Below are 57,294 nucleotides of genomic sequence, written 5' to 3'. Positions count from 1 at the left end.
GCTACTCGCAGGAGATCCACATCGGCCAGTACCCCGAGTACGACAACGGCGGCGAGGCCTGGTGCAGCCCCACCTCCTCGCAGATGATCATCGAGTACTGGGGTGGCCGGCTCACCCCGGAGCAACTGGCCTGGGTCGACCCGACCTACGCCGACCCGCAGGTCGACAACGCGGCCCGCTTCACCTACGACTACCAGTACCAGGGCTGCGGCAACTGGCCGTTCAACGCCGCCTACGCGGCGACGTACAAGAACCTCCAGGGAGTGGTCACCCGGCTCGGCTCGCTCACCGACCTGGAGACGCTGATCGCGGCGGGCATCCCGGCCATAACGTCCCAGTCGTTCCTCAGCAGTGAGCTGACGGGTGCGGGGTACGGCACCTCCGGCCATCTGATGACCGTGATCGGTTTCACCGCCGACGGCGACGTGATCGCCAACGACCCGAACTCGCTGACCGATCCGGCCGTCCGCCGCGTCTACAAGCGTCGCGAGTGGGAGAACATCTGGCTGCGCACCAAGCGGTACAACGCCTCCGGCAAGCTCTCCTCCGGTACCGGCGGCGTCTGTTACCTCTACTTCCCGGCGCACCCGACCGCCCGTCAGCGCAAGGCACTTGCGGCAGTGGGAGTGCGCTGACCCGCACTCGGTGACCAGGGCGCCTGTGACCAAGGTCTCCGGTGCAGAAGGCGATATGGATGGCAAGGTGGACAGAACGGGGGAGTCCACCGCACATCCGACCTCTGCGAGCCACCATGACCGCACACTCAGCCAGCGCCGCCCGCACCCGTACCCGCACCGGCGGCCCCAAGGGCGACGGTCCGAAGATCGCCGAACACGTCATGGGCTGGACCCTCGTCGTGGTGATCGCGATGCTCGTGACCCAAATCGGCCTGCTGTGACCTGACGCATACTTGACCTGCCATACTGCGGTTGACCAAGCCCAGTTGGAGAGCCAGAGTCGAAATTGGAAATCAGTCAGCAGCGTGACGTCGGGCGTCCCCGGGCGCGCGGTACCGAGCGTTCCTTGGCGCGCCGCGCCGAACTCATCACCATTGGCCGGAAGTTGTTCGCCGACACGTCCTACGACGCGCTGTCCATGGACGACATCGCGCGGCAGGCCCATGTCGCCAAGGGGCTGATCTACTACTACTTCCAGTCCAAGCGCGGCTACTACCTGGCGATCATCAACGACTCCGTCGCCGACCTGGTGACCTTCGCGGCGAGCGGTCTCGAACTTCCCCAACTGGACCGCGTACAGCGGACGATGGACAGCTATCTGCGCTGGGCCGAGCACAACCAGGCCGCGTACCGCACGATCGTGAGCGGCGGCGTCGGCTTCGACACCGAGGTGCACGCCATCCGCGACGGGGTGCGCGCGGCGATCGTCGCGACCATCGCCGACGGGGCGTACGGCCGCACCGACATCTCCCGGATCGCGCGCATGGGCCTGTTCGGCTGGGTGTGCAGCGTCGAGGGCGCGACCCTCGAGTGGATCAGCGGCCCCGACCTGTCCCGCGAGACGATGCGCGAACTCCTCGTGAAGACCCTCGGCGGCACCTTGCGCGCCATCGAGGAGCTGGACCCGGCGTATCCGGCGCCGAAGCCGGCCCGCCGGGACGGCTGAGCAGGCGCTCCGGACCAGTTCCGAACGACCGGGTTATTCTTGAAGTAAGCGGTCGTTAACTGGTGACGAGAGGCCTCCGATCGGGCATACTCACAGCGCAGAGCCGCTGGTCAGCCGCTTCCGAGACCCGGAAGCGGGAGCAGCGGCCGTACCCGTGCGATACCCGGCGGACTCGCCTCGACCCAAGGCGTACGCCCGCCGATGTGCCCGACAAGGGAGGAGAGCGTCGCCATGCCCGACCGCGCCCCGCAGCCGGTGGACCGGCAACTGCCCACGGACGAGGCCCGGGATCTGATCTCGCTGGTCCGCGACATCGCGCAGCGAGAGATCGCCCCGAGGGCGGCCGAGGAAGAGGACGCCGGACACTTCCCGCGCGAGATCTTCACCCTGCTCTCCGAGTCCGGACTGCTCGGCCTCCCGTACGACTCCGAGTACGGCGGCGGCGATCAGCCGTACGAGGTCTACCTCCAGGTCCTCGAAGAGCTTGCGGCGGCCCGCCTCACCGTCGGTCTCGGCGTCAGCGTCCACTCCCTCTCCTGCCACGCCCTGGCCAACTACGGCACCAAGCAGCAGCAGGTCGAGCACCTCCCCGCGATGCTCGGCGGCGGACTCCTCGGCGCCTACTGCCTCTCCGAACCGTCCTCCGGCTCCGACGCGGCCTCCCTGCGCACGAAGGCGGTACGGGACGGCGAGGACTGGGTGATCGACGGCACGAAGGCCTGGATCACGCACGGCGGCATCGCCGACTTCTACACGGTCATGGCCCGCACCGGCGAGGACGGCCCGCGCGGGATCAGCGCCTTCCTGGTGCCCGGCGACGCGCCCGGCCTGAGCCCCGCGGCACCGGAGAAGAAGATGGGCATGAAGGGCTCGCCCACCGCACAGGTCCACTTCGACGGCGTCCGCGTCCCCGACGAGCGCCGCATCGGCGAGGAGGGCCAGGGCTTCGCGATCGCCCTGTCCGCACTGGACTCCGGGCGGCTCGGCATCGCCGCCTGCGCGATCGGCGTGGCCCAGGCCGCGCTCGACGAGGCGGTGGCCTACGCGACCGGGCGGCAGCAGTTCGGGCGCCCGATCTCCGACTTCCAGGGCCTGCGCTTCATGCTCGCCGACATGGCCACCCAGATCGAGGCCGGCCGGGCGCTCTACCTCGCGGCGGCCCGACTGCGCGACGCGGGCCGCCCGTTCGCCAAACAGGCCGCCATGGCCAAGCTGCACTGCACCGACACCGCGATGAAGGCGACCATCGACGCCGTCCAGGTCCTCGGCGGATACGGCTACACCGCCGACTTCCCGGTCGAGCGCTACATGCGCGAGGCCAAGGTCCTGCAGATCGTCGAGGGCACCAACCAGATCCAGCGCATGGTCATCGCCCGCCACCTGGCAGGCCCCGAAGCTCACCGAACCGGCTGAGCCCCGGGCTCTGTCCGGCGGACCGTGCCGCAGGCTCCGCGCCCCGCTCACCAGTGCAGATCAGGCGCCGTGGACTCCCTCCAGCCCGATCCGTCGGACAGACTCTGCGGCGGCGCCGCCAGCCGCACCCACTCCGGGTCGTGACGCCCCGGCAGGGTGCGGCCCCGGTCGGCCCAACTCCGCATGAGATCACGGTAGATGGGCGGGTCCAGCGGCTGCGGCGGCGCGGGCGGAACCGATTCTTCCGGTGCGGGGACGTAGAGACGGCGCTGCCGTCCGGTCGGCGCATATGTGGCGGTCATACCAAGGCAACGTAAAGGCGCGTTGACAGGTCACCGGTGCATGTAATCGAGCGTGAGTTCACCGGCGTACGGGCCTCGGCTCTGGCGACCGCACACTTCCTGACGTACCGTCACCTCCACTGTCCCCAGGGGAGGTTAGCCGTGGCAGACGACCGTCCCGTGCCCCTCGACGAGTACCCCGTGCACCAGGTCCCCCTGTCGATGAAGCACGTCGCGACCGGCGACCGGAACGCCTACGACCGCTGCATCTTCCACGTCCTCGACCACGAGGGCCGCGCCCTGCTCATCCTCGGTCTCGGCGTCTACCCCAACGTAGGCGTGATCGACGCCTACGCGACCTTCCGCACCGGCGACACCCTGCACGCGGTCCGCGCCTCGGACGCCCTCGGCGACGACCGCATGCACCTCGCCGTGGGCCCGTTGCGCATCGAGGTGAAGGAGCCGCTGCGCCGACTGCGTCTGCGCTGCGAGGACAACTCCCTTTCGTACGACCTCACTTGGACTGCGGAGTTCCCCGCCCTCTGGGAACCCCACCACGTCCAGTACCGCGGCGACCGGCTCACCCTCGAAGGGCGCCGCTTCGTCCAGGCCGGCGGTGTGGAGGGCGTGATCCGCGCCGGCGACGAGGAGTTCCGGGTCACCGCCGACGGCTGGACCGGTACCCGTGACCGCAGTTGGGGCGTGCGGCCCATCCCCGGCGAGGAGGGCGGCCGGCTCGCCGAGGAGCACAGGAACGAGGGCTTCCATTGGATCTGGTGCCCGGTCCGCTTCGAGGACAGCTTCCTCATGGTCATCGTCCAGGAGGACGCCGACGGCCACCGCACCCTGAACGAGGCGACCGTGGTCCGCCCCGGCCACCGCGACCGCCAACTCGGCTGGCCCCAGGCCGAGATCACCTACCGCTCCGGCACCCGCCACCCCGAGCGCGCCCTCATCCACCTCGGCGACGCCCGCAAACCGCAGGAACTCGAGGTCGAGATCCTGACCTCCTCACCCCTGGCGATCGGCGCCGGCTACCCGCCCGCCGACGACTGGCAGCACGGCACCTGGCGCGGTCCCGAGTGGCTCGACCGACGCACCTACGACCTCACCGCGCCTGCCCCGCTCGCGGCCTACGGCGTCACCGACCACGCGGCCCGCTTCCGCCTCGACGGCCGGACCGGCCACGGCATCTTCGAGCACGGCTCGTTCGGCCGCCACGACCCGAGCGGCTTCACCGGCTTCGACTCGGTCGCGCCGTAAGCCGGTTGAGGTGACATCTCGACGGCAGCGTAAGGGAGTTGAGACGGCATGGCGACAGCGCCCCGCCCCCGCACGACCACCCGTGACCCCGAGGAGCTCACCCATCGCCTCACCGCCTGGCTCGACACCCGCCTGCCCGGCGCCAAGGCGGTCGACGTCACTGTCCCCGCGTCGAACGGCATGTCCAGCGAGACCCTGCTCTTCGACATCGAACACCCCGAACCACCGCTCCGCGCCTGCGCGTTGAGACTCGCGGCCGACCCGGCGGCGTACACCGTCTTCCCGGTCTACGACATGCCGCGCCAGTTCCGCACGATGCGCCTGGTCGCCGACCGCACGGATCTCCCGGTACCGGAAGTCCGCTGGCTGGAGGAGGATCCCGCCCCGCTCGGCGCGCCGTTCTTCGTCATGGAACGTGCCGAGGGACGTGTACCGCCGGACGTCATGCCCTATACGTACGAGGGCAATTGGCTGCACGCGGCGACCGACGCGGAACGCGCACACCTGGAGGCAGTATCGATCGCGCTCATCGCCCGCCTGCACGACCAAGTCCCGCTGTCCGAGGCCGAGTTCCTCGCGCTCCCCGGCAACGGCGATGCCCTGAGCCGCCACGTCGCATCCCAACGCGCCTACTACGACTGGGTGGTTGACGGGCTCGCCCGCTCACCCCTCATCGAGAGCGCCTTCGACCGGCTGACGGAGCTCTGGCCGACCGACCCGGGCGAGACGGTCCTCAACTGGGGCGACGCGCGCATCGGGAACGTCGTCTACGACAGGTTCGACCCCGTCGCCGTCCTCGACTGGGAGATGGCGGCACCGGCCCCGCGCGAGGTGGACCTCGGCTGGACCGTCTATCTGCACCGATTCTTCCAGGACCTCACGGTCGCCTTCGGCCAGCCGGGCCTGCCGGAGTTCTTCCGCCGGGACCGGGTGGAGGCCCGGTACGCCGCACTCACCGGTCACACCCCGCGCGACATGGACTTCTACACCCTGTACGCCGCCCTGCGGCAAGCGATCGTGATGCTGCGCGTCGCCTACCGGCAGGTGCACTTCGGGGAGCGGGCCGTCCCGGCGGACCCGGACACACTGATCCTGCACCACGGCAGCCTGCGGGCCATGGTGCAGGGCAGCTACTGGGGTTGAGCGAGTGCGCTCAGGCGGCGCGGCGCATGTCCGGCACCCGCATCGGGCGCGAGCTGGGACCACCGACGTGCGAGAACGGCTGCGTCCGCCAGTCGAGGCCCTGAGGGAGCGTCAACAGCAGCGCGGTGTCCTGCTCCTGGAGGTCCGCGGACTCGTCCGCGGACCGGGCGTCGGCCGCCTCACGGCCCGTACCCGCACAGACCGTCAGCCCGAACGGGTTCCACGGCGAGGCGCACAGCGCGTGCTCCGGCAGAACCTCCTCGTCCGCGAGGAGAGCGATGGGCTGCACGCAGTCCGGGCAGATCACCCGGTACATCTCGAAGGTGTCGTACTCGTCGAGCTCGTCGGCCTCGAAGCCGTCCGGTTCGACGCCCTCCGGCTGGGGCTCGACGACGAGCTGCGGCCGCTTGGGCGCGGTGCGTCCAGGGCGCTTCACACTCTGCATGGGTTTCTCCCCCTACTGGGCTGGGCCGTGAAGGCGCTGCGGCCTCGACCACAGCAAGCACTTCCCGTCCGGTCTCCGCGGTAATCACGAGACCATCACGGAGACCGCTCGGGACCTGTGGCGTTCGTCACATGCCGCCCGCAGATGCCCGGGGCGGCGGATTTGTCCCCGGCTGACGCACGAGCCGCTCCCGGCAACATCACGAACCGGGTATGACCTGCGCCGCTGAGCTATCCGAGGAGATCAGCGGCCATGTAAGTTCTTGCGCCATGGAGGAGCTGGACCGACAAATCGTGCAGCTGCTCGTCAAGGACGGGCGGATGAGCTACACAGACCTGGGCAAGGCCACGGGCCTGTCCACGTCGGCCGTGCACCAACGGGTGCGCCGGCTGGAGCAGCGTGGCGTCATCCGCGGGTACGCGGCGGTCGTCGACCCGGAGGCGGTGGGCCTGCCCATGACCGCCTTCATCTCGGTGAAACCGTTCGACCCCAGCGCCCCCGACGACATCGCGGACCGCCTCTCCGGCGTCCCCGAGATCGAGGCCTGCCACAGCGTCGCCGGCGACGAGAACTACATCCTCAAGGTGCGGGTCTCCACCCCGCACGAACTGGAGGAACTGCTGGCCCGGCTGCGCGGCCTGGCCGGCGTCTCGACCCGGACCACGGTGGTGCTGTCGACGCCGTACGAGGCCCGACCGCCGCGCATCTGACGGACCTGCGTGCGGGGCGTCGCCGGCGAGGCGCGAGACTGTTCCCCATGAGTGAGCGCACCCCCGAGCCGAAGACCGTCCTGCTCCGTCGCGGCGAGGTCCACAGTCCCGCCGACCCCTTCGCGACCGCGATGGTCGTGGAGCGCGGCCAGGTCGCCTGGGTCGGCTCCGAGGGCGCCGCCGACGCGTTCGCTGACGGTGTCGACGAGGTGGTCGACCTGGATGGCGGACTGGTCACCCCGGCGTTCACCGACGCACACGTGCACACCACCGCCACCGGCCTCGCGCTCACCGGCCTCGACCTGTCCGGCGCGCCCTCCCTGGAGGCGGCTCTGTCCCTCGTGCGGGACTTCGCCGCCGCCCGCCCGGCCGACCGCGTCCTGCTCGGCCACGGCTGGGACGCCGCCCGCTGGCCGGGGGGCCGCCCGCCGACCCGCGCCGAACTCGACGCGGCGACGGGCGGGCGCCCGCTCTACCTCACCCGCATCGACGTCCACTCGGCGGTCGTCACCACGGCCCTGCTCGACCTGGTCCCCGGCTTCGACGCACCGGACGGCCCCCTCACCGCCGACGCCCACCACACCGTCCGCGCCACCGCGCTCGCCGCCATCACGCCCGAGCAGCGCACCGAGGCCCAGCGCACCGCCCTCGCCCACGCGGCCTCCCTGGGCGTCGGCTCGGTCCACGAGTGCGCCGGACCCGAGATCTCCTCCGAGGACGACTTCACGGGCCTGCTGCGGCTCGCCGAAGAGGAGCCGGGGCCGCGTGTCGTCGGCTACTGGGCCGAGCAGGATGTCGAGAAGGCGCGGGAGCTGGGCGCCGTAGGAGCGGCGGGTGACCTCTTCGTCGACGGCGCCCTCGGGTCGCACACCGCCTGCCTGCACCAGCCGTACACCGACGCCGGACACACCGGCCTCGCGTACCTCGACGCGGACGCCGTCGCCGCCCATGTCGTCGCCTGCACCGAGGCGGGCCTCCAGGCGGGCTTCCACGCCATCGGGGACGCCGCCGTGACCGCGGTGGTCGACGGCGTCCGCGCAGCCGCCGAGAAGGTCGGCCTGCCCCGCGTCCGCGCCGCCCGCCATCGCGTCGAACACGCCGAGATGCTCACCCCGGAAACCATCGCGGCCTTCGCCGAACTGGGCCTGACCGCCTCCGTGCAGCCCGCCTTCGACGCGCTGTGGGGCGGCGAGGACGGCATGTACGCCCAGCGCCTCGGTGCCGAGCGGGCGCGCGCCCTGAACCCCTTCGCGGCCCTGCTCCGGGCCGGTGTCCCGCTCGCCTTCGGCTCCGACAGCCCGGTCACCCCGGTCGACCCGTGGGGCACGGTCCGCGCCGCCGCGTTCCACCGAACGGCTGAACATCGGGTCTCCGTCCGGGCCGCGTTCACCGCACATACCCGGGGCGGCTGGCGGGCCGTAGGACGGGACGACGCGGGTGTTCTGGTCCCGGGCGCGCCCGCCGACTACGCCGTCTGGCGGACCGACGCCCTGGTCGTGCAGGCGCCCGACGACCGGGTCGCGCGCTGGTCGACCGACCCGCGCTCCGGCACACCAGGACTGCCCGACCTGACGCCGGGCGGTGACCTCCCCGTCTGCCTGCGCACCGTCGTGGGCGGACGGACGGTGTTCGTACGGCCGGGCGAGTGATCTCCCGGGGTGGCGCGCCCCCGATCCACGGCCGCCGCGCCGTCGCGCGACCTGCGCATCCTCGGCCCTGACCAGCCAGTTGAGGGAGAAAGGGCAGGTCAGACGGCTGTTGACAGGCGGGCGCAGGGGGCCGGTAGGTTCGTCCGAGTCCACCACCGGACGCCCGACCGGGGAACCTCCGAACAATCGCCGAAGCGCCGCTGGGTCAGGGACGGTGTGCCGCACCGGGCACCGCCACTGGGAGCCAGGCTCAGCGCCCGCGCCACGGCGAGGGAACGTTCCGGCCGGTCGGCTGGTGTGACCCGGGTGGGGCCCGGACGTCCAGTAGACAACGGCTTTGGTCGACCCGCAGCCGGCGGGTCCCAGGTCGGCCCGAAGGGCGCCGGGCCCCCATCCGCAGCACATAGGTGCCGAAAAGCGCGTTCTTACCCCGTTCTTGTCGAATCGACACCAGCGTACGAACGACCTGGCACGTCAACCCAGGCGGCGGCCACTATGGTGGATGCCTGCGTACGGACATGAAGGGGCAGCAGTGAACGACGGCGACGGTGCCCTCGCGGCACAGGCCCAGGGGCGGAAGTTCGGCCCGCTCGGCACGGCCTTGGTGATCATCCCGACCTACAACGAGGCGGAGAACATCAAGTCCATCGTCGGTCGGGTGCGGAAGTCGGTCCCCGAGGCGCATGTCCTCGTGGCCGACGACAACAGCCCCGACGGCACAGGCAAGCTGGCCGACGAGCTGGCGGCCGAGGACGAACAGGTCCAGGTGCTGCACCGCAAGGGCAAGGAAGGCCTCGGTGCCGCCTACCTGGCGGGCTTCCGCTGGGGCATCGACAACGGCTACGGCGTGCTCGTCGAGATGGACGCCGACGGCTCCCACCAGCCCGAGGAGCTGCCCAGGCTGCTCACCGCCCTCAAGGGCGCGGACCTGGTGCTCGGCTCCCGCTGGGTGCCCGGCGGCCGGGTGGTGAACTGGCCGAAGTCCCGCGAGTTCATCTCCCGAGGCGGCAGCCTCTACTCGCGCGTGGCCCTCGACCTCCCGCTGCGCGACATCACGGGCGGCTACCGCGCCTTCCGCAAGGAGACCCTCGAAGGCCTCGGCCTGGACGACGTGGCCTCCCAGGGCTACTGCTTCCAGGTCGACCTGGCCCGCCGCGCCGTCAAGGCCGGCTACCACGTCGTCGAGGTCCCCATCACCTTCGTGGAGCGCGAACTCGGCGACTCCAAGATGAGCCGCGACATCCTCGTCGAGGCCCTGTGGCGGGTCACGACCTGGGGCGTGGGGGAGCGGTTCGGCAAGCTCCGCGGCCGGGGCAAGCCCGCAGGAAAGCCCGCACAGCCGTAGCTCTACGACTTCACAGGCCTCGTTGATCGTCCGCTTATCCCGCACTGAGCCGGGCCCAGGCACACTGGACGTATGACGACTGGCGCACCCACCCCTTCCTCCGCCGCCCGGCCTCCGCGTTCCCGGCTGCGTACGTTCCTGCCGCTGGGCATCGCCGTGTGGCTGGTGCTGGAGATCTGGCTGCTGACCGTGGTGGCGGGCGCGTCGAGCGGTCTTACGGTCTTCCTGCTGCTGCTCGCCGGGTTCGTGCTCGGCGCCGTGGTGATCAAGCGGGCGGGTCGGCGTGCCTTTCAGAACCTGAGCCAGGCCGTGCAGCAGGGCACCGCCCCGGCCAGCGGCGGTGGCAGCGGCCTGATGATGCTGGGCGGCCTGCTGCTGATGATCCCCGGTCTGATCTCGGACGCGGCGGGCCTGCTCCTGCTCGTCCCGCCGGTCCAGAAGGCCCTGGGGCGCTATGCGGAGCGCACGGTCGAGCGGAAGCTGCGCAAGGCCGCTCCGGGCACCCTGGGGGACGCCTTCCAGCAGGCCCGTATGCACCGCCCGGACGGCAAGGTCGTCCAGGGCGAGGTCATCCGGGACGAGCCCGGCAGCGACGCGCCGCAGGGCCCGCGCCCGCCGCTCACCCGCTGACCCGGACGCGGACAGGCAAAAGCGCGGGCGCCGTACATGTTCGTACGGCGCCCGCGCTTACTTGCTTTGTGCTTGTGCGGTAGAACCGCTCCGCACCTTCAGGACTAGGCCGACTTGCGGCTGTCCCTCGGGTGAACCGCGATATTCATCGCGCCGGAGCGGAGAACGGCAAGACGCTCCTCGAGGACCTCTTCGAGTTCCTCTCGGGTGCGCCGCTCCATCAGCATGTCCCAGTGGGTACGCGCGGGCTTGGCCTTCTTTTCCTCAGGGCCGTCGCCGTCGACCAGGAGTGCCTGGGCCCCGCAGACCTTGCACTCCCACTCCGGCGGGATCTCCGCCTCGACCGAGAAGGGCATCTCAAAGCGATGTCCCTTCTCGCATGCGTACTCCACGGCCTGGCGTGGCGCCAGGTCGATACCGCGGTCCGTCTCGTAGCTGGTCACCACGAGGCGCGTGCCGCGAAGAGCTCGCTCACTCATGAATCGTGCCTCCCGGGCTTGTCGCCCACAGGACAGGTGTCGCTGTCGTCGTCATCCGGTCAACGTCCGGTCGGCGGTAAAGATTCCCGTACGGGGTCATGCGTCGCCGTCGTAGCCGCCCCTTGTTGTACCCACCAGCGCCCGGTTTGTCACATCTACTAGCAGATGTCACCTAGCGATTCGTCATCTTTGACGCGCAGTAACGGTACGCCAGGCAGGCCAAACGCGTACACTACCGCCCTTTCGCCTTGAGCGCTAAATCCTCGCGGGAAGAGGATTCCCCGCGTCGCTGATCGCCCGCGCCACCGGAACCCGTGCGAGCAGCACGAACCCGACGACGAAGAAGACCACCAGGGAGATGATCGCGTCCCGATAACTTCCGGTCAGCTGGTACGTCACCCCGAACAGAAGCGGTCCCAGCCAGCTCATGCCCCGATCGCTCATCTCGTACGCCGAGAAGTACTCGGCCTCCTTGCCGGGCGGCACGAGATGGGAGAACAGGGACCGGGACAGCGCCTGGCTGCCGCCCAGTACCAGGCCGATCCCGGCGGCCAGCACGAAGAACCAGACGGGCGCGCCGGCGGGCAGGAAGTACCCGGCGGCCAGCGTCACCGTCCACGCTACGAGCGAGCCGAGAATCGTCCGCTTGGCTCCGTACGTCCGGGCGAGTCGCCCCATGCCGAGCGCCCCCGCCACCGCCAGCACCTGGACCATCAGCACGGCCGTGATGAGCGTGGACTGGCTCAGGCCGAGTTCCTCGGAGCCGTACACGGATGCCTGCGAGATCACCGTCTGGATGCCGTCGTTGTAGATCAGGTAGGCGAACAGGAAGGACAGGGTGAGCGGTTTGCCGCGCATGTCCCTGACGGTCGCCGCGAGCTGCCGCCAGCCCTGCGCCGTGGGCGCCTCGGACGTCGTACGGCCGCGGTCGCGCAGTCGTTTCAGCGGTACGAGGGTGAAGGCGCCCCACCAGATCCCGGCCGAGGCGAGACAGATGCGGACGGCCATCGATTCGGACAGGCCGAAGGAGTCGTGGGCGGTGAACAGGATCAGGTTCAGAACGAGGACCAGGGCGCCCGCCGCGTAGCCGAAGGCCCAGCCCCGGGACGAGACCGCGTCGCGTTCCTCGGGCGGGGCGATCTGCGGGAGGTAGGAGTTGTACAGGACCATCGAGACGGCCACCGAGGAGTTGGCGACGATCAGCAGGAAGCCGCCGAGCAGATAGCGGTCGCCGTCCAGGAAGAACAGGCCCGTGGTGGCGGTCGCGCCCACATAGGCGGCGAGCGCCAGGAGGGGCTTCTTGCGGCCCGTGCGGTCGGCCGCCGCGCCCGCGAGGGGCATGACGAGGATCGACACGATGACGGACGCGGACACGGTGTAGGCGAAGAAGGACCCCGCGCGGACCGGTATCCCCAGGGGATGCACGAACCCGTCCGGGTCGGCCGCCGACTTCGCGACCGAGGTCAGATAGGGGCCCAGGAACACGGTGAGCACGCTCGTCGAGTAGACGGAGCAGGCCCAGTCGTAGAAGTACCAGCCGCGCTGTTCGCGCCGCCGCTCGGCTGCCTCGTCGGCCTCCGGTGACCGCAGGGTGTCGGTACCCACCCGTGCCCTCGCTTCCCCGTGCACGCGTCGCCCCGGGGGCTCAGGCCCAGACGCCCCGCTCCACCATGACCTCGCGCAGTGTGTCGATGTGATCGGTCATGATGCCATCCACTCCCAGGTCAAGGAGCCGGTGCATGCGATCGGCCTCGTTGATGGTCCACACATGGACCTGCACTCCACGCGCGTGTGCCGCTCGCACGAAGCGTCGGTCAACCACGGGGACGCCCGACTGCTCCTCGGGCACCTGTGCGGCGACCGCCGAACGGCGCACCGGAAGGGGCGCGCCCCAGGACCGCAGCCGCAGGTTCAGCACCCCGCGCGTGCCGAACGACGTGGCCAGGCGCGGCCCGGCCAGGTGCTGGGCGCGGACCACACGCTTCTCGGAGAATGAGCCGACGCAGACGCGGTTCCAGGAGTCGGTGCGCTCCAGGAGGTCCAGCAGGGGGTGGAGCGCCGGCTCCGCCTTGATGTCGACGTTCCAGCGCACCTCGGGGAAGGTCTCCAGCAGCTCCTCGAAGAGGGGCACCGGTTCCTTGCCCGCCACGCGCGCCTGGCTCACGTCCGACCAGAACAGATCCGCGATCCGGCCCGCGCCGTCGGTCACCCGGTCGAGGGTCTCGTCGTGGAAGGCGACGAGCTTCCCGTCCGCCGTGGCGTGGACATCGGTCTCGATGTACCGGTAGCCCAGCTCGACCGCGCGGCGGAACTGGAACACGGTGTTCTCCAGGCCGTCCGCCGCGCCGCCCCGGTGGGCGAAGGGGATCGGGCCGGGGTGGTCGAGGTACGGATGACGTATGAGCGTGGTCACCCGGGCAGTATCGCCCGTTCCGGTGACCCGGTGGCTACGACCGTGCTGCCGCCGGATGCCGAGGGGGCGGCGAAGACGCGAAGGAACACCTGGGCGAGCGGGCCGATCGCCAGGGCGTAGAGCAGCGTGCCGATGCCCACCGTGCCGCCCAGCGCGAAACCGGTGGCCACGACGGAGACCTCAAGGCCCGTGCGGATCAGGCGGATCGATCGGCCGGTGCGCTGATGCAGCCCGGTCATCAGCCCGTCGCGCGGGCCCGGTCCGAAGCTCGCGGAGATGTAGAGGCCGGTGGCGACCCCGTTGAGCAGGATGCCCGCCAGCAGCAGCGGAATCCGTACGGCCAGGCCGTGTGCGTCGGGCACCAGCGCGAGGGTGCCGTCCATGGCCAGGCCGACCACGAACACGTTGGAGACCGTGCCCAGGCCCGGGCGCTGGCGCAGCGGTATCCACAGGAGCAGCACCGCCGCGCCCACGATGATCGAGACGACGCCGATCGTCAGGCCGGTGAGTTCGGCGAGGCCCTGGTGCAGCACGTTCCAGGGCTCCAGGCCCAGACCCGACACCACCAGGAGTGCCGAACTGGCGCCGTAGAGCGCGAGTCCGACGTACAGCTGGATCAACCGTCGCCCGAGACGGTTCCGCGTGGACAAAGGGTGCCCCCTGGTGGTGGTAGTGGCCTGACGCATGACACTCTGTGGCTTGAGAACGAACGGTAACCATGGCCAATTCCGGGAAGGTGGACTGGTTTCCATGGCGCAGTGGACCTCAGCGATGGGCGCCGCACAGCTCGCCCGGCTGCTCAACTCCCAGCAGGACCGGCCGGCCGGGCCCGGCACTCGCCGCCCGCCCGCCTATCGCGCGCTCGCGGACGGCATCCGCCTCCTCGTGCTGGAGGGGCGTGTTCCGGTGGCCGCCCGGCTGCCCGCCGAGCGGGAGTTGGCGCTCGCGCTGTCCGTCAGCCGCACCACCGTTGCCGCCGCCTACGAGGCGCTGCGCACTGAGGGGTTCCTGGAGTCGCGGCGCGGGGCCGGCAGCTGGACCGCCGTACCGGCCGGTAATCCACTCCCCGCGCGCGGGTTGGAGCCGTTGCCCCCGGAGGCCCTCGGTTCGGTGATCGACCTGGGCTGCGCCGCCCTGCCCGCGCCCGAGCCGTGGCTCACCCGCGCTGTGCACGGCGCCCTGGAAGAACTGCCGCCGTACGCCCACACGCACGGCGACTACCCGGCCGGGCTGCCCGCGCTGCGCGCGATGATCGCCGAGCGGTACACCCTGCGCGGGATTCCGACCATGCCCGAGCAGATCATGGTCACGACCGGCGCGATGGGTGCCATCGACGCCATCTGCCATCTCTTCGCGGGGCGCGGCGAGCGGGTCGCCGTCGAGTCGCCCTCGTACGCCAACATCCTCCAGCTGATGCGGGAGGCGGGCGCGCGGCTGGTGCCCGTGGCGATGGCCGAGGGGCTCTCCGGCTGGGACATGGACCGCTGGCGGCAGGTGCTGCGGGACGCCGCGCCCCGGCTCGCGTACGTGGTCGCGGACTTCCACAACCCGACCGGTGCCCTCGCCGACGACGACCAGCGGCGTCAACTCGTGGACGCGGCTCGCTCGGCAGGCACCGTGCTCGTCGCCGACGAGACGATGTCCGAGCTGTGGCTGGACGACGACGTCGACATGCCGCGTCCCGTCTGCGGCTTCGACCCGGCCGGTTCTACGGTCATCACCGTCGGCTCCGCCAGCAAGGCCTTCTGGGCGGGCATGCGCATCGGCTGGGTGCGCGCGGCCCCCGATGTGATCCGCAGCCTGGTCGCCGCCCGCGCCTACGCCGACCTCGGCACACCGGTGCTTGAGCAGCTCGCCGTCAACTGGCTGTTCAGCACGGGCGGTTGGGAGCAAGCGGTCGACATCCGGCGCAGCCAGGCCCGGGAGAACCGGGACGCGCTGGTCGCGGCGGTACGGCGGGAGCTGCCGGGCTGGGAGTTCGAGGTGCCCAGGGGCGGGCTCACGCTGTGGGTGCGCACGGGCGGTCTTTCGGGCTCGCGGCTCGCCGAGATGGGGGAGCGCGTGGGGGTGCGGGTGCCGTCCGGGCCGCGCTTCGGCGTAGACGGGGCCTTCGAGGGGTATGTGCGGCTGCCGTTCACCGTGGGCGGCGCGGTGGCCGAGGAGGCGGCGGCACGGCTTGCCGCGGCGGCCCGGCTGGTGGAGAACGGGGTCAGCGGGGGCGGCGGCGCCGAATCGCCGCGGACGTTCGTGGCGTAGCCGAGGAAGGACGTACCGGGGGTCGGCGCGGGCGGGCGACTCCCGGCCGCCCGCGCCGACCCCAGGTACCTACGAAGTCTCCGCCACCGCGGCCTCCACCGCCGCCTCCGCCGGTACCGCCTCGGTCGGCAGGGTCTCCGCCGCGTCCGCCGGGGTCGTGCGCGGCGGGAGCAGCGCCAGTACCGCCTGGCGGTCCGCGTCGTTCGTCGCGTCGTCGTACGGGTCCGGGGTCGCCGGGACCTGGAGCCGGTGGACCGGGCCGTTGCCCAGGCGGGCGTAGCCGCGGCCCGGGGGCACCTGGGCGATCGGCGTGGTGTGCGGGGGAGCGCCCAGGACCGCCTCCAGCTGCGAGGCGGTGGCCGGGCCGAGGACGACACGCGCGCGTGTGTGCTGTCGTACGGCATCGCTGAGCGTGTCCGCGCTGTCGAACTGGTCGGCCACCACCACCGTGACATTGGCCGCGCGGCCGTGCCGGAGGGGGACCTGGAGCAGGGACTGCGGGTCCTTGTGGCCGTCCGCCGCCGCCACGTGGGCGAAGGCGCTCGGGCGGTCCAGGATGATCCACAGGGGGCGCCTGGTGTCGTCCGGAGCCGGGTGGCCCGACTGGCGGGCGCGGTTGGCCGCGATCAGCCGGCGTTCCGTCTCGTGGGCGGCCCACTCCAGGCTGGCCAGCGCGCCGGACAGCCCGCACTCGACAGCCAGCACTCCGTCCCGGCCGGTGAGGCACGCGTACTCGCCGGTGCCGCCGCCCTCCACGACCAGGATGTCGCCGTACTGGAGGGCCTGGAGGGCGATGGAGCGCAGCAGGGTGGAGGTGCCGCTCCCGGGCTGGCCCATGACCAGCAGGTTCGGCTCGGTGGAGCGGATGCCGGTGCGCCAGACGACCGGTGGGACGTCGCGCTGTTCCTCGCCGTGGGTGAGGGGGAGCGTGCGGTGCACCTGGGTCGGGTCGGTGAAGCCCAGGACGGTCTCGCCGGGGGCGGTGACGAAGCGCTGGGCGGCGATGTCGGTGGGGAGCGGGGCGAGGACGCCGACCGCGAGCTGGTTGCCCTCCTCGTCCCATGAGAAGTGGTACTCCCTGCCGCGGCCGGACTTCGCGGTGAGCAGCTGCTCGATCCGCGCGCGGGAGTCGGCCTCGCCGTCGGTGAAGTACGCCGGATAGCGGACGACCAGATGGGAGACGCGGCCCGCGCCGTCGAACTCGTAGGCGGGGAAGGCCTTCTCCCAGTCGCCGCCGTGGGCGAACAGGGGCGCCGGGTCCTCGGCGGTCGAGAAGTAGGGCACCAGTGCTTCGTAGAGGGACTGGAGGCGCTGGGTCTGGGACTCGTCGGGCCCTTCGGGCGCCGGCGGGGTGCGGTCGCGACCGTGCCATGCTGCCGCCGCCATCAGGGTGATGGCGGCGAGCAGCGGGCCGTACGGCACCAGGGCCACGACCAGGATCACCGAGGCGACCAGGAAAAGCAGCGGCCCGCGCTTGTCCTTGGGGGTCTCGGCCCATCTGCGCCGCCCGGCGGATGCCAGCCGGCGCAGACCCCGGGTGATCGTGATCAGCGGATGGAGGACGTCGGTGGCGCTGTCGGCCGCCGTCCGGGCCAGCTCCCGGCTCCGGGCGATCTGGGCGGTGCCGTTGCTCAGGATGCGGGGGAGGGGGCGCCGGGCCACTGCAGTCTCCTGAAGGTGCGTACGGGTGGGTGCGTCAGAACTTGATGCCGCCGAGGAGGCTCGCCAGGCTCTCGCCGCCGGCCTTGATGCTCGGAGCGATGGCCGTGCTGGCCATGTAGAAGCCGAAGAGTGCGGCCACCAGGGCGTGGGAGGCCTTGAGTCCGTCCTTCTTGAAGAAGAGGAAGACGATGATGCCGAGAAGGACGACGCCGGACATGGACAGGATCATTTGAGCTCTCCTGGTTCGTGGGGACAGTCACCATGAGTTCTTCCAGGATCACAGGATGTATCCATACGATAAAAGGTGCAACTGGGTGAATTTCGGCAGATTTCCCTCGGATGGCGGAGCGCGTTCGAGCCGTCTGAGCAGGGGTTTTCCTGTGTCGGGCCCAGTGGTGATCTTTGCCTCGGACGGCGCCGGTCATGTGTCGGCGGAGCCAGTACGCTGGCGATTCACCCGTACTAGTGAGAGGCGGTCAGGCCGATGAGTGAAGCCCCCGACCCCGAGGTCGTGGAGCTCGCGACCAAGATCTTCGATCTGGCCCGGCAGGGCGGGACCGAGGCACTGGTCGCGTACGTGGACGCGGGCGTTCCGGCCAACCTCACGAATGACCGCGGTGACTCCCTGGTGATGCTCGCCGCCTATCACGGGCACGCCGAGGCCGTACGGGCCCTGCTGGCGCGGGGCGCCGAGGCCGACCGGATCAACGACCGGGGGCAGACTCCGCTCGCCGGAGCCGTCTTCAAGGGCGAGCAAGAGGTGATCGAAGTCCTGCTGGAGGCCGGCGCCGATCCGGCCGCGGGCACCCCGTCGGCGGTCGACACGGCCCGGATGTTCGGCAAGGCCGAGCTGGTCGAGCTGTTCGGCGCACACTGACACACAGCCCGTCGACAGCTGAGACGGGCCTGCTGACCAGGCACGACAAGGAAAACGGGGGAAAACGGGGGAAGGCAGCACGGGCCCGCCCGAAATTTCGGTCGCGGCATCGAGAACTGCCGGGTCATCATGACGTCGTGATTTACGGACGCGATGGCTGGGCAGGTGTTGCCGCACCGCGCGGGCCGTAGTTGCGGCCCGCATGGGCCACCTACGAGAGGCAGAGGAAAATGGTCTACAGCAAGCAGGAAACGGCGGGCGCCCCGACGTGTTGTCACGCGGCCAGGTAGTGCACGTCCCCCGGTTGCGTCGACGCTTGATGTGAGGCTGTTTCCCATGTTCGATCCGGTCATAGCGCCCAGCGGTACGCTGCTCGGCCTGCTTCAGCGGGGCCGCGGCGACGGCACACTGCACGCGCTCACCGCACCCCGTGCCGAGGCACTCGCGGCACTGAACCACTGTGTGCTGCGCGACCCCCGCCACGACTGGCAGGTGGAGAACCGCTCCCTGTACTACGCCCGTCTGTACCTCGATCTGAACGGTGACCTGGACGCCGTCGAGGCCCACCTCTTCGACACCGAGGACGTCCTCGACACGGAGGAGTCCCGTACGGGCCTCGCGCTCGCCGTCCTCGGGCATCTCGCCTCCTACGGCAGGCGGGACGCGCTGGAGCTGCTGCGCAGGTACGCGGCCTCCGGCAGCAACTGGGCCTGGGCGCTGGACGAGCTGGCGCTCAGGGACGACGACGCGGGCCTGCGCGCCCTCGCCGCCCCCGTCCTGGCGCGGTTCCCGGCCGACCCGGAGGGCGAGGCCGAGCTGGCCACCGTCGTACGGGACGCCTTCGAACCCCGGCCCTGGCGGCTGTGGGCCGAGGACCCACGCGAATCGATCGCCACGCGCGTGCGTGCCGCCCAGGAAGCCGGCTGCTTCGACCGCTGGCAACGCCAGATGCGACCTACCGGGCCCCGTCCGGGGTGGAGCGTGCAAGCGGTGTTCGAATGGGCCCAACAGGGCCTCGAACGCGGCGCCGCGCTGCACGTCCCCGCCGCCCGCTGCCTCAGCGCGGTGGCCGGCCCCGAGGACCGACCCGAGATCGTCGAGGCGGCCAAGGACGGCGGTGAGGGAGCCCGCTGCACCGCCCTGCGCTATCTCGCCGACAGCAACGATCCCGAAGCCCTCGAACTGATCGAACGCGCGGTCGCCACCGGCTCCGCGCCCGTGGTCGAGGCCGCCGTCGACGCCTTCGAACGGATGCGCTCCGTCGCCGCCGTCGACCGGGCCCGCGGCTGGGCCCGCCGTCCCGACCCGCTCGGCGCCGCCGCCGGCCGGATGCTCGCCTGCCGGGGCGGAGCCCAGGACAGCGACCTCGTCCTCGGCGCCCTCAGGGAGGCCGTCATGGGTGAAGGACCCGACGCCCCCACCCTGTGGACCCTCGTCGACGGCGCAGGACGCCTCGGCATCGCCTGCGCCGCACCCGTCCTGCGCCATGTGTACCGGGAGACCGCCTCGTCCCATCTGCGCACCCGGGCCGCCCGGGCCCTGGCCGCCACCGACCCCTCCTACCCCGCGGGCTTCGCCGTCGAGTGCCTCTGGGACTGCGAGGAGACCACCCGCGAGATCGCCGCCCGGCACGCCGAGACCGGCGACGCCCGTGTCGTGGAGCAGCTCCGCAGGCTCGCCGCCGACCCGGCCGAGGAAGCGGAAGTCCAGACAGCCGTACGGAGCCGGATCGGGCCCGACGCGCCCGCAGTGTGAACACGGGGTGACCCGCGGGTCAGACGGGCATGGACGCCGTCTGACCTGCTCGGGTGTGCAGCGCAACGCTCATGGGACGTTCACCGTTCGCATAGATCCACGTTGACGCGGGCACGTCCAGCACGGCGACAACACGGGTATGCGTGTCGTCATCGTGACCGAATCCTTTCCCCCCGATGTGAACGGCGTGGCCCACTGCGCGCTCCAGACCGCCCGGCACCTCGTGGATCGCGGTCATCATCCGCTCGTCGTCGCGCCGGCCACCGCGGCCGGTAGCGGGCCCGACGCCCAGTCGCCGTGCCCCGTCATCCGTGTCCCCTCCCTACCGCTCCCGGGCTACCCCCAGGTCCGCGTCGCCCTCCCCAGCCGACGCGTCGCCGCGGCCATCACCGCCCACCGCGCCGACATCGTGCACCTGGCCAGCCCCTTCATCCTCGGCGTCCGCGGCATGGCCGCCGCCGCCCGGCTCGGCATCCCCGCCGTCGCCGTCTACCAGACCGACCTCGCCGGATACGCCCGTACGTACGTCGGTGCCGGCGAGGCCACCGCCTGGCGGCGTATACGTTCCGTCCACGCCGCCGCCGACCGCACCCTCGCGCCCTCCAGCGCGGCCCTGGGCGACCTGGAGGCACACGGCGTGCCCCGGGTCAGGCTCTGGCCGCGTGGCGTCGACACCGAGCGCTTCCGCCCCGAGTACCGCGACGAGGCCCTGCGCCGCGAACTCGCCCCCAACGGTGAGCTGATCGTCGGATATGTGGGTCGGCTCGCCCCCGAGAAGCAGGTCGAACTCCTCGCCGGAGCCTGCGGCATCGAGGGCGTCCGTGTCGTGGTCGTAGGCGACGGACCCAGTCAGCCGCACCTCACCGAGGCGCTTCCGGGGGCGGTCTTCCTCGGTCGGCGTACCGGAGACGAGCTCGCCCGTATCTTCGCCTCGTTGGACATATTCGTGCACACCGGACCTTTTGAGACCTTCTGTCAGACCGTCCAGGAAGCCATGGCCAGCGGCGTACCCGTCGTCGCGCCCGCCGCCGGCGGCCCGCTGGACCTGGTCGCCCACGGGCGCACCGGGTTCCTCTTCCCGCCGCGCGACGAGGCCGCCGTGACGGACGCCGTACGGATCCTGGCCGCCGATCCCGTGCTGCGGGCCGAGTACGGCACCGCCGCGCGGGCCATGGTCGAGGGCCGCACCTGGGCGGCCGTGGGCGACCAACTCATCGCACACTACGGCGATGTGCTCGCCGCGCGCAGGCTGGTGGTGGCGGCATGAACACCGCTTCCCTCAGGATCGTGCGGCTCGCCAACTTCGTGGCCCCCTCCTCCGGGGGGCTGCGCACCGCCCTGCGCGAGCTGGGCAAGGGCTTCAAGGAGGCCGGACACCACCCGGTCCTCATCGTGCCCGGCGAGCGCCACACCGACCGTGAGACCGAGCAGGGCCGGGTCATCACCCTGCCCGGGCCGCTGCTGCCCGGCACCGGCGGCTACCGAGTCCTCGCCGACAAGCGGCGCGTGGCCAACCTCCTGGAACAACTCGCCCCCGACCGCCTGGAGGTCTCGGACCGAACGACCCTGCGCTGGACCGGCAAGTGGGCCAGGCGGGCCCGGATCCCCGCCGTGATGGTGTCCCACGAGACCGCCGACGGCGTCCTGCGCACCTGGGGAATGTCGGAGAACATGTCCCGGCGCACCGCCGACGCCCTCAACGTCCGTACGGCGCACACCTACGCGCGCGTGGTGTGCACCACGGAGTTCGCCGAGCGGGAGTTCGTCCGCATCGGCGCCCGCAATGTCGTACGGGCTCCGCTGGGCGTCGACCTGGTGGGGCGCAGTCCCGCCCTGCGGGACCCGGTGGTTCGCGCGGAGTACGCGCGCGTGGACCAGGTTCTGCTGGTGACCTGCACCAGGCTCTCCGTGGAGAAGAAGCCCGGCACGGCGCTCGACGCCCTGGAGGCGCTGGTACGGCGCGGGCGGCGGGCGGTCCTCGTGGTCGCCGGGGACGGGCCGCTGCGCGCCCGGCTCGAACAGCGGGCGCGGGAGCGCGGGTTGCCGGTCGTCTTCCTCGGGCACGTCTCCGACCGGCGGCTGCTCGGGGCGCTCCAGGCCTCCGCCGACGTGTGCCTGGCACCCGGGCCCGCCGAGACGTTCGGGCTCGCCGCACTGGAGGCGATGGCCTGCGGCACACCTGTGGTGGCCAGCGCGTCCTCCGCGCTGCCCGAGGTGATCGGCTCCGCCGGTGCCATGGCCGCGGACAACGGGAGGGCCTTCGCGGACGCCGTGGACATGCTGCTCGCACGCCCCGAGGCGGAGCGGCGGGAGATTGCACGCGCGCGTGCGGAGTGTTTCGGCTGGCACACGGCGGTCGACGCGTTCCTCGCGGCCCACGACGCGGATGTCCCGGTACGGCGCTTCGTGCCCGGAGGCGTGGCATGAGCACGGTCCGTTTCGTCGCCCTCGGTGACTCGCTCACCGAGGGCGTGGGCGATCCCGTCGGCGAGGCGTGGCGCGGTTGGGCCGCGCTGCTCGCCGACGGGCTGGCCCAACAGCCCGACGAAGCCGTGGAGTTCACGAACCTGGCGGTCAGCGGGGCGCAGACGCGGGACGTGCTGGAACGGCAGACCCCGGCCGGGCTCGCCCTGAACCCGGACGTCGTGTCCGTCGTCATAGGCGTCAACGACACCCTGCGCTGCACCTTCGACATCCAGGCCGTCGCCGCCCGGCTCGACGAGGTCTACGCGGCCTTCACCGAGCAGGGCGCGGTCCTGCTCACGGCCTGTCTTCCCGACCCGGGCGCGATGCTCGGCCTCCCGGGCGCGCTGGCCCGCCCGCTCGCCCGGCGGCAGCGCGCCGTGAACACCGTGGTGCACGCGCTCTCCGAGCGGTACGGGGCCGTGCATCTGCACGCGGCGGAGGGCGAGTGGATCATGGACCGCGCGATCTGGAGCGCGGACCGACTGCACCCCGGTGAGCGGGGACATCGTCAACTAGCCCTGCGTTTCCACGCGTTGCTCGCGGAGGAGGGTGTGGCCTCGGGGGTCGCACCGTCACCCGAGCCCGAGTTCCCGGTGCCCACCAAGTCGGCCAGCCTGTTGTGGCTGGCGACTGCGGGCACCGGGTGGGTGGCACGCCGCTGCACCGACCTGCTGCCGCAGCTCCTCAGGCTGGCCGCCGACGAGATGCGCCACCGCGCGCGGGGCACGAGTGGACGGCTCGACCTGAGCGCGTCCCACGCGGTGTCGATGGCACTGGCCTCCCTGTCGGTGCAGCAGGAGCAACCCGACCCCGCATAGGGCGTCAGGGGCCTCAGCGGCGCCGCACGGCCACGAAACGGACCGGGGTTCCGGGCACCGCCTGCGCGGCCGCCGGGAGGTCCGTGGCGCGGACGACGGCGATCACTGGGTAGCCGCCGGTGGTCGGATGGTCGGCGAGGAAGACAACAGGGCGGCCGTCCGGGGGAACCTGGACGGCACCGAGGACCATGCCCTCACTGGGGAGTTCACCGGTCAGGGCCCGCTCCAGGGCGGGCCCCTCGGTGCGCAGTCCGATCCGGTTGCTCGCCGAGGACACCCGGTAGACGCGTGACGTGAACGCCCGTACGGCTTCCGGCGTGAACCAGTCGACGCGGGGCCCCAGGGTCACCCGCAGGACGAGCTCGATCGGGGGGCGCGGCTGCGGGGCGACGTCCACGCGCGCGTGGAGGCTCGTCAAAGATCCCACGGGCAGTATGGCGCCGTTCGTGAGCGGCGCAGGGCCGAGCCCGGACAGCAGGTCCGTGGAGCGGCTGCCGAGTACGGGTTCTACGGCGACTCCGCCGGCGAAGGCGACGTAACTGCGTACTCCGGAGACTGCCACTCCGATCTCCAGGAGCGCCCCGGCCGGCACGTGCACGGGTGCTCCCCAGGCGACGGGCCGCCCGTCCACCGTGACCGGGCAGGGCGCGCCACCGACAGCCACGAGGATCGTTGAACGAGGCCGTACGGCACAGCCGTTGAGGGTCGTCTCCAGGACGGCCGCTTCGGGCGGATTGCCGACCAGCCGGTTGACGAGTGCGGCCGCGGGCCCGTCGAGCGCTCCGGAACGTGGCACCCCCAGGTGTGCGTGTCCGGGCCGTCCCAGGTCCTGCACGGTGGTCAGGGCCCCGGCCCGTACGACGGCGAAGGCGTGGTCCGTCATACGTCCGCCACCGGGACGAAGCGCACGCGCGTGCCCGGCGACAGCAGCGCGGCCGGCACGCGCGCGGGGTCCCACAGGACCGCGTCCGTCGTGCCGATCAACTGCCAACCGCCGGGCGACGCACGGGGATACACGCCGGTGTACGGGCCCGCCAGGCCCACGGCACCGGCGTGGACGGCCGTGCGCGGGGTGGCCCGGCGCGGGACGTCGTAGCGGGCCGGGAGGCCGGTGAGGTAGCCGAAGCCGGGGGCGAACCCGCAGAAGGCGACGCGGAACTCGGTGGCCGCGTGGATGCGCCCCACCTCCTGCTCGGGGACGTTCCACAGGGCGGCGACGTCGGCGAGGTCCGGGCCGTCGTAACGCACCGGGAGCTCGATCACGTCACCCGTGCGTGGGGGAGCGGGGGGTACGTCGGAGGCGGTCAGTTCGGAGGCCAGACGGGCCGGGTCGGCGAGGCCGTCGAGGAGGACCGTGCGGGCGGCGGGGACGATCTCGCGGACGGTGAGCAGGCCCTCCGCGCGGCGGCGCAGCAGCTCCGCGTGGACGGCCTGTGCCTCCTCCCCGGAGGCGACCTCGACGAGCAGCGCGTCGTCCCCGACGGGCAGGGCCCTCACGCGAAGGCCTCCACCCGGACACCCGACTCCAGGAGCCGCGCGCGGACCCTGCGGGCCAGGTCGACCGCGCCGGGCGTGTCCCCGTGCAGGCACAGGGAGCGGGCCCGTACCTCGATACGCGCCCCGGAGAGCGCGGTGACCACCCCGGAGCCGGCCAGGCTCAGTGAGCGCTCCACGACCGCGTCGGGGTCGGTGATCACCGCGCCGTCCCGGCCGCGCGGCACGAGCGTGCCCTCGTCCGTGTACGCGCGGTCCGCGAACGCCTCCGTGACGGCCGGCAGCCCCGCCTTCGCGGCCAGTTCGAGCACGACCGAGCCGGGCAGCCCGAGCACGGGCAGCGAGGCGTCGGCCAGGAGCACGCCCTCGATCACCGCGGCGGCCTGCTCGCGGTCGTGCACGATCCGGTTGTAGAGCGCGCCGTGCGGCTTGACGTACGACACGCGCGTGCCCGCTGCCCGGGCGAACACCTCCAAGGCGCCGATCTGGTATGCCACTTCGGCCGCCAGCTCGGCGGGCGGCACGTCCATCGCGCGCCGCCCGAACCCCGCCAGGTCCCGGTAGGACACCTGCGCGCCGACTCGGACCCCGCGCTCGGCCGCCAGCTCGCACACCCGCCGCATGGTGACCGGGTCCCCGGCGTGGAAGCCGCAGGCCACGTTGGCGCTGGTGACGACGGACAACAGCTGTTCGTCGTCGGTGAGATGCCAGCGGCCGAAGCCCTCGCCGAGGTCGGCGTTCAGATCGATCATCATCTCTCCTGGTCAGGCGACGCGGTACTGCTCGTCGCGGGCGTCGGTGACGAACATCTGGCCCGGCGCGTGCGTGAGGGCGAATGGCGGGCGGGACGCCATCACCGCGGCCTGCGGGGTCACTCCGCAGGCCCAGAACACCGGGATGTCGTCCGGCGCGGCATCCACCGGATCACCGAAGTCAGGGCGGCCGAGGTCCTCGATGCCGAGCCCCGAGGGATCGCCGCAGTGTACGGGGCTGCCGTGCACCGCCGGGAGCAGCGCGGTCTCCCGGATCGCCGTCGCCAGATGCTCCGGAGGCACCGGGCGCATCGACACCACCATCGGGCCGTGCAGCCGCCCCGCCGGACGGCACGGGCGACTGGTCACGTACATCGGGACGTTGCGGCCCTGCTCGATGTGCCGGATCGGGACGCCCGCCTCGCTCAGCGACCACTCGAAGGTGAAGCTGCAGCCGATCAGGAACGACACCAGGTCGTCGCGCCAGTACGCCCGGACGTCCGTCGGCTCGTCCACCAACTCGCCGTCCCGCCACACCCGGTAGCGCGGCAGATCGGTGCGCAGGTCCGCGCCGTCCGCGAGCACCGTCCTCCAGGAGCCGGCGTCCGTGACATCGAGCACCGGACAGGGCTTCGGGTTGCGCTGGCAGAACAGCAGCATGTCGTAGGCCCAGTCGGCGGGCACCGAGATCAGGTTGACCTGGGTGTGGCCCGCCGCGACCCCGGCCGTGGGACCCGTGAGACCGGCCCGGAAGCGGGCCCTGGCGGAACGAGGGGTCCACGCGTGCGCGTGCTCGTCGACGAGGGTCAGGGGGCGGTCCTCCGTGCGGTTCACTCGAGTTCCTTTCCGCGGGTCTCCGGCAGCCCCAGGAGCGCCAGCGCCGCGATGGCGTAGCCGATCGCCCCGAAGACGAGTGCGCCGCCCACACCCCAACTGTCGGCCAGGAAGCCCACCAGCGTCGGGAAGACGGCGCCCACCGCGCGGCCCGTGTTGTACGTGAAGCCCTGTCCCGTGCCGCGCAGTGCCGTCGGGTACAGCTCGCTCAGGTACGAGCCGAAGCCACTGAAGATCGCCGACATGCAGAACCCGAGCGGGAAACCGAGCACCAGGAGAAGGGTGTTGGCGCCGCTGGGGATGTGCGTGTACACCAGGATGGAGATCGCCGAGAGCAGCGCGAAGAGCCAGATGTTGCGTTTGCGGCCCAGCACGTCGGTGAGGTAGCCGCCGGTGAGGTAGCCCAGGAAGGCGCCGGAGATCAGGAAGGTCAGATAGGCGCCGGTGCCGACGACCGACAGACCGCGCTCCGTCTTGAGGTATGTCGGCACCCAGGTGGCGAGGGTGTAGTAGCCGCCCTGGACGCCGGTGGAGAGCAGGCCCGCGAAGACCGTCGTGCGCAGCAGGCCCGGTGCCTGCGCCGTGCCCGGCTTGAAGATCGCCGCGAACGAACCCTTCTGGGAGTTCTGCTCGCGCACGGCCGTCGCCTCCGGGGCGTCGTGCACCCGGCGCCGTACCCAGATCACCAGCAGCGCGGGCAGCGCGCCGGTCCAGAACATCACCCGCCAGGCCAGGTCGTCGCCGAGGAACGAGAAGACCAGCGTGTAGACGATCGCGGCCAGCGCCCAGCCGACCGCCCAGGAGCTCTGGATCGCGCCGAGAGTACGGCCGCGGTGCTTGGGGCTCGCGTACTCGGCGACCAGGATCGCGCCGACCGCCCACTCGCCGCCGAAACCGAGGCCCTGGAGGGCACGGAACACCAGCAGGGTCTCGTAGTTGGGTGCGAAGCCGCAGGCCACGGTGAAGACGGCGTAGGTGATCACCGTGATCATCAGGGCCTTGACGCGGCCGACCCGGTCGGCGAAGACGCCCGCGGCGGCGCCCCCGACCGCGGAGACGACCAGCGTGACCGTCGTGAACAGGCCGGTCTGGCCGCTGTCCAGGCCGAAGTACGCGGCCAGCGCGACCATGCTCAGCGGCAGCGTGAAGTAGTCGTAGGAGTCCAGCGCATAGCCGCCGAACGCGCCGGCGAAGGCGCGGCGGCCGTTCGGACCGAGCGCACGGAACCAGGCCAACGCGCCGTCGTCGGCGGTGAGTTCGTCCGCGTCCGGGTGTGCGCCGGTGTTCAGGGCCTGAGGTGGAGGGGTCGTGCTCATGTGCACCTCGCAGAGGGAGGACGGAGGGTGCTGGGACTGAGCCGTGCCGTGCGGAAGCCGTCGACGCCGGGGTGAGCGGGAGGCGCCATGCGAAGCAAAATAGAGGATCGTTGAACGATCCTTCAAGAGGCATGTTGTTTCGTTCTTGTATCTGCGGTTGAATTCCGGGCATGGCAGAGCAGATGGCGGGACTGGCCGACGACCGCGCCCTCCTGGGCCGTACGAGCACCGCGGAACGCGTCTCGGACATCCTCCGAAGCCGGATCGCCGACGGCTATTTCCCGCCGGGCACCCGGCTCTCGGAGGACAGCATCGGCGGCGCTCTCGGTGTGTCGCGCAACACACTCCGCGAGTCGTTCCGGCTGCTCACGCACGAGCGGCTGCTCGTCCACGAGTTGAACCGGGGCGTCTTCGTCCGGGTCCTCACCGTCGAGGACGTCGAGGACATCTACCGCACCCGCCGGCTCGTCGAGTGCGCCGTCGTCCGAGGACTGGGCGAGCCGCCGTACGCCCTCGAACAGCTCGCCGCGGCCGTGACGGAGGGGCAGTTGGCGTCCGTCGAGGATGACTGGAAAGGAGTGGGTACGGCCAACATCCACTTCCACCGGGAACTGGTCGCCCTCGCCGGTAGTGCCCGCACCGACGAGCTGATGCGCAGCGTCTTCGCCGAACTCCGGCTCGCCTTCCACCTCGTGGACGACCCGAAGGCCCTCCACGAGCCGTACCTCCAGCGCAACCGCCTGATCCTCCAGGCCCTCCAGGCGGGCGACCGCACCGAGGCCGAGAAACTGCTCGCGGTCTACCTCGACGACTCGCTGAAGCGGGTCGTCGAGGCGTACCGGCAACGGGTCGGCGAGGACGGAACGGTGCTCGACTGAGGGCGGCGCGGCCCTCGGCGGACCCCGCGCACGCGGCTGTGACGGTAGTCGCTTCTGCGTCGTTTGGGTCGTTGTCAGACCGAGGACCTAGTCTGTGCAGCGTGACTTCGCCTGCATCGACGGACAGCGTTCCGCCCCAGTTCAGCGCGGGGCCGCGCCCCGCCCCGGGCCCGGCCGCCGACGAGGGACTGGCGCGGCGACTGCGCGCGCTCGCCTGCACCGCGCCGCTGCACGACCTCGACGCACGCAAGGCCAACCTCGCGGGCGAGTACTCGGTGTACGGCATGTCCGAGGTGGCCCTCGCCGCCATCGACCTGGTCACCCTCAACATGGACTTCGACACCGGCGCGGACCACGACCAGATAGTGGCCAGGCTCATCCCGCGCATCGCCGCCCAGGCCCCGCGCCGACCTGTCGTCGAGCACGAGCGCGTGGCCCGCTGGGTCCTGGAGAACCTGATCAACGTCGGCAGCGTCGACCGCGGCTTCCGCACGGTGTACGGCACGTTCGCCCAGGACGGCACGTATGTGCGCCGCGACTACGACTTCAAGCTGATCGAGGAGGTCCCCGGCTACGGCGGCAGCGTCTACCTCCGTACGACCGACGAGGCCGTCAACGTCCTCGTGGGCGCCCTCGACACCGACGTCACCAGCGCGCAGATCGCCGCCGAGGTCAAGCTGGAGGTGCTGATCAGTCGTGGTCGGCTCGCCGACGCGCAACTCGCCGCGGAGCAGGCTCGGTATCGGACCGTGCAGTACTCGGAGACGCTTCGCCGCGCGTTGGATGCCACGCGGCGGAATGTCCGCGCGGTGGACTGGCTCAACGCCGTGCCGGACATGATCGCCGAGGCCCTCGACCACGTTGCTGATCGGTACCGCCACGAGAACGCGATCCTGACCAATATCCGCAAGGCCCGTGACGAGTCCGAGGACGCCGAACAGAAGCGGCGTGCGGCCGAGTTGGTCGACATCGTCAAGGACTGCATCCGGCGGCACACGCAGCTTCAGTCGCGTCTTCTGGAGGCCGGGCCGCTGTTCCGTGCCGAGCAGGATCGGCAGGCCTTCGCCACGCCGATGACTACGTCAGGGATAGACCTCTACGGGCATCTCGTCTCGCCCGTTCTGCCGTTGCCCCTGGAGCAGGCGATCCGGGTCACGGACGCGTTCTTCGCTCGCGGTACCGGGTTGCGTACACCGGTGTCCGTCCGGGTGGGTGACCTCGTCGAGATACTGCTCACGCCGCCTCAGGAGCGGGAGCATCTCGGGGCGGAGATGCCGGAGCCGGATCTCATCGCGACGCCGGACGACAGTCGGTTCAGTGAGGAGCAGTTGGCTGCGGCGATGGAGTTGCTCGATCTGCCTGCGGATGCGCCTCGGAGGTTGTCGGGGTTGCTTGCCGATGCGCGTCGGCGGGATGCGGAACTTCCTTATCTGGTTGCCCTGTTGGCCGTGCATGCGGCCAGTCCGCCCGTTGGTACTGCTTATCGGCAGGGGGAGGCGAAGTTGTTGTTCGCTGTGGATGACGGGGTTGAGTTGGACGATCCGGAGTTCGGTGGGGCCGATCTGATTGTGGGGATGGCCCTTTTGGACGCGGCGGGGATGGCTGCGGGGCGGAGTGAGGCGGCGTGATGGGTTGGTCGTTGTTCGGGTGCGGGTCCGTTGTGGCTGGTCGCGCAGTTCCCCGCGCCCCTATCGGGGCGCTTGTCCCCGGCCTCGTATTCAAGAACAAGGAGTTGCAGTCGTGACCGAGCACGAGTCGGAGGCCGCCGCAGCGCCGGTGACCGCTGTCATCACGCCCGCCGACGCTGCCGACGCCGCTCGGCTTGTTGCCTTTGGGCTGCAGCCCAAGCTGCAGCCCGCGCGGGATCAGGAGTACGCGGAGCTGTTGCGGCGGTACCGGGAGGACTCGCCGTTCGCTCGGCTCGCCGATGCCGTGGCTGCCGGGCTCGGGCTGGTCGTGCTGGAGGTGTCCCCGCGCGCGGGGATGGCCGTTACCGCTGCCGAGGACTCGGTGTTCGCCGTGCGGATGGGGGATTACGCGCGTCGTACGGCCGCCGACTCCGGGGACCGGTTCCTGCATGGGCTCGCGCATCTCGCCGTTGCCGCCATGGCGTTTCCGCGGCCCGAGGACCTTGCCGACGACGGGTACATCGGGCGCGTCACGGTCAACGGGGTCGATGCCTTCGTGCGGCAGGCCTGTCGGCGGCTGGAGGAGCGCGCCGACGAGCAGGGCATGAACACCGACCCGGCCACCGACGCGCCCGGTCTGGAGGCCGCCTGGCGGATCTGGGTCAGACGCAGCGCGACCGGAGCCACCAAGGACGCCCGGAGACTGGCCGGTTCGACCACCGGCATCGTCGGCAAGGCGGCCGCCTTCCTCACCGACTCCGGGTTCCTGCAGCGCACCGGCGACGACAACGGCGGTACGTATCGCACGACCGCCCGCTATCAGCTTCAGGTGCGTGACATGGCCGGCAGTGCCGCCATGGCCGAACTGCTGGAGCTTGGCATCGTCCCGGTCACCGACGGCACCGCCAGCCTGCTGCCCGCCGAGGACACCGAGGACCTGGAGCTGGTGGCCGACGCCGGGCTGCCGTTCCACTCCTGACCCCGAGCCCCTCCCGAAGACGTACGAACCCCCCCACACCTGCCGAAGACTTACGACGAGAGTCCGCCATGTACGAGCTGTCCCGGGTCCGCCTCTACTCCATCGGGCCCGCCGGTGCGCGCTACGCCGACACCGTGCTTGACCTGCGCGGCGTGGGCAAGCCCGTGCCCGACCCCGCGCCCACCCAGGCGGAGTTCTTCGAGGACGAGCCCGTCGGGCCGCCGCGCCGACCCGCGCCCGCCGGAGTGCTCTTCCTGGAGAACGGCGGCGGCAAGTCCGTCCTGCTCAAGCTGATCTTCTCGGTGATGCTGCCCGGTCACCGCAACACCCTGGGCGGCGCCAGCTCCGGTGTGCTGCGCAAGTTCCTCCTCGCGGACGACTGCGGGCATGTCGCCCTGGAGTGGCAGCACACGCTGACCGGCGAGTGCGTGGTCGTCGGCAAGGTCAGTGAGTGGCGGGGGCGCCAAGTCTCCAACGACCCGCGGAAGTTCGCCGAGGCCTGGTATTCGTTCCGGCCCGGCCCGGGACTGAGCCTGGACAACCTCCCTGTCGCCGAGGCCACTTCCGTACGGCCGCCCGTCGAGGGCGCGTCCGGGGCGCAGGGTCGTCGGCGCACCATGAAGGGCTTCCGGGACGCCATCACCGAGGCGGGCAAGGCGTATCCGCACCTCGAAGTGCACTGGGAGGAGATCCACGACCGCTGGATCGAGCACCTCGGCGACCTCGGCCTCGACCCCGAACTCTTCCGCTACCAGCGGGAGATGAACGCCGACGAGGGCGAGGCCGCAGGTCTTTTCGCGGTCAAGAAGGACTCCGACTTCACCGACCTGCTGCTGCGCGCGGTCACCGACACCCGGGACACCGACGGGCTCGCCGACCTGGTCGGCGGCTTCGGCAACAAGCTGGGGCGGCGGGCCGAGCTGATCGCCGAGCGGGACTTCACGGCCGGTTCCGTGGATCTGCTCGGCCGGATCGTCGAGGCCGCCGAGGCACGGGCACGCGCGCGTGAGATCCACGCCGGCGCCGAGCGTCGTACCCGCACTCTCGCACGGCGGCTGTCCGCGCGGGGCGCGCAGGAGCGGGTGCGGGCCGCCGACCTCGCGCAGCGGGTCACCGCCGCCGCGTACGCCGTCACGCACGCCGAGGGGGCGCGGGAGCGCAGCGCGCTGATCGCCGCCGAACTGGCGTACCGGCACGCCTCGTTGGCGCTCGCCACGACGGAGAAGTCCGCCGCCGCGCAGAAGCGCGAGCTGGCCGACGCGCGCACGCTGCACTCCGCCTGGCAGGCCGCCGAGGCGGTCCTGCGGCACCGGGCCGCAGCCGACCGCTCCGCGCGCGTGGCCGTCGCGATCCGCGAGGCAGAGCGGGACGCCGCACCGGCGCTCGCCGCTCGCGCCAAGGCCGCCGTCGATCTCGTACGTGCCCTGCACACGGCCGCCGAGAGCGCCGAGAACCTCGCCAACGAGGGCGAGGAGCGGTCCGCCGCCCTCCAGGAGATCGGCGAGACCTCCCACCGCGACGCGACCTCCGCCGCCACCGAGGCGCAGCGCGCCCGCAGCGAGGTCGGGCATCTGCGCCAGCGCCTCTCCGAGGTCGAGCAGGAGACCGCCGAGGCGGTGCGCGCGGGCTGGCTCGACGACAGCGCCCCCGACGCCGACCCGGCCCGCGCGGCCCTCGCCGCGAGCGACGCCGAGAAGACGGCCGTGGCCGCCTGGGACACCGCGCGCGAGGCGTCGCGGCGGGGGTCCGAGCACGCCCGCGAGGCGGCTTCCGCCGAGTCCCGCGCGGAGTTGACGGCGGCCCGCGCGTCCGACGCGGCGACCGCCGCCGAACGGACCTACGACGCGGAGCGGCGCCTCGCCGAGGGGTTGGCGGGGGAGGAGCGGCTGGCTGAACTGCTGAGCTTGCCTGGTGCCGGTGCCGGTGCCGGTGCCGGTGCCGGTGCCGGTGGCGGTAGCGGTGGTGTGCCGGTACCGCGCGGTGCGGCCGGTGAGCGCGCGGCCGACGGCGCGGCGACGGGGCAGGGGGATGCCGGGGCCGCAGGCGGCGCCGGCCAGGGTGTTGGGGGCGTCGCGGGCGCGCGCTCGGCTGTCGCCGGTGACGATGGCGACGGCGATGCCGAGTCGGATGCGCGCACCCGTGCTTCGGCCAACGGCCTTGCCGCAAGCGGCCGTTCCTCCACCAATGCCGCCTCCGCCAACAGCCCCGCAGGAAGCGGCCGTTCCGCCACCAACGCCAGCCCCGTCACCCACCCCGGTACCGCCAAGCCCAACCGCCCCCTCGCCGAAGGCCCCCTCACCCCCGAGGAACTCGACCGCTTCGCCGACGAGTTGCGCGAACTGCTCGACGACGGGGTCACCTCCAGCGAACGCCAGCTCTTCGACCTGCGCACCGCCGCCGCGGACGACTCCCGGATCCTCGGGGCGCTCGGCGACGGCGGACTGCTGCCGCCCGGCCCGGACGTGCTGGCCACCGTCGAGTACCTCGGTGAGCACGGCATCCCGGCCCTGCCCGGCTGGCGTTACCTCGCCCAGGCCGTCGACCCTGTCGACCACGCGCGCGTGCTGGCCGCCCGGCCCGAGCTGGTCGACGGCGTGATCATCACCGACCCGGCCACGCACGCGCGTGCCCGCGAGGCCCTCAACGACGCGGCCCTGCTGCCCCGTTCCGCCGTGGCCGTCGGTACGGCCGCCGCCCTGCTCGCCCCGACTCCGGCACCCGACGCACAGACCGGTGACGTCTTCCTCGTACCGCCGAACCCGGCCATGCACGACGAGCACGCCGCCGACGAGGAGCGGCAGGCGCTGCGCGCGCGGGCGGGGCAGCGGGACGAGGAGATCCGTACGCTCGCCGCGCGGCTAGGCAAGGACCGGGAACTGGCGGCACGGCTCGCGTCCTGGCGCACCGGCTGTCCCAGCGGGCGACTGGTCGAGCTGGCGCAGGCCGCGCGGGACACACGCGCGTTCGCCGAGGAGGCCGAGGCCGAACTGGCCGAGGCACGGACCGTGCGGGCCGAGGCCGACGAAGCCGCCGCGGAGGCGGCCCAGGTCCGCGACGAGCGCCAGGAGGTCGCGCAGAAGGCCCGGCGCGCCGCCGACGCCCTCGCCGGACTCGCCTTCCGGCTGCGCGAACGCGCCGGCTGGCAGGTCAAACTGCGTGAACTCGCCGACGAGGCGGCCGAGTCGGAGGCCCGCGCCCAGTCCTGTCTGGAGCGCGCCCGCGCCGCCGACGAGGACCGCCGCGCCGCCCAGCGCGCGGCCGACGACGCCCGCCGCACGGCCCGTGCGCTGCGCGCCGAGCGCTCCGAGATCGCGGGCGCCCCCGACGACGTACCGGAAGACGACCCGGCTGCCCCCAAGCCCTCGCTGCCCGCCCTCCGGGAGGCCTACCGGGCCGCCTCGCAGCTCTACGAGAAGGTCGGCGTCGGCGCCGATCTGCGGGCCGAGCAGGCGCGGGCGGAGAGCGACGAGAGCGCGGCGATCGCCGAGTTGGACCGGCTCAGCAACAAGGTGCGCACGCGTGCGGCGCAGTTGCTGCAGTCACCTGATGGCTCCGACGGGCCGTCCCGGCAGGCCGCCGCGGCCCGTGCCGAGGAGCTGGTGCAGCTTCTGGAGACCCGGGTGTCGACCGCGAGCGAGCAGCTCGGGCGGCTGCGCGGCGAGGCCGAGCGGCACGCGCCCGAGGACGGCGAGGCGCACACCGAGCTGACCGAGGAACTCGTCCCGCGCGACGCCGAGCACGCACAGGCCCTGCTGCGCACGGCGACGGCCGAACTGGGCTCCCGCACCGACGCGTTGGGCCGGGCCCGCGAGGCGCACGCCGAACTCCTCGACGCCCACCGCGCCGCCGAGGACGGGGCGGGCGGCTTCGACGAGACCGCCGCGATGCTCCGTGACCTGCTGCGCGAGCACTCCTCGGACGAGGAGCAGGAGGAGCCCGAGCCGTACCCGGGCAGCGTGGAGGAGGCCCGGCACTCCGCCGCCGAGGCCCGCCGTTCGCTGCGCGGCTGCGCCGCCGACCTGTCCGCCGCCGAGGCCGGCGTACGCGAGGCGAGCGATGTGCTCGTGCGGCACGCCAACTCCACGCGCTACGAGCAGGTACGGACCCCCGCGCGGCAGCAGATCCGTGAGCTGCCCGCGTCGGCGCTGCCCGAGCACGCGCAGAAGTGGGCCGACGCCTTCGCGCCCCGCCTCCGCGTCCTCACCGACGAGTTGGCGCAATTGGAGCGCAACCGCGACTCGATCGTGGACCGGCTCCGTGGGCTCGTCGAGTCGGCGCTGGCGACCCTGCGGTCCGCGCAGCGGCTGTCCCGGCTGCCCGAGGGGCTCGGCGAGTGGTCCGGGCAGGAGTTCCTGCGCATCCGCTTCGAGGAGCCCGACCAGGCCACGCTCACCGAGCGGCTCGGCGAGGTCGTCGACGAGGCGACCCGGGCCGCCGTGAAGAAGAACTCGGACATGCGGCGCGACGGAATGTCCCTGCTGCTGAGGGGAGTTGGCGCAGCCCTGGAGCCCAAGGGTGTCGCCGTCGAGATCCTCAAGCCGGACGCCGTACTGCGTGCCGAGCGCGTGCCGGTCGGACAGATGGGTGACGTGTTCTCCGGCGGTCAGCTGCTCACCGCGGCCATCGCCCTGTACTGCACGATGGCCGCGCTGCGCTCCAACGACCGGGGCCGAGACAAGCACCGGCACGCCGGCACGCTCTTCCTCGACAACCCCATCGGGCGGGCCAACGCGACGTATCTGCTGGAGCTGCAGCGCGCCGTGTCCGACGCGCTCGGTGTCCAACTCCTGTACACCACCGGCCTGTTCGACACGACGGCACTGGCCGAGTTCCCGCTGGTCATCCGGCTGCGCAACGACGCCGACCTGAGGGCGGGCCTCAAGTACATCAGCGTGGAGGAGCACCTCCGGCCGGGCCTGCCGCAGCAGGCCCCCGCCGGAGAGGGGGAGTCGGTGCACAGCGAGATCACGGCCACCCGCATGTTCAAGCGCCCGGCGCCGACCGCCCCGTAGACGATCCCCCGTGGACGGACCTCAGGAGTGCGACAGCTGCCCGGCGCCACCCTTGCGGGCTATCCGCTCCTGCGCCCGCTCGGTGGCCCGTGCCTGACGCTGGGCCCGACGCCGCTCGCGGCGGAGGGCCCTTGCGGTGCTGCTGGGCTCGGAGACCACGCCGTTGCGCTGGTTCCACATCTGGCGGGTCACCCAGACGTCGAGGGCACCCCAGGTGGCCACCACCGTGCTGGCCACGCTGCTGATCACCATCGGGAACGCCAGCCAGGACCCGGCCATCGTGCACAAAAAGGCCACCGTCGCCTGGATCAGCGTCACGGCGATGATGAGGACCGCCCGCACGGCCGCCGTACGCACCGGGTCCGGCAGCCGGCGCCGACGGGCGGGCTCCTCGATCCACAACGGCCGGTAGTACTCCCGCTCTTCCGCTGTTTCGCGGGCCGAACCCGGCTCGTCGAATCCTGCCGTCGCCGGCTCGCTCCGGTTCGCGCGAGCCCCGCCACCTGTCGTCGTGCCACCGTCCGCCGTGATGTCGCGGTCCGGTGCCTCACGGCGCCGCTGCGCCGTCGACCGCGCCGCCACGCCGTCCTCAAGCGCCTCTTGCCGCTCCGCCGTGCCCATCAACGTGTCCTCCCCACCGCCGGTACACCACTCGCCCCGGACTCCGAAGATTCCGGCTCCCCAGTGGGTGCCCGGCCTGCCCTGTTTTACGCCGCCCGGTTGCGGATGCGGCTCCTGTGGCCGGTTCCGCCCCCATTTCCCGTAGAGAAAGACGAACAACATGCCACGAAGATTCCCAACGGACGAAAAAATCCGGCCAACTGGCCAAGTGAACCGATCGGGTGAGGTGTGGTGATCTGAGGGAAAACGCGGCGGCAATCTCCCGCAATGCCCCGACAACTCCCCATGTCTCGTCGCTGTTGCGGACGTTCATGCTCCGGACAGCTCTTCGAGTTACCTCTGTGTCAGTAGTAGGCTCGCGCCGTTTGTTGACGCACATGTGTACCCCCGGCCGGCGGGGGTCCAGCTGGGGGAGGCCATGCGCTTTCGCGGGAAGTCCATCCGCCGGAAGATCGTGGCGCTCCTTCTCGTGCCGCTCGTGTCCCTGACCGCGATCTGGGCGTTCGCCACGGTCCTCACCGGCAGGGCGGCCGGAGACCTGTTCAACGTGTCGTCGGTCGTCGAGAAGATCGGCTATCCCACCGAGGACACCGTCCGCGTCATCCAGCAGGAACGCCGACAGTCGCTCGTCTATCTCGCCGATCCCCGCGCCGCCGACGGACTCACCGACCTCCGGCGCAGCCGCACCGCGACCGACGAAGCCGTCGCCAAGATCCGCAAGAACGCCGAGAACCCGGACGTGCGCAACGCGATGGGCAAGGCCACCGACAGCCGCGTCGGCGCGGTCCTGGACGCCTTCGACGGCCTCGCGTCCCTGCGGCGCAGCGTCGAGGACGGCACCGTCAACCGCGGCCAGGCCCTCGGCCTCTACAACCACCTCGTCGACCCGTGCTACGTGTTGCTGTCCAACCTCCACGTCGTCGACAACGTCGAGATGGACAAGCAGTACCGCGCGCTCGTCAACCTCGCCCGCGCGCGTGAATTCCTCTCCCGGGAGGACGCGTTGCTCGGTTCCTCCCTGATCGTCGGCGAGCTCACCCGGGACGAGACCCGCGACATCTCCGACCTCGTCGCCCAGCGCACCCTGCTGTACGACATCAACCTGCCGCTCCTGCCGTCCTCGGAGCGCGACCACTTCACCCGCTTCTGGACGAACGCGGTCAGCGCCCCGCTGCGCGTGGCCGAACAGGCCGCCGCCTCGACCACGTCAGGATCGCCGCGCAACGTCACCGCACAGACCTGGAACACCGCGGCCGGTGGCGTCCTGGACAAGCTCGGCACCCTCGACGACCAGGCCAACGACCGCTATCAGGACCGCGTGCGCCCTGTCGCGATGAGCGTCATCCTCAAGGCGGCCGTCGCCGGCGTCCTCGGCCTGATCGCCCTCCTGTTCTCGCTCTTCCTGTCCGTCCGCATCGGCCGCGGCCTCATCCGCGACCTGCGCCAACTGCGCCTGGACGCCCACGAGGCGTCCGGAGTACGGCTGCCCAGCGTGATGCGCCGCCTGTCCGTGGGCGAGGTCGTCGACGTGGAGACCGAGGTCCCGCGCCTGGAGTACGACAGGAACGAGATCGGCGACGTCGGCCAGGCTCTCAACACCCTGCAGCGCGCCGCCGTCGAAGCCGCCGTGAAACAGGCCGAGTTGCGCTCCGGTGTCTCCGAGGTCTTCGTCAACCTCGCCCGGCGCAGCCAGGTCCTGCTGCACAAGCAGCTCACCCTGCTCGACACCATGGAGCGCAGGACCGAGGACACCGACGAACTCGCCGATCTGTTCCGCCTCGACCACTTGACCACCCGTATGCGCCGGCACGCCGAGGGCCTGGTGATCCTCTCCGGGGCCGCCCCGTCACGGCAGTGGCGCAAGCCGGTCCAGCTCATGGACATCGTCCGCGCGGCCGTCGCCGAGGTCGAGGACTACGAGCGCATCGAGGTCCGCCGACTGCCGCGGATCGCCGTCACCGGCCCCGCCGTCGCGGACCTCACCCACCTGGTGGCCGAACTCCTGGAGAACGCCACGGTGTTCTCCCCGCCGCACACCGCCGTCCAGGTCCTGGGGGAGCGGGTCGCCAACGGCTTCACCCTGGAGATCCACGACCGCGGCCTCGGCATGGCGGCCGACGCACTCCTGGACGCCAATCTCCGGCTCGCCGAGACACCGGAGTTCGAACTCTCCGACACCGACCGGCTCGGCCTCTTCGTGGTCAGCCGGCTCGCGCAGCGGCAGAACGTCCGCGTCTCGCTCCAACCCTCCCCGTACGGCGGCACCACCGCCGTCGTGTTCATCCCCGACGCCCTGCTGAGCGACGAGGTCCCGGACACCAACGGCATCGGCTTCCGCCTCGACCGGCCCCAGCCGACGAAGGAGGCCGAGCTGGAGGAGAGCCGCCGCTCCGCGCTCTCCCAGGTGCCAGTGAAGCTTCCTGGACTTCCGCCCGCGCTCCTGGACGGGCCGGTCGAACTTGAGGCGCCCGTCGACCTGGACAACCTCGACGGCTTCCCGAACACGCTCGACGACGAGGACGGCGAGCGTGGCGGAATCTTCCGCCCCCGCCGCTCCGCCGCCCACCGCGACGACCTCGGCCCCGTCCGCCCCGTGGAGCAGCACCAGCAGGTCTCCGGGGCCCACGACGGGCCGCGCGGAGCGGATCCGGACGGGCACCACAGCGAGCCGCTTCCGCTGCCCAGGCGCCGGACGCCCAAGCTCGTGAGCTCCCATGGACGCCCGGTCGCGGAGCAGCGCTCCCGAAGGGACCCGGGGGACTCCCGGGACGGCGGGTTCGACGGCCCCTCGGCCGCCCCGAGCCCGGGTGGATCCGAGACGGACGGCCCCGCGCCGTTGCCCGCCCGGAGGCGCGGTGACACGCCGCTACGGCGCCGTACCGACGTGCCCGGTGGGCGCGGCGAACCCGCCACGCCCCAGGCTTCCGCAGGGCGCGGCTTCGGCGAGCCGCCCGAGACTCCCGGCCTCCCCAGGCGCACGCGGCGTGCCGAGATCGCCTCCAGCGGTCCGGAGTCCGACACCCCGCCCAGCCGGTCCGGGCCCGACATGGGTGCCCTGCCCAGGCGCGTGCGCCAGGCCAACCTGGCCCCCCAGCTGAAACAGGAACCCGAGCGGCGCGCCGCGACCCCTGCGGAGGTCGCCGAGCGCGACGCCGACGAGGTACGCAGCCGTATGGCCTCGCTCCAGCGCGGCTGGCAGCGCGGTCGCGAGGAGAACGCCGAAGGCGACGACGCCCAAGGCGGCACAGCACCAGGAACTAAGGGGGACGGTCGATGACCGCACCAGAGGCGACCGGCCACAGCACCGACCAGCGCGGGCTGAACTGGCTCCTCGACGACCTCGTCGAGCGCGTCGCCAGCATCCGCAAGGCCATCGTGCTCTCCGGCGACGGCCTCGCCACCGGCGTGTCCCAGGACCTGACCCGGGAGGACAGCGAACACCTGGCCGCCGTGGCCTCCGGCTTCCACAGCCTCGCCAAGGGCGTCGGCCGCCACTTCGAGGCGGGCAGCGTGCGGCAGACGGTCGTCGAGCTCGACGAGGCCTTCCTGTTCGTGACGGCCGCGGGCGACGGCAGCTGCCTCGCCGTCCTCGCGGACGCGGACTCGGACGTCGGACAGGTCGCCTACGAGATGACACTGCTCGTGAAGCGGGTCGGTGTGCATCTGGGTGCCGCTCCGCGCACCGATCTGTCCACCGGCGGGTAGTGAAGTGACATGAGCAGAGACGGTCAGGGAAGAGGCCACTGGTTCGACGACGAGGCCGGACCGGTCGTCCGGCCGTACGCGATGACGCGCGGTCGCACCACCAGCGCGGCCCAGCACCGCCTCGACCTGATCGCGGTGGTCATCGCGGAGTCCCAGGCGGACGACTCGGAAGCGGACCAGACGCTGTCCCCGGAGCACGTGGACATCGTCGGTCTCTGCCGTGACGCCCCCCAGTCGGTCGCCGAACTCGCCGCCGAACTCGACCTGCCCATCGGAGTGATACGCGTCCTCATCGGGGACCTCGTGGACGGCGAACTCGTCCATGTGTCGCGACCCGTACCCCCGGCCGAACTGGTGGACGAGAGTATTCTGCGCGACGTGATCTCCGGCCTCCGGGCCCTGTGAGCGGCGCGAGCCACCGCCCCCTACCCCATCAAGCAGGAGAAAAGACCGATGATCTTCGGGCGTTCTGAGCGAGGCAAGCCTCCGGTCGAGCCCGTCACGCTCAAGATCCTGGTGGCCGGCGGTTTCGGCGTGGGCAAGACCACCCTCGTCGGCGCGGTCAGCGAGATCAGGCCGCTGCGCACGGAGGAACTGCTCACCGAGGCAGGGCGTCCGGTCGACGACACCAGCGGGGTGGAAGGCAAGCACACCACCACCGTGGCCATGGACTTCGGCCGCATCACCCTGCGCGAGGACCTGGTCCTGTACCTGTTCGGCACGCCGGGCCAGGAGCGGTTCTGGTTCATGTGGGACGAGCTCTCCGAGGGCTCTCTGGGCGCCGTCGTCCTCGCCGACACCCGCCGCCTCGAGGACTGCTTCGCCGCCCTCGACTACTTCGAGCGCCGCTCCATACCCTTCGTCGTCGGCGTCAACTGCTTCGAGGGCGCCGACCGTTACCCGGTGGACGCCGTACGCCAGGCCCTCGACCTCGACGAGGACGTACCGCTGATGCTGTGCGACGCGCGCGACCGGTCGTCGGTCAAGGAGGTCCTCATCGAGGTCGTCCAGCACGCGATGGCCTACGGCGCGAAGCGCCGCCAGAGCGTCACCGGCTGAGGCGCGGGCGCGGCCCGTACCCCCGCCGACCGGGGTACGGGCCGCAGCTCATGGAACGACGCGAACGACGCACGCGCGTGTGCCTCATCAACGACGCACGCGCGTGTGCCTAGTTGTCGCCCTCCTCCAGCCAGCCGAAGCTCTTCTCCACTGCCTTGCGCCAGTTGTGGTACTCGCGGTCCCGCACCGACGACTCCATGGACGGCGTCCACTCGACGTCCTTCTGCCAGTGCGTCTTCAGCTCGTCCAGGTCGTTCCACACCCCGGTGGCGAGCCCGGCCGCGTAGGCGGCGCCCAGGCAGGTCGTCTCGGAGACCTTGGGCCGGATCACCGGCACCCCGAGAACGTCTGCCTGGTGCTGCATCAGCAGGTTGTTCTTGGTCATGCCGCCGTCCACCTTCAGGGTGGTGATCTGCACCCCGGAGTCCTGGAACATGGCGTCCACGACCTCCCGCGTCTGCCAGCTCGTCGCCTCCAGCACCGCCCGCGCGAGGTGCCCCTTCGTGACGTACCGGGTCAGCCCGGTGACGACTCCGCGCGCGTCGGAGCGCCAGTAGGGGGCGAACAGGCCGGAGAACGCGGGCACGATGTACGCGCCGCCGTTGTCGTCCACGCTCGCGGCGAGGGTCTCGATCTCGTCGGCGTTGCGGATGATGCCGAGTTGGTCCCGGAACCACTGAACGAGCGCGCCCGTTATGGCGATCGAGCCTTCCAGGCAGTAGACCGGCGCCTCACTGCCGATCTTGTAGCCCATCGTCGTGAGGAGCCCGTTCTTCGAAGGCACCGGCCGGTTCCCGGTGTTGAGCAGCAGGAAGCTGCCCGTGCCGTAGGTGTTCTTCGCCGTACCCACGTCGTAGCAGGCCTGCCCGAACACGGCCGCCTGCTGGTCGCCCAGGGCCGACGCCACGGGTACGCCCGCGAGTTGGCCCATGGCAGTGCCGTAGACCTCGGCCGAGGACCTGATCTCGGGGAGGATCGCCTCGGGCACGTTCATCGCGGAGAGGATGGACGGGTCCCACTGGAGGGTCTCCAGGTTCATCAGCATGGTGCGCCCGGCGTTGGTCACGTCGGTGACGTGCTTGCCGCCGTCGGTGCCGCCGGTGAGGTTCCAGATCAGCCAGGAGTCGATCGTGCCGAAGGCGATCTCGCCGCGCTCGGCGCGGTCCCTGAGACCGGGCACGTTGTCGAGCAGCCAGGCCGCCTTGGGGCCGGAGAAGTAGCTGGCGAGCGGCAGTCCGGTCTGTTCGCGGAAACGGTCCTGTCCGTCCGTACCGCCCAGTTCCTTGCACAGGGCCGCGGTGCGGGTGTCCTGCCACACGATGGCGTTGTGCACGGGTTTTCCGGTGGCGCGGTCCCAAAGGACCGTCGTCTCACGCTGGTTGGTGATGCCGAGCGCGCTGAGCTGGTCGGCGCGCAGTCCGGCCTTGGCGATCGCCCCCGCGACCACCGCCTGCACCTTGGACCAGATCTCGGTGGCGTCGTGCTCCACCCAGCCCGGCTTGGGGAAGATCTGGCGGTGCTCGCGCTGGTCGACGGCGACGATCGCGCCGTCCTGGTTGAAGACGATGCAGCGGCTTGAGGTGGTGCCCTGGTCGATTGCGGCGACGAACTTGTCCGTCATGACGACCCCTTTGTCGTGTCCTTCAGAGGGCTGCTCTCAGAAGGTTGTTCTCGGAAGACCGATGGAAGACCGTGCTCAGAAGGCTGCGTTGAAGATGACTCCGGCGAGCGCCCCGCCGATCAGCGGTCCTACCACCGGGATCCACGCGTAACCCCAGTCCGAGGTCCCCTTGTTGGGGATCGGGAGCAGCGCGTGGACGATGCGGGGGCCCAGGTCGCGGGCCGGGTTGATGGCGTATCCGGTGGGCCCGCCGAGCGACAGACCGATGCCGACCACCAGGAAGGAGACGACCAGTACCGCCGTGCCCGACGTACCGAGTCCCTTGGTGAGACCGAAGGCCAGGATCGGCAGCACCAGCGCGATGGTCGCGATGATCTCCGTCATCAGGTTCGCCACGACGTTGCGGATCGTGGGCGTGGTGGAGAAGATCCCGAGCGTCGGCTGCGCCATCTCCTCCTCGGCGTTGGCCTGGAACTGCGCGTAGTAGACCAGCCAGCACAGCACCGCGCCGAGCATGGCGCCGACCATCTGCCCCGCGATGTAGAGCGGGACCTTGTCCCACTTCCCGGTGTCGATGGCGATGCCGATGGTCACCGCCGGATTGAGTTGCCCGCCGGACAGGGGAGCGGCGGTGTAGGCCCCCGCCATCACGCCGAAGCCCCATCCGAAGGCGATGACGATCCAACCGGAGTTCTGTGCCTTGGAGTAGTTCAGTACGACGGCGGCGACCACTCCGGCGCCGAACAGGATCAGGATCGCGGTGCCGATGACCTCACCGACGAATATGTCTCCATTGCTCATGGCGGCTCCTAGGCCCTGGCCCGGGACGGTCGGCCCCGGTCCTCCGTGCAGGGTGCGGTTCCCTTGGCGACTTCAGCCGAAGGCAGGGAGGGTCCCGCGCCCCGCCCGGCGTCCGTGACGAGCGTGCCGTCGCAGTCGAGATCGCCCGTGGGGAAGGGGCCTGAGCGCAGGCGGAGCCCGCGCGGCGCAGTGCCTGGTACGCCGAGAATGTACGGCGATGTCGACCGACACCGGGAAGTGTTCACCGGTGCCCAGAGAGCGTCAAGGTCGCGGACGGCATCGGTGACACCCGCCCTGACGGCCCCTGGAGCCCCGTAGGAAGCCGCCGGCCGCTCTCAGCGCCCGTGCGTCTCAGCCGTCGTGCGGTCGGCCCGTACGGGCGCCGCAGGCGAGCCGCGCAGGATCTCGTACTCGCCCAGCCCGGCCTGGCTCAGTACCCAGCTCGTGCCGTCCAGCGACTTCGCGGCCTTCTTCAGCGGCGCCAGACACGCGGCCGCCTGTCGGTGGTCGGTCACGCTGCCCGGCACGCACAGGACGGTGGCAAGGGACAGTGTCACGGCCCTGTCGCCTGCCGCCCAGGACACGTCCAACACGGCGGTGGCCAGCGGCTCCAGTCCCTCCGGATCGGTGAGCACCAGGAAGTCGTCCCCACCGATGTGCCCCACGCGCGCGTGCCCGGACGCCGCCAGCTGCAGCGCTCGCCCGACCGAGCGGATCAACTCGTCGCCCGCCGCGAAACCGGCCCCGTCGTTGACCTGTTTGAAGTGGTCGACATCCAGCCAACTCAGCGCGAACGCCCGCCCGTCCGCGATCCGCCGGTCCACCTCACCGGTGATCGCGTCCGAACCTGGCAGCCTGGTCAGCGGATTGAGCCCCGCGGCCTCCTCCACCCGCGTCTCGGCCAACGCCCGCACCAGGTCCGCCAGTCGTACGACGCCCACGCACCGCCCGTACCGGTCGACGACCGCCACGTCGTCCGACGTACGGTCCGCGTCGCCGACCGCGACCACGTCCAGGACCTCCCAGGCGGTCGCGTCGGCGCCGATCGTCCGCGGTACGTCACCGAGCTTGGCCGCGGGCCTGTCGGCGTACAGGGCGTGGCCGTAGCGCCCCGACATCGACAGCAGGAAGCGGGACCGGTGCACCGACCGGACCGGCACCCCGTCCCGGTCCACGAGCACCACCCCGGACACGTCCGGCGAGCCGGTCAGCAGCGCCCGCACCTGTCCGGCCGACGCCGTGTCGGGCAGCAGCGCGGCCGGCCGCACGAACTCCCGCACCCACGGCCCCGACGGCGGAGTCGTGGCGAGCCCGGGGGCGCGGGCCGGAACGTATACGTCGGCTGCGGGGACCCGAGTCGCCGGCGCGAACAACTCGCCCTGCGCGAGCTGGACCCCGGCCGCCCGAGCGGTCGCGCACTGCGCCTCGGTCTCGACGCCCTCAACGGCCAGCAGGGCGCCCAACTGCTCGCACAGGGTCCGCATGGCCCGCACCGCGGCCGGCCGTTCCAGCAGGGACGCGTCGAGCTTGACCAGGTCAGGCGCGAGGTCCGTGAGCAGCCGCAGGGGTACGTCACCGTCGCCGACGCCGTCCGCGCAGATCCGGAACCCCTGGCCCCGCAGCTCGGACACGGCCTCCAGGAGCGCGCGTTGCGGCACGTGTGTGAACGGCGGACCGATGTCGACCGTCACCTCCCACGGCAGCCGTCCCGCCTCGCGCACCGCCCTGTGCAGCGGGGTGAGCCCGCCGAGGTCGGCGAGGGTACCGGCGAACACGTTGATGTGCAGCGGCAGCAGCGTCTCCTTGCGCGCGGCGGCGCGGACCGCCAACACGGCCAGCCTGCCGTCGAGTTCGGGGTCGCGGCGGGCCTCGGCCAGGATGTCCCCGGTCTCCGGGCGGACGAGGATCTCCAGCCCTGCGATCCCTCCGGTGGTCAGATTGACCACCGGCTGGAAGGCGAAGCGGAGAGTGTCCGTCGAGGAGCGCACGGCAGCATGATGACGCCACCGGCGTACGCCCAGGCCCAGTTCATAAGACGTTCACGCAGCCTTGCGGGCTGCTCACACCGCGTGCGGGACGCCACTGCGCTCACCGCACGGCGAGCACCGCCGACCCGTGCCCGAACAGCCCCTGGTTCGCGGTGAGTCCCACCCGCGCCCCCGCGACCTGCCGGTCGCCCGCGGCACCCCTCAACTGCCAGGTCAGCTCGCACACTTGGGCGATCGCCTGCGCCGGAACCGCCTCTCCGAAGGAGGCCAGTCCACCGCTCGCGTTTACGGGTATGCGCCCGCCCAGGGCCGTCGCGCCCTCGCGCAGCAGCTTGGCGCCCTCGCCCTCGCCGCACAACCCCAGGTCCTCGTACCACTGCAACTCCAGGGCGGTGGACAGGTCGTACACCTCGGCCAGGGAGAGGTCTTCCGGGCCGATGCCCGCCTCCTCGTAGGCGGCACGGGCGATCGACGCCCGGAACGTCTCGTCGGGCGGTGCCACCGCCGCTGCGGAGTCCGTGGCGATGTCCGGGAGGTCCAGCACCGTGTTGGGATAGCGCGGCGTCACTGTGGACACCGCCCGGATCCGCACCGGCTCCGCCGCCCCGTGCCGGTGCGCGAACTCCATGCTGGACAGCACCAGGGCGGCCCCGCCGTCCGAGGTGGCACAGATGTCGAGCAGCCGCAACGGATCGGCGACCACCGCCGAGGCGGCGACCTCCTCGGCGGAGACGCGCTTGCGATACCGCGCGTACGGATTCAGCGCACCCAGGGACGCGTTCTTCACCTTCACCTGGGCGAAGTCCTCAGGCGTGTCCCCGTAGAGGGCCATCCGCCGGCGCGCGTACAGCCCGAAGTACGTCGGATTGGTCGCTCCGAGGACCCGGAAGCGCAGCCAGTCCGGATCGTCGTGACGGTCCCCGCCCGCCGGCCGGAAGAACCCCTTGGGCGCGGCATCGGCACCGACGACCAGGACCACGTCCGAGAGCCCCGAAAGGATCTGCGCCCGCGCGGCGTTGACAGCCTGCGCCCCGGAGGCGCACGCCGCGTACACGCTCGCCACCCGGGCCCCCTGCCAGCCCAGTGCCTTCGCGAACGTCGCGCCCGCCACATAGCCCGGATACCCGCCACGCACCGTGTCCGCGCCGACGATCGAACCGACGTCCCGCCACTCCAGCCCGGCGTCGACGAGCGCCGCCCGGGCCGCCGTCGTCCCGTACTCGACGAAGCTCCGCCCCCACTTGCCCCAGGGGTGCATGCCCGCGCCGAGCACCGCCACGTCCCCCGTCATGCCGTCACCCCCGCAGGCCGCCAGTGCCAGGTCGTCCAGGTCGTCTCCGGGTCCTCACCGAGCACGCCGGGGACGACCTCCACCTCCATGCCCACCGTCAGATCGGCGACGGTGATCCCGGGAACCGCCTGTCCCAGCACCACGATCCGCTCGGACTCCAGCTCCACAGCGATCAACGCGTACGGTTCCCACGGAAGTTCCGGATCGCTCACATACGGTGACGGTGGCCGGTACCGGCTGTCCGTGTACGACCAGACACGGCCGCGCCGCGACAGCGGTACCTCCTCCAGGTCGCCGCCCGGGCAGCCCGGATTGCGGCAGTGGCCGTCCTCGCGAGGGAAGAACACCGAGGTGCATGCGGAGCAGCGCGTGCCGAGCAGCCGGAAGTCGTCCCCGTCCCCGGTGAACCAATCGGTGACCACAGGTGTGCGTGTCCGCGACAACGTCCCTCCACAGCACTGGATCTGACGGAACGTCAGAAGTGTGCCACGGGTAACGGAAAATGAGCAGGGTGTTTCGGTGAACCATCGAGCCACTTACGGCGTCGTCGTATCGGGAGAGACGGCCGGGGCCCACGGGGGTGGTTCCGGCCGTTTCCCGTTCACTCGCGCGGCCCCCGGAAAGACGCCCTCCGCTTGATCGGATACAGTCCGCCGGGTGTCCGAAACTCAAGCCTCCGTCCCCAACTCCGCGCCGGACTCCCACTGTTCGAGCTGCGGATCGCCCTACGGAGAGGGCGTCTCCGGCTGGCCCCGTACCTGCCCGGCGTGCGGCACCGTCGCCTACCGCAACCCCAAGCCCGTAGCCGTCGCACTCCAGCCCGTGTACGACACCAAGGGCACCGCCCTGGTCGTCATCACCCGAACTGTCGCTCCCGCGCGCGGAGGCATCGCCCTGCCGGGCGGCTACGTCGACGACCGCGAGGACTGGCGGCAGGCCCTCGTCCGCGAACTCAGGGAGGAGACCGGCATCGACGCGGCGAGCCGCGACGTACGGCTCGTCGACGCCATCAGCTCGCCCGACGGGCATCTCCTGCTCTTCGGAGTCCTCCCCGAGCGCCCGGTCGAGGGCCTCCCCAAGTCCGTCGCCACCGACGAGACGGAGGGCTGGCACCTCCTGCGCAGGCCGGAGGAGCTCGCCTTCCCGCTGCACTCCGTGGCCGTCAGGGCCTGGTTCGAAGGCCGGTACATCTGAGGTCAGCCCTCACCGAGCCCGCGCACCCGTACCGGGTGGGACGGCGTGCGCACGCCGTCCTCCAACTCCCGCTCCACGACCACCCGCCGGCCCTCCCAGCGGGCGACGTACCGCTCGATCTCCGGCTCGTCCCCACCGTCGCCCGCATCCGGCACCACCAGCCCGCCCCCGGTCCGCCCCCGGGCGGGCGCCCACACCTCCAGCTCCAACTCCCCGTCGGCGCCCCGCACCGGCAGAACGGCACCCGCGCGCGCGAGCACCGGAATCCGCGACAAGGGGGCGTCGACGAGAATCTGGGCCGGCCCCTCGTAGGCCTGCTCCGTCTCCGTGTCGTACCAGCGCCCCCTCGGCAACTGCACCGCACGCCGGTCCGACCCCGGATCGAGCACCGGCGCCACCAGGAGACAGTCGCCCAGCATGAAGGCGTCCTCGCAGTCCCGTAGCGCGCGATCCTCCGGCGCACCCCACCACAGGGGCCGCACATAGGGCGCCCCGGTCCGCCGCGCCAGATGCGCCAGCGTCATGAAGTACGGCAGCAGCCGCCGCCGTTCGACGAGCGCCACGCGCGCGTGCTCCAGCACGTCGGCACCGAACTCCCAGGGCTCGCGACGCCCCGCGCGCAGACTCGCGTGCGTACGGAACAGCGGCAGATACGCGCCCAGTTGGAACCAGCGCAGATACAGCTCGGGCGACGGACTCCCGTCGAAGCCGCCCACGTCCGGGCCCGAGTACGGGACCCCGCACAGCCCGAGCCCCATCACCAGCGACAGCGAGGCCCGCAACCCCGGCCAGCCGGTGGCCACATCGCCGGACCAGGTGCCCCCGTAGGACTGCATCCCGGCCCACCCGGAGCGCGAGAAGAGGAACGGCCGCTCCTGGGGGGCCAGTTCGCGCAGCGCCTCGTAGGCCGCTCTGGCCATGCACAGGGCGTACACGTTGTGCGCCTCACGATGGTCACCGCCCCGCCCCTCCAGGTCATGCCGGGCCGAACGCGGCAGCGTCGACTCCCCGAAGGCGGCGAAGGACGTCGGCTCGTTCATGTCGTGCCAGAAACCCGCGAACCCCTGCGCGAGCCGCTCCTGGTAGAGCCCGCCCCACCACTCCCGCACACGCGCGTGCGTGAAGTCCGGGAAAACGGCCTCCCCGGGCCATACGACACCCCGCACCAGCCGCCCCGACGCGTCCCGCACGAAGGCGTCCTCGACCGTTCCGCTGTCGTAGACGGCGTTTCCCGGCTCGGCCTTCACCGCGGGGTCGACGATCGACACCAGCCGGATGCCGTCCCGCCGCAACTCCTCGGCGAGCGCGGGCAGCTTGGGGAAGCGCTCCTGGTCGACGGTGAACACCTGGTGCTCGTCGTAGTGGTCGATGTCCAGGTGGACGGCGTCCAGCGGCAGACCGCGCTCCTGGTAGCCGGCGACGATCCGCCGTACCTCCTGCTCAGTGCCGAAGCCCCACCGCGCGTGATGGTGCCCCAGCGCCCACGCCGGCGGCAGCGCGGGAGCGCCGGTGAGCGACACCCAAGCGTGCAGCACGCGCGCGGGGGTGCCCACCACCACCCAGCACCGCAGCGGACCGCCGTCCATCCGCAGCTCGGACGCCCCGGCCCGGTCGTGCCCGGAACCGGCACCTTCCTCGCCCTCCCGCAGCGTCACCGTGCCGTCCCACGAGGTGTCGTGGAACACCAGGTGCGTGGCCGCGTCGGCCACCACCAGCTGCACCGGCATGGTGATGTACAGCGGATCGTCACCCGGCGCGAACGCGTGCCCGGGGTCGGTGTTCCACAGCCGGTACGTCCCGTCGCGCAGCCGGGGGCCCGAAGCGCGCCCGCCGAGACCGAAGAACCGGGCGTCCGCCGCCACCTCGGACCGCTGCATCCAGCGTGCCGTGCCCCCGCCCACCGGCTCCCACCAGCGCGGCGGCAGATCCCGGCGCAGCGTCACACCACCGGGCGTACGCACCTCGACCGCGCCGTGCCGCGACACGGCGACCGTCACCCGCTCCGCCACGACCCGCCAGCCGCCGTCCTTGTCCGGCTCCAGGACCGCCCGGGGATCGGGCTCGGGGCACCGCCCGCCGAGCGCGTACGACGGCTCCGGACCGGCCCCGTCCCAGCCCCAGAAGACGGCCCCGTTCACGGCGACGGTGACGCGCAGCTCGGAACGGCTGAACCGGATGACCCCGCCGCCGGGCCCCGGCTCCGCCTCCCGCACCGGCCCGGGCACCCGGGCCCGCTCCGCCCCTCGCGCGGGCAGCCCGGTGGCGTCGGCACGCCTCCTGCGCCAAGCCGCCCGTACGGTACGCAAACCCTGCGCCGCCCCCGTCGAACCGACCACCTTCACCGAACGCACCAGGTCACGACCGTCCATGCTGCTCACCCTGCCATTACAAGCCCCGGATAACCGTGTCGTTCAACTGCCGTTCACCCGTGGTGGGACCACATCTTCACGACACGGACTATGTGGAGCGCGCCCTGGTGCAGAAGTCGATCACATGGCATCGTCCGTGTCAGCCGCGTCACGCGCACACCCCCGCACGTGCGCGACCGACGCACACGACGCGCACAGTCCGGGAGCCGCCCCATGTCGACCGCGAACCCCCTGCCGCTCTGGCAGCCAGATCCGGAACGCATCGCCCAGGCACAGGTCACGAAGTTCCAGTCCTGGGCGGCCGAACACCACGGAGCCCCCGCCGACGGCGGCTACGCGGCACTGCACCGCTGGTCCGTCGACGAACTGGACACGTTCTGGCAGGCCGTCACCGAGTGGTTCGACGTCCGCTTCTCGACCCCCTACGCGCGCGTGCTCGGCGACCGCTCGATGCCCGGCGCGCACTGGTTCCCCGGCGCGACCCTCAACTACGCCGAGCACGCCCTGCGCGCGACGGCGACCCGCGCCCACGAACCGGCCCTCCTGTACGTCGACGAGACCCATGAGCCGAGCCCGGTCACCTGGGCGGAGCTGAGCCGCCAGGTCGGCTCCCTGGCCGCCGAACTGCGCACCCTCGGCGTACGCCCCGGAGACCGCGTCAGCGGCTACCTCCCGAACATCCCGCAGGCCGTCGTCGCCCTGCTCGCCACAGCGGCCGTGGGCGGCGTCTGGACGTCCTGCGCCCCCGACTTCGGCGCCCGCAGCGTCCTCGACCGCTTCCAACAGGTCGAACCGGTCGTCCTGTTCACCGTCGACGGCTACCGCTACGGCGGCAAGGAGCACGACCGCCGCGACACGGTCGCCGAACTCCGCCGCGAACTGCCCACCCTGCGCGCCGTCGTCCACATCCCCCTCCTGGGAACCAACACCCCCGAAGGCGCCCTGGAGTGGGCATCCCTGACCTCGGCCGACGTGGAACCCGTCTTCGAACAGGTCCCCTTCGAGCACCCCTTGTGGGTGCTCTACTCCTCCGGCACCACCGGCCTCCCCAAGGCCATCGTCCAGTCCCAGGGCGGCATCCTCGTAGAGCACCTCAAACAACTAGGCCTGCACTGCGACCTGGGCCCCGAGGACCGCCTCTTCTGGTACACGTCCACCGGCTGGATGATGTGGAACTTCCTCGTCTCCGGCCTCCTGACAGGCACGACGATCGTCCTCTACGACGGCAGCCCCGGGTACCCCGACACGGCCGCCCAGTGGCGCATCGCGGAACGCACCGGAGCGACCCTCTACGGCACATCCGCCGCGTACGTCATGGCCTGCCGCAAGGCCGGCGTGCACCCGTCCCGCGACTTCGATCTCTCGAAGATCCAGTGCGTCGCCACCACCGGATCGCCCCTGCCGCCCGACGGGTTCCGCTGGCTGCACGACGAGGTCCGCGACGACCTATGGATCGCCTCGGTCAGCGGCGGCACGGATGTCTGTTCCTGCTTCGCAGGAGCCGTACCGACCCTCCCGGTGTACATCGGCGAACTCCAGGCCCCCGGCCTGGGCACCGACCTCCAGTCCTGGGACCCGAACGGCGAACCCCTGGTCGACGAGGTCGGCGAGCTGGTGGTCACCAACCCCATGCCGTCCATGCCGATCTACTTCTGGAACGACCCCGACGGCACCCGCTACCACGACAGTTACTTCGACACCTACCCCGGAGTGTGGCGCCACGGCGACTGGATCACCGTCACCTCCCGAGGCTCCGTCGTCATCCACGGCCGCTCCGACTCCACCCTCAACCGCCAAGGCGTGCGCATGGGTTCGGCCGATATCTACGAAGCGGTCGAACGGCTCCCGGAGATCAAGGAATCCCTCGTCATCGGCATCGAACAGCCCGACGGCGGCTACTGGATGCCCCTCTTCGTCCACCTCGCCCCCGGAGCCGACCTCGACGACGCCCTCCTGAGCCGCATCAAGCAGACCATCCGCGAACAACTCTCCCCACGCCACGTACCCGACGAGGTCATCGAGGTCCCGGGCGTCCCGCACACCCTCACCGGAAAGCGCATCGAGGTACCCGTCAAGCGCCTCCTCCAGGGCACCCCATTGGAGAAGGCCGTCAACCCGGGTTCCATCGACAACCTCGACCTGCTGAGCTTCTACGAGGACCTCGCCCGCAAACGCGCCTGATCGCCCTCGCGGTAGGCGGCCTCGGACTTGCCCTCGCCGAGCACAGCGGCGAAGCCCGAGGCCAGCCGTGCCGCGTCGGCCGGTTCGAGTTCGCCGACGGAGATCCGTACCCCGGCTCGGACGACAGCCGGAACCGCGCCCCGGCCGCGCCCCACCAGCCGTACGACCGCAGCCCGTTGACCACGGCGGACTCATCCCGCACAGGCGCCCAGAGACTCATCCCACTCGCCCCGTGTGCGGGCAAGCTGCCGAACCTCTGGCGCGACCACACCTCCCTCGCGTATGTCGCGACCGAAACCGCCCCCTTCCTCGACGACGCTGTCTTCAAGGTCGGCCCGCCGCTTTCGCCCTGGGCGCTGTGACCCCGGCGCTCGCGGCCACCGGCGGAGCCGTCATCGCCACGCTGCTCCGCGCCGCGTCGGCAGCCGCCTTCACCATGGCGGAAATGCTGCACGCCACCATTTCGCGGGAACTCTCCGTCGCCCTCGCACCCGGCACCGCGCAGGGCGCTTACCTCGGCGCGCAAGGACTCGCCCAGTCCACTCAGCGCAGCACCGGCCCACTCGCAGTCACCGCGGCCATCACCACCAGCCCTCTCGGCTGGACCGATTTCAGCGCCGTCATCGCCCTGACCTGCATGATTAAGCATCGCCAGGCCCGCTAGCCACTCGCTCGGACGCCGTTGTCAGTGCCGCCGGTTACTGTGAGTGAGCATTGATCGACCGTGCACAGGGGGAAACATGGCGCACACCGACCACCAGACAATGCGACGCGTTCTGCGCCGCGAAATCGCAGGCACCATCGGCCTGTTGACCGACGAGCAGGACTTCCGTGCCATGCGGCGCTACCGCAGCTTCACCTTCGACGACCACGCCACCTACCTCCAGCAGGTGGAGACCCTCCTCAAGATCCGCGCCTCCCAGGGCAACCACACCAGCGTGACCCTCTTCGACCCCGAGGAATACGCCGAGTTCTGCGCCGACAGCGGCCTCGACCCCGACACCCCGTCGAGCCGCACCCGCTTCACGGCCGAACTCGCGGTCACCGGCCCCACCATGCTCTACGAGGGCCAGCCGCTGGCCGACCTCGTCCCGGCCCTGGTCGACGAGGCCGTCCGCCAGGCGACCTGGGAGTACGCGACCACACTCCTGGCCCGTCTCGGCGCCTGCGCCTCCTGTGGCGAGGACATCGGCCGCGCTGCCTTCACCCGAGCCTCCGGCCTCCTCGTCCGCATCCTCGACACGGCCAGGCCCGGCAACCGACACCTCGTCTGCAGCGTCTCGGGAGCACCCGAAACCCTCGTCTCCGTCCTCCACGCCGACGAGGACGACGGGGGAGCGACCCTCCTCGATGACGCCGAGGCCCTCGAATTCACCACGCTCCTCGCCCTGGGCATCGCCACCCGAAGCCCAGGCGGCCTCGTCATGCGCACCACCAGCCCAGGCACCACCGACTGCATCTACGGCTGGCGCCTGCGCGGCGACGGCCTCGAGCCCCTGACAGCCGGCGAGGTCTTCGACGCCTACTGCACCGACGTCGAATCCGGCGACCTCATCTCACCGGAATCAGGCGTCGACTACTGCGTGCCGCCCGACCTCGGAGACTTGGAACAGCCCCCGGGAGGACACCAGCACTGAACACGCCAGGGGCGCCCCACCCATTGGTGAGGCGCCCCTGAACCACAGCCGACAACCGGCTTCCTGCCCGACTACTCGCCGGACAGCACCGCCTGAGCCGCTTCGCGTGCCTCCTCGGCACTGTCCGCAGCGCGTGCGGCCAGCGCGGCCCGCTCGCACTGCGCCAGCGTGTACTTAGCCAGCGCCGACCGCACATAAGGAATCGAAGCCGCACCCATGGAAAGGGAGGTGACCCCCAGACCGGTCAGCACACAAGCCAGCAGCGGGTCGGACGCGGCCTCACCGCACACACCGCAGCTCTTGCCCTCGGCCTTCGCCCCCTCGGCGGACATCGCCACCAGGTCGAGCAGCGCGGGCTGCCACGGATCCTGCAGACGGGACACCGCACCCACCTGACGGTCGGCGGCAAAGGTGTACTGCGCGAGGTCGTTGGTCCCCAGCGACAGGAACTCGACCTCCTGCAGAATCGAGCGCGCCCGCAGCGCGGCCGACGGAATCTCCACCATCGCACCGAACTTCGCCCGCAGCCCCGCCTCACGGCACGCGTCCGCGAACGCCTTCGCGTCCGCCCGGTCCGCGACCATCGGGGCCATGACCTCGAGGTAGACCGGCAACCCCTCGGCGGCCTTCGCGAGCGCCGTCAACTGGGTCCGCAGCACGTCGGGATGGTCGAGCAGCGAACGCAGCCCGCGCACACCCAGGGCCGGGTTCGGCTCGTCGGCGGGCGTCAGGAAGTCCAGCGGCTTGTCCGCGCCCGCGTCCAGCACCCGCACGACGACACGCCCCTCGGGGAACGCCTCGAGCACCTGCCGGTAGGCCTCGACCTGCTTCTCCTCGGACGGCGCGTTCTTGCTGTCGTCCAGGAAAAGGAACTCGGTACGGAAGAGCCCCACACCCTCGGCCCCGGCCTCCAGAGCGGCCGGCACATCAGCGGGTCCGCCGACATTGGCCAGCAGCGGCACCTTGTGCCCGTCGGAGGTGGCACCCGGCCCCGTCGAAGCCGACAGCGCCGACTTGCGCGCGGCCGCAGCGGCCTCCAGCTCCGCCTTCTTCTCATCACTCGGGTTCACGAAGATCTCACCGGTGCTGCCGTCCACGGCGACCACCGTGCCCTCGGCCAACTCCCCGGCCCCCGGCAACGCCACCACGGCCGGCACACCGAGCGCCCGCGCCAGGATCGCGCTGTGACTCGTCGGCCCGCCCTCCTCGGTGACGAACCCGAGCACCAGGGTCGGGTCCAACAGCGCCGTATCGGCAGGCGCAAGGTCACGAGCGATCAGGACGTACGGCTCGTCGCTGTCCGGAACACCGGGCATCGGCACCCCGAGCAACCGGGCGACGATACGGTTCCGCACGTCGTCGAGGTCGGCCACCCGACCGGCCAGATACTCACCGGCACCGGCCAGCAGAGCACGGTAGGCGGCGAAGGCGTCGTACACGGCCCGTTCGGCTGTGCTGCCGACCGCGATACGGCGTTCCACGTCCGCCATCAGATCGGGGTCCTGGGCCATCATGGCCTGGGCCTCCAGCACCGCCTGGGCTTCGCCCCCCGCCAGATTGCCGCGCGCCATCAGGTCGGCTGCCACAGCGTCCACGGCCTGGCGGGCGCGCCCCTGTTCACGCTCCGCGTCCTCCGCCGGAATCTGCTTGGCAGGCGGTTCCAGAACCGCCGTTCCCATGTGCCGAACCTCGCCGATCGCCACACCGTGGCTCACGCCGACGCCTCGCAGCGTTGTCTCCATTTCACCCGTCTCCGATAGTGCGGCGGGTCCCGCCGCCGCGTTGGTTGTCCTGTTCACCGTCATTACGACGGCACTGACGTCACTCCCAGGAGAAGAGACTGTCGCCGGCCTTCACATCGCCGTCCTCACGGAGACCGGAGAGAGACTCGGCTGTGGCCTCAAGAGCCACGATCGGGCACACCGGGGACTTGCCGGCGGCCTCGACGGCGGCCGGGTTCCAGCGCACCACACTCTGGCCACGGGTCACGGTGTCGCCCTTGTTGACGAGCAACTCGAAGCCTTCTCCATTGAGCTGCACCGTGTCGATGCCGAGGTGGGTGAGCACACCGTGTCCCTCGCCGTCCACGACGACAAAGGCGTGGGGGTGGAGGGAGACGATGACTCCGTCCACGGGAGAGACGGCCTCGGAAGGTTCACGTACGGGGTCGATGGCCGTGCCAGGGCCGACCATGGCCCCGGAGAAGACCGGATCCGGCACCTCGGTCAGTCCGATGGCGCGTCCTGCGAGAGGGGACGTCACGCTGGTCATGGGAAGCCTCCCAGGGGTGGAAATGTGATGGGGCCGTCACTGCCTGTCCCGGACGGCACACTGAGCAGCAGGGTATGTCATATTTAGTACCAGTTCCGCCCGAGAGGTCGGGATTAGTGGTCTAGACCACACCTCTAATCGATTTGCACCTGCTCTACAGCCGCATGTACAGTCGTACTCCTGCTTGAGGCCGAGCGACGCGACCAAGCGTCTTTGCTTGGCCTGGCAGCATCCAACTTGTCAGATCCTATCTCGGGGTCACCTTCTGCATGCCTGCAGGATGGTGGTCAGAGGGCCGGAAAAACACTGATAGAGTTTGGAACAGCGAAGGGAAGCGCCCGGAGGAAAGCCCGAGAGGGTGAGTACAAAGGAAGCGTCCGTTCCTTGAGAACTCAACAGCGTGCCAAAAATCAACGCCAGATATGTTGATACCCC

51 protein-coding genes (1 of these 51 only partly in view) are annotated in these 57,294 nt (G+C 71.3%); 28 read left to right on the top strand and 23 right to left on the bottom strand.

Annotated features, from left to right (window positions below; translation table 11 throughout):
• From OO70_RS40205 to OO70_RS40195, 4 genes are all read left to right on the top strand, one after another.
• Positions 1-635: the final stretch of a peptidase C39 family protein gene (locus OO70_RS40205; protein WP_043683309.1), read on the top strand. 727 nt of this gene lie to the left of the window's left edge; 635 of the gene's 1,362 nt are visible here — the last part of the coding sequence; its start codon lies beyond the left edge, outside the window; it ends in the stop codon at positions 633-635.
• Positions 636-751: 116 nt separating this feature from the next.
• On the top strand, positions 752-898 hold the full coding sequence (locus tag OO70_RS54105; protein WP_106971847.1) for an SCO1431 family membrane protein: 147 nt from the start codon (positions 752-754) through the stop codon (positions 896-898).
• A 65-nt stretch (positions 899-963) separates the two neighbouring features.
• Positions 964-1,623 carry a TetR/AcrR family transcriptional regulator gene (locus OO70_RS40200; protein ID WP_106971846.1) on the top strand — a complete coding sequence of 220 codons (660 nt, stop codon included), beginning with the start codon at positions 964-966 and terminating at the stop codon, positions 1,621-1,623.
• Between the two features lie 231 nt (positions 1,624-1,854).
• The gene (locus OO70_RS40195) at positions 1,855-3,036 is read left to right on the top strand and encodes an acyl-CoA dehydrogenase family protein (protein ID WP_043683302.1); all 1,182 of its coding nucleotides are present in this window, start codon (positions 1,855-1,857) and stop codon (positions 3,034-3,036) included.
• Positions 3,037-3,083: 47 nt separating this feature from the next.
• On the opposite strand, the gene OO70_RS53075 is transcribed toward OO70_RS40195, so the two are convergent.
• Complete coding sequence (locus OO70_RS53075; protein ID WP_078651740.1) at positions 3,084-3,338, bottom strand: hypothetical protein; 255 nt, start codon at positions 3,336-3,338, stop codon at positions 3,084-3,086.
• Positions 3,339-3,479: 141 nt separating this feature from the next.
• Here OO70_RS53075 and OO70_RS40190 point away from each other — a divergent pair, with 141 nt between their 5' ends.
• Both OO70_RS40190 and OO70_RS40185 read left to right on the top strand, forming a co-directional pair.
• Entirely contained in the window at positions 3,480-4,580 is a 1,101-nt protein-coding gene (locus OO70_RS40190) for a hypothetical protein (RefSeq protein ID WP_043683299.1), read from the top strand.
• 48 nt (positions 4,581-4,628) lie between these two features.
• Positions 4,629-5,723, top strand: a complete 1,095-nt coding sequence (locus OO70_RS40185; RefSeq protein WP_043683296.1) for a phosphotransferase family protein — start codon at positions 4,629-4,631, stop codon at positions 5,721-5,723.
• Positions 5,724-5,733: 10 nt separating this feature from the next.
• Here OO70_RS40185 and OO70_RS40180 read toward each other — a convergent pair whose 3' ends face one another.
• Positions 5,734-6,168 carry a hypothetical protein gene (locus OO70_RS40180; protein ID WP_043683293.1) on the bottom strand — a complete coding sequence of 145 codons (435 nt, stop codon included), beginning with the start codon at positions 6,166-6,168 and terminating at the stop codon, positions 5,734-5,736.
• A 269-nt stretch (positions 6,169-6,437) separates the two neighbouring features.
• On the opposite strand from OO70_RS40180, the gene OO70_RS40175 reads away from it, so the two are divergent.
• From OO70_RS40175 to fxsA, 4 genes are all read left to right on the top strand, one after another.
• Entirely contained in the window at positions 6,438-6,878 is a 441-nt protein-coding gene (locus OO70_RS40175) for an Lrp/AsnC family transcriptional regulator (protein ID WP_043683290.1), read from the top strand.
• A 47-nt stretch (positions 6,879-6,925) separates the two neighbouring features.
• The gene (locus OO70_RS40170; RefSeq protein WP_043683286.1) at positions 6,926-8,527 is read left to right on the top strand and encodes an amidohydrolase; all 1,602 of its coding nucleotides are present in this window, start codon (positions 6,926-6,928) and stop codon (positions 8,525-8,527) included.
• 532 nt (positions 8,528-9,059) lie between these two features.
• Positions 9,060-9,872 (top strand): polyprenol monophosphomannose synthase, encoded by an 813-nt coding sequence (locus OO70_RS40165; protein ID WP_043683282.1) that lies wholly within the window; start codon positions 9,060-9,062, stop codon positions 9,870-9,872.
• A gap of 72 nt (positions 9,873-9,944) precedes the next feature.
• Entirely contained in the window at positions 9,945-10,502 is a 558-nt protein-coding gene (gene fxsA / locus OO70_RS40160; protein WP_043683280.1) for an FxsA family membrane protein, read from the top strand.
• Positions 10,503-10,606: 104 nt separating this feature from the next.
• Here fxsA and OO70_RS40155 read toward each other — a convergent pair whose 3' ends face one another.
• The 4 genes from OO70_RS40155 to yczE form a co-directional block, all read right to left on the bottom strand.
• Positions 10,607-10,981: an RNA polymerase-binding protein RbpA gene (locus tag OO70_RS40155; protein WP_003977404.1), complete on the bottom strand. Its 375-nt coding sequence runs from the start codon at positions 10,979-10,981 to the stop codon at positions 10,607-10,609.
• Positions 10,982-11,236: 255 nt separating this feature from the next.
• On the bottom strand, positions 11,237-12,586 hold the full coding sequence (locus OO70_RS40150; protein ID WP_043683275.1) for an MFS transporter: 1,350 nt from the start codon (positions 12,584-12,586) through the stop codon (positions 11,237-11,239).
• A gap of 40 nt (positions 12,587-12,626) precedes the next feature.
• Positions 12,627-13,394 (bottom strand): glycerophosphodiester phosphodiesterase, encoded by a 768-nt coding sequence (locus tag OO70_RS40145; RefSeq protein ID WP_043683273.1) that lies wholly within the window; start codon positions 13,392-13,394, stop codon positions 12,627-12,629.
• Positions 13,391-14,080 carry a membrane protein YczE gene (gene yczE, locus OO70_RS40140; RefSeq protein ID WP_234337045.1) on the bottom strand — a complete coding sequence of 230 codons (690 nt, stop codon included), beginning with the start codon at positions 14,078-14,080 and terminating at the stop codon, positions 13,391-13,393. The genes OO70_RS40145 and yczE overlap by 4 nt, the downstream gene beginning before the upstream one ends.
• Positions 14,081-14,144: 64 nt before the next feature.
• On the opposite strand from yczE, the gene OO70_RS40135 reads away from it, so the two are divergent.
• Positions 14,145-15,650: an SCO1417 family PLP biosynthesis transcription factor gene (locus tag OO70_RS40135; RefSeq protein ID WP_043683267.1), complete on the top strand. Its 1,506-nt coding sequence runs from the start codon at positions 14,145-14,147 to the stop codon at positions 15,648-15,650.
• A 69-nt stretch (positions 15,651-15,719) separates the two neighbouring features.
• On the opposite strand, the gene OO70_RS40130 is transcribed toward OO70_RS40135, so the two are convergent.
• Positions 15,720-17,312 carry a membrane protein gene (locus tag OO70_RS40130; protein WP_043683264.1) on the bottom strand — a complete coding sequence of 531 codons (1,593 nt, stop codon included), beginning with the start codon at positions 17,310-17,312 and terminating at the stop codon, positions 15,720-15,722.
• Between the two features lie 34 nt (positions 17,313-17,346).
• Positions 17,347-17,541 carry a hypothetical protein gene (locus OO70_RS40125; protein ID WP_019059657.1) on the bottom strand — a complete coding sequence of 65 codons (195 nt, stop codon included), beginning with the start codon at positions 17,539-17,541 and terminating at the stop codon, positions 17,347-17,349.
• Between the two features lie 255 nt (positions 17,542-17,796).
• On the opposite strand from OO70_RS40125, the gene OO70_RS40120 reads away from it, so the two are divergent.
• The 5 genes from OO70_RS40120 to OO70_RS40100 all read left to right on the top strand — a co-directional run bounded on the left by OO70_RS40120 (position 17,797) and on the right by OO70_RS40100 (position 23,228).
• Positions 17,797-18,189, top strand: a complete 393-nt coding sequence (locus OO70_RS40120; RefSeq protein ID WP_043683261.1) for an ankyrin repeat domain-containing protein — start codon at positions 17,797-17,799, stop codon at positions 18,187-18,189.
• A 336-nt stretch (positions 18,190-18,525) separates the two neighbouring features.
• Positions 18,526-19,944, top strand: coding sequence for a HEAT repeat domain-containing protein (locus tag OO70_RS40115; RefSeq protein WP_043683259.1), 1,419 nt, complete (start codon positions 18,526-18,528; stop codon positions 19,942-19,944).
• Positions 19,945-20,083: 139 nt separating this feature from the next.
• Complete coding sequence (locus OO70_RS40110; RefSeq protein WP_043683257.1) at positions 20,084-21,211, top strand: glycosyltransferase family 4 protein; 1,128 nt, start codon at positions 20,084-20,086, stop codon at positions 21,209-21,211.
• Positions 21,208-22,371 (top strand): glycosyltransferase, encoded by a 1,164-nt coding sequence (locus OO70_RS40105; RefSeq protein ID WP_043683255.1) that lies wholly within the window; start codon positions 21,208-21,210, stop codon positions 22,369-22,371. The genes OO70_RS40110 and OO70_RS40105 overlap by 4 nt, the downstream gene beginning before the upstream one ends.
• Entirely contained in the window at positions 22,368-23,228 is an 861-nt protein-coding gene (locus tag OO70_RS40100) for an SGNH/GDSL hydrolase family protein (RefSeq protein ID WP_043683253.1), read from the top strand. The genes OO70_RS40105 and OO70_RS40100 overlap by 4 nt, the downstream gene beginning before the upstream one ends.
• A gap of 13 nt (positions 23,229-23,241) precedes the next feature.
• Here the strand turns inward: OO70_RS40100 and OO70_RS40095 are convergent, their stop codons facing one another.
• The 5 genes from OO70_RS40095 to OO70_RS40075 are packed head-to-tail and all read right to left on the bottom strand — an operon-like array spanning position 23,242 to position 27,624.
• Positions 23,242-24,111, bottom strand: a complete 870-nt coding sequence (locus tag OO70_RS40095) for a 5-oxoprolinase subunit C family protein (RefSeq protein WP_043683250.1) — start codon at positions 24,109-24,111, stop codon at positions 23,242-23,244.
• On the bottom strand, positions 24,108-24,725 hold the full coding sequence (locus tag OO70_RS40090; RefSeq protein WP_043683247.1) for a 5-oxoprolinase subunit B family protein: 618 nt from the start codon (positions 24,723-24,725) through the stop codon (positions 24,108-24,110). Before OO70_RS40090 ends, OO70_RS40095 begins: the two co-directional genes overlap by 4 nt.
• Positions 24,722-25,474 carry a LamB/YcsF family protein gene (locus OO70_RS40085; RefSeq protein WP_106971851.1) on the bottom strand — a complete coding sequence of 251 codons (753 nt, stop codon included), beginning with the start codon at positions 25,472-25,474 and terminating at the stop codon, positions 24,722-24,724. Before OO70_RS40085 ends, OO70_RS40090 begins: the two co-directional genes overlap by 4 nt.
• 12 nt (positions 25,475-25,486) lie before the next feature.
• On the bottom strand, positions 25,487-26,308 hold the full coding sequence (locus tag OO70_RS40080; protein WP_043683241.1) for a putative hydro-lyase: 822 nt from the start codon (positions 26,306-26,308) through the stop codon (positions 25,487-25,489).
• The gene (locus OO70_RS40075; RefSeq protein ID WP_043683237.1) at positions 26,305-27,624 is read right to left on the bottom strand and encodes an MFS transporter; all 1,320 of its coding nucleotides are present in this window, start codon (positions 27,622-27,624) and stop codon (positions 26,305-26,307) included. The genes OO70_RS40080 and OO70_RS40075 overlap by 4 nt, the downstream gene beginning before the upstream one ends.
• A gap of 170 nt (positions 27,625-27,794) precedes the next feature.
• Between OO70_RS40075 and OO70_RS40070 the strand changes: the two genes are divergently transcribed.
• The 4 genes from OO70_RS40070 to OO70_RS40055 all read left to right on the top strand — a co-directional run bounded on the left by OO70_RS40070 (position 27,795) and on the right by OO70_RS40055 (position 36,121).
• Positions 27,795-28,502 carry a GntR family transcriptional regulator gene (locus OO70_RS40070; RefSeq protein ID WP_043683235.1) on the top strand — a complete coding sequence of 236 codons (708 nt, stop codon included), beginning with the start codon at positions 27,795-27,797 and terminating at the stop codon, positions 28,500-28,502.
• Between the two features lie 101 nt (positions 28,503-28,603).
• The gene (locus OO70_RS40065) at positions 28,604-30,130 is read left to right on the top strand and encodes a hypothetical protein (RefSeq protein WP_043683232.1); all 1,527 of its coding nucleotides are present in this window, start codon (positions 28,604-28,606) and stop codon (positions 30,128-30,130) included.
• Positions 30,131-30,242: 112 nt separating this feature from the next.
• Positions 30,243-31,109 carry a hypothetical protein gene (locus tag OO70_RS40060; RefSeq protein ID WP_043683230.1) on the top strand — a complete coding sequence of 289 codons (867 nt, stop codon included), beginning with the start codon at positions 30,243-30,245 and terminating at the stop codon, positions 31,107-31,109.
• 68 nt (positions 31,110-31,177) lie between these two features.
• Complete coding sequence (locus OO70_RS40055) at positions 31,178-36,121, top strand: hypothetical protein (protein WP_043683228.1); 4,944 nt, start codon at positions 31,178-31,180, stop codon at positions 36,119-36,121.
• 21 nt (positions 36,122-36,142) lie between these two features.
• On the opposite strand, the gene OO70_RS40050 is transcribed toward OO70_RS40055, so the two are convergent.
• On the bottom strand, positions 36,143-36,742 hold the full coding sequence (locus OO70_RS40050; protein ID WP_043683225.1) for a hypothetical protein: 600 nt from the start codon (positions 36,740-36,742) through the stop codon (positions 36,143-36,145).
• Between the two features lie 418 nt (positions 36,743-37,160).
• On the opposite strand from OO70_RS40050, the gene OO70_RS40045 reads away from it, so the two are divergent.
• The 4 genes from OO70_RS40045 to OO70_RS40030 are packed head-to-tail and all read left to right on the top strand — an operon-like array spanning position 37,161 to position 41,506.
• Positions 37,161-40,019, top strand: a complete 2,859-nt coding sequence (locus tag OO70_RS40045; RefSeq protein ID WP_043683221.1) for a nitrate- and nitrite sensing domain-containing protein — start codon at positions 37,161-37,163, stop codon at positions 40,017-40,019.
• Entirely contained in the window at positions 40,016-40,447 is a 432-nt protein-coding gene (locus tag OO70_RS40040; RefSeq protein WP_043683218.1) for a roadblock/LC7 domain-containing protein, read from the top strand. The genes OO70_RS40045 and OO70_RS40040 overlap by 4 nt, the downstream gene beginning before the upstream one ends.
• A 9-nt stretch (positions 40,448-40,456) precedes the next feature.
• The gene (locus OO70_RS40035) at positions 40,457-40,852 is read left to right on the top strand and encodes a DUF742 domain-containing protein (RefSeq protein WP_043683216.1); all 396 of its coding nucleotides are present in this window, start codon (positions 40,457-40,459) and stop codon (positions 40,850-40,852) included.
• Positions 40,853-40,900: 48 nt separating this feature from the next.
• Positions 40,901-41,506 carry a GTP-binding protein gene (locus OO70_RS40030; protein WP_043683212.1) on the top strand — a complete coding sequence of 202 codons (606 nt, stop codon included), beginning with the start codon at positions 40,901-40,903 and terminating at the stop codon, positions 41,504-41,506.
• A gap of 109 nt (positions 41,507-41,615) precedes the next feature.
• Here OO70_RS40030 and glpK read toward each other — a convergent pair whose 3' ends face one another.
• From glpK to OO70_RS40005, 5 genes are all read right to left on the bottom strand, one after another.
• Positions 41,616-43,127, bottom strand: coding sequence for a glycerol kinase GlpK (gene glpK / locus OO70_RS40025; protein ID WP_043683209.1), 1,512 nt, complete (start codon positions 43,125-43,127; stop codon positions 41,616-41,618).
• A 75-nt stretch (positions 43,128-43,202) separates the two neighbouring features.
• A complete protein-coding gene (locus tag OO70_RS40020; protein ID WP_043683206.1) occupies positions 43,203-43,928 on the bottom strand; it encodes an MIP/aquaporin family protein in 726 nt (241 codons plus the stop codon).
• Positions 43,929-44,263: 335 nt separating this feature from the next.
• The gene (locus tag OO70_RS40015; RefSeq protein WP_043683204.1) at positions 44,264-45,916 is read right to left on the bottom strand and encodes a GGDEF domain-containing protein; all 1,653 of its coding nucleotides are present in this window, start codon (positions 45,914-45,916) and stop codon (positions 44,264-44,266) included.
• Positions 45,917-46,016: 100 nt separating this feature from the next.
• Positions 46,017-47,207, bottom strand: a complete 1,191-nt coding sequence (locus OO70_RS40010; protein WP_043683201.1) for a lipid-transfer protein — start codon at positions 47,205-47,207, stop codon at positions 46,017-46,019.
• Positions 47,204-47,629 (bottom strand): Zn-ribbon domain-containing OB-fold protein, encoded by a 426-nt coding sequence (locus OO70_RS40005; protein ID WP_043683198.1) that lies wholly within the window; start codon positions 47,627-47,629, stop codon positions 47,204-47,206. Before OO70_RS40005 ends, OO70_RS40010 begins: the two co-directional genes overlap by 4 nt.
• A 235-nt stretch (positions 47,630-47,864) precedes the next feature.
• Here OO70_RS40005 and OO70_RS40000 point away from each other — a divergent pair, with 235 nt between their 5' ends.
• The gene (locus OO70_RS40000) at positions 47,865-48,401 is read left to right on the top strand and encodes an NUDIX domain-containing protein (RefSeq protein WP_043683195.1); all 537 of its coding nucleotides are present in this window, start codon (positions 47,865-47,867) and stop codon (positions 48,399-48,401) included.
• A 2-nt stretch (positions 48,402-48,403) separates the two neighbouring features.
• On the opposite strand, the gene OO70_RS39995 is transcribed toward OO70_RS40000, so the two are convergent.
• Positions 48,404-50,770: a glycoside hydrolase family 31 protein gene (locus OO70_RS39995; protein ID WP_043683193.1), complete on the bottom strand. Its 2,367-nt coding sequence runs from the start codon at positions 50,768-50,770 to the stop codon at positions 48,404-48,406.
• Positions 50,771-50,983: 213 nt separating this feature from the next.
• Here OO70_RS39995 and OO70_RS39990 point away from each other — a divergent pair, with 213 nt between their 5' ends.
• Entirely contained in the window at positions 50,984-52,951 is a 1,968-nt protein-coding gene (locus OO70_RS39990) for an acetoacetate--CoA ligase (protein WP_043683191.1), read from the top strand.
• On the opposite strand, the gene OO70_RS53070 is transcribed toward OO70_RS39990, so the two are convergent.
• Positions 52,921-53,106 carry a hypothetical protein gene (locus OO70_RS53070; protein WP_043683189.1) on the bottom strand — a complete coding sequence of 62 codons (186 nt, stop codon included), beginning with the start codon at positions 53,104-53,106 and terminating at the stop codon, positions 52,921-52,923. The genes OO70_RS39990 and OO70_RS53070 overlap by 31 nt on opposite strands.
• A gap of 203 nt (positions 53,107-53,309) precedes the next feature.
• Between OO70_RS53070 and OO70_RS51445 the strand changes: the two genes are divergently transcribed.
• Complete coding sequence (locus OO70_RS51445; protein WP_051742055.1) at positions 53,310-53,615, top strand: hypothetical protein; 306 nt, start codon at positions 53,310-53,312, stop codon at positions 53,613-53,615.
• Between the two features lie 76 nt (positions 53,616-53,691).
• The gene (locus OO70_RS39975) at positions 53,692-54,588 is read left to right on the top strand and encodes a hypothetical protein (RefSeq protein WP_043683186.1); all 897 of its coding nucleotides are present in this window, start codon (positions 53,692-53,694) and stop codon (positions 54,586-54,588) included.
• Between the two features lie 71 nt (positions 54,589-54,659).
• On the opposite strand, the gene ptsP is transcribed toward OO70_RS39975, so the two are convergent.
• Together ptsP and OO70_RS39965 are read right to left on the bottom strand one after the other, a co-directional pair.
• Positions 54,660-56,330, bottom strand: a complete 1,671-nt coding sequence (gene ptsP / locus OO70_RS39970) for a phosphoenolpyruvate--protein phosphotransferase (protein WP_043683184.1) — start codon at positions 56,328-56,330, stop codon at positions 54,660-54,662.
• A 79-nt stretch (positions 56,331-56,409) separates the two neighbouring features.
• Complete coding sequence (locus OO70_RS39965; protein WP_043683181.1) at positions 56,410-56,859, bottom strand: PTS sugar transporter subunit IIA; 450 nt, start codon at positions 56,857-56,859, stop codon at positions 56,410-56,412.
• Positions 56,860-57,294 lie beyond the last annotated feature (435 nt).

The sequence above is a fragment of the Streptomyces xylophagus genome (genome assembly GCF_000716435.1).
Taxonomy (GTDB): Bacteria; Actinomycetota; Actinomycetes; order Streptomycetales; family Streptomycetaceae; genus Streptomyces; species Streptomyces xylophagus.
This window is presented reverse-complemented; position numbering and strand designations above follow the sequence as displayed.

Excerpts from the sequence above, each read along its gene's own strand:
- OO70_RS40070 (WP_043683235.1), top strand. The coding sequence starts at position 27,795 with ATGGCAGAGCAGATGGCGGGACTGGCCGACGACCGCGCCCTCCTGGGC.
- OO70_RS39975 (WP_043683186.1), top strand. The coding sequence starts at position 53,692 with ATGGCGCACACCGACCACCAGACAATGCGACGCGTTCTGCGCCGCGAA.
- OO70_RS40180 (WP_043683293.1), bottom strand. The coding sequence starts at position 6,168 with ATGCAGAGTGTGAAGCGCCCTGGACGCACCGCGCCCAAGCGGCCGCAG.
- OO70_RS40195 (WP_043683302.1), top strand. The coding sequence starts at position 1,855 with ATGCCCGACCGCGCCCCGCAGCCGGTGGACCGGCAACTGCCCACGGAC.
- OO70_RS40035 (WP_043683216.1), top strand. The coding sequence starts at position 40,457 with ATGAGCAGAGACGGTCAGGGAAGAGGCCACTGGTTCGACGACGAGGCC.
- fxsA (WP_043683280.1), top strand. The coding sequence starts at position 9,945 with ATGACGACTGGCGCACCCACCCCTTCCTCCGCCGCCCGGCCTCCGCGT.
- OO70_RS40155 (WP_003977404.1), bottom strand. The coding sequence starts at position 10,981 with ATGAGTGAGCGAGCTCTTCGCGGCACGCGCCTCGTGGTGACCAGCTAC.
- OO70_RS40030 (WP_043683212.1), top strand. The coding sequence starts at position 40,901 with ATGATCTTCGGGCGTTCTGAGCGAGGCAAGCCTCCGGTCGAGCCCGTC.
- OO70_RS40125 (WP_019059657.1), bottom strand. The coding sequence starts at position 17,541 with ATGATCCTGTCCATGTCCGGCGTCGTCCTTCTCGGCATCATCGTCTTC.
- OO70_RS40115 (WP_043683259.1), top strand. The coding sequence starts at position 18,526 with ATGTTCGATCCGGTCATAGCGCCCAGCGGTACGCTGCTCGGCCTGCTT.
- OO70_RS54105 (WP_106971847.1), top strand. The coding sequence starts at position 752 with ATGACCGCACACTCAGCCAGCGCCGCCCGCACCCGTACCCGCACCGGC.
- OO70_RS40185 (WP_043683296.1), top strand. The coding sequence starts at position 4,629 with ATGGCGACAGCGCCCCGCCCCCGCACGACCACCCGTGACCCCGAGGAG.
- yczE (WP_234337045.1), bottom strand. The coding sequence starts at position 14,080 with ATGCGTCAGGCCACTACCACCACCAGGGGGCACCCTTTGTCCACGCGG.
- OO70_RS40055 (WP_043683228.1), top strand. The coding sequence starts at position 31,178 with ATGTACGAGCTGTCCCGGGTCCGCCTCTACTCCATCGGGCCCGCCGGT.
- OO70_RS40040 (WP_043683218.1), top strand. The coding sequence starts at position 40,016 with ATGACCGCACCAGAGGCGACCGGCCACAGCACCGACCAGCGCGGGCTG.
- OO70_RS40170 (WP_043683286.1), top strand. The coding sequence starts at position 6,926 with ATGAGTGAGCGCACCCCCGAGCCGAAGACCGTCCTGCTCCGTCGCGGC.
- OO70_RS39965 (WP_043683181.1), bottom strand. The coding sequence starts at position 56,859 with ATGACCAGCGTGACGTCCCCTCTCGCAGGACGCGCCATCGGACTGACC.
- OO70_RS40120 (WP_043683261.1), top strand. The coding sequence starts at position 17,797 with ATGAGTGAAGCCCCCGACCCCGAGGTCGTGGAGCTCGCGACCAAGATC.
- OO70_RS40135 (WP_043683267.1), top strand. The coding sequence starts at position 14,145 with ATGGCGCAGTGGACCTCAGCGATGGGCGCCGCACAGCTCGCCCGGCTG.
- OO70_RS40100 (WP_043683253.1), top strand. The coding sequence starts at position 22,368 with ATGAGCACGGTCCGTTTCGTCGCCCTCGGTGACTCGCTCACCGAGGGC.
- OO70_RS40010 (WP_043683201.1), bottom strand. The coding sequence starts at position 47,207 with ATGACGGGGGACGTGGCGGTGCTCGGCGCGGGCATGCACCCCTGGGGC.
- ptsP (WP_043683184.1), bottom strand. The coding sequence starts at position 56,330 with ATGGAGACAACGCTGCGAGGCGTCGGCGTGAGCCACGGTGTGGCGATC.
- OO70_RS40075 (WP_043683237.1), bottom strand. The coding sequence starts at position 27,624 with ATGAGCACGACCCCTCCACCTCAGGCCCTGAACACCGGCGCACACCCG.
- OO70_RS40020 (WP_043683206.1), bottom strand. The coding sequence starts at position 43,928 with ATGAGCAATGGAGACATATTCGTCGGTGAGGTCATCGGCACCGCGATC.
- OO70_RS40110 (WP_043683257.1), top strand. The coding sequence starts at position 20,084 with ATGCGTGTCGTCATCGTGACCGAATCCTTTCCCCCCGATGTGAACGGC.
- OO70_RS40045 (WP_043683221.1), top strand. The coding sequence starts at position 37,161 with ATGCGCTTTCGCGGGAAGTCCATCCGCCGGAAGATCGTGGCGCTCCTT.
- OO70_RS39995 (WP_043683193.1), bottom strand. The coding sequence starts at position 50,770 with ATGGACGGTCGTGACCTGGTGCGTTCGGTGAAGGTGGTCGGTTCGACG.
- OO70_RS40095 (WP_043683250.1), bottom strand. The coding sequence starts at position 24,111 with ATGACGGACCACGCCTTCGCCGTCGTACGGGCCGGGGCCCTGACCACC.
- OO70_RS40105 (WP_043683255.1), top strand. The coding sequence starts at position 21,208 with ATGAACACCGCTTCCCTCAGGATCGTGCGGCTCGCCAACTTCGTGGCC.
- OO70_RS40085 (WP_106971851.1), bottom strand. The coding sequence starts at position 25,474 with ATGATCGATCTGAACGCCGACCTCGGCGAGGGCTTCGGCCGCTGGCAT.
- OO70_RS40050 (WP_043683225.1), bottom strand. The coding sequence starts at position 36,742 with ATGGGCACGGCGGAGCGGCAAGAGGCGCTTGAGGACGGCGTGGCGGCG.
- OO70_RS39990 (WP_043683191.1), top strand. The coding sequence starts at position 50,984 with ATGTCGACCGCGAACCCCCTGCCGCTCTGGCAGCCAGATCCGGAACGC.
- glpK (WP_043683209.1), bottom strand. The coding sequence starts at position 43,127 with ATGACGGACAAGTTCGTCGCCGCAATCGACCAGGGCACCACCTCAAGC.
- OO70_RS40175 (WP_043683290.1), top strand. The coding sequence starts at position 6,438 with ATGGAGGAGCTGGACCGACAAATCGTGCAGCTGCTCGTCAAGGACGGG.
- OO70_RS53075 (WP_078651740.1), bottom strand. The coding sequence starts at position 3,338 with ATGACCGCCACATATGCGCCGACCGGACGGCAGCGCCGTCTCTACGTC.